Here is a 57,671-nt window from a genome sequence, read left to right on the forward strand (position 1 = left end):
GACATCTCAGGTCGAAAGAAGCAACAAACAATTTATCAGTACAGCCCCTACAAGCAGTAATACTACAAATTACATTATCCCTGTTAGCAACAAACGCCAAAGCCCGAATAAATTGGTCAAAGGTGATGAAGGTGCAGATGTCAGAGTTTTACAAGAACGCTTGAAAATTGCGGGTTTTTATCATGGTAATCCCACAGGGGTCTTTGGTCCGATTACGGAAGAATCTGTAAAACGATTCCAAAAGGCTTATAAACTCACCGTTGATGGCATTGTGGGTAAATCCACATTAGCTACATTACCAAAGGTGATTGATGACAATGGCACAACTACTTCCCCAAAATTAGATCATCAAGGTAGACTTAGCTTAGGCGATCGCGGTGAAGCTGTCAGAATTCTCCAAGAACAATTAATCAAAGCCGGATTTCTCCAAAGTCAGCCCAATGGTTACTATGGTTCTAACACAGTTGATGCTGTGACTCGCTTTCAAAAACAGCACAAACTAGAAGCTAATGGTATGGCTGGACAAACCACCCGTTCTAAGTTATATAGTTTAGTTAAAAATTCTGCCAAAAATGATTTTACTACTTTAGAAATCCAAAGCCGATTACATGAAAAAGGTTTCTATAAAGGTCAAATCAACGGCATGATGGCATCTGATACCAAAAAAGCAATTAGTCGCGCTCAAGAATTTTATGGTATCAGCCTTAAAGATGTTCAAAGCGGAAGTTTTTAATTCCCGCTTTCTCGATGTACTTGGATTCCCGCACTACGATTCATCCTCAAAATCATTGATAATTGATAATTATCAATTGTCTTAGTTTCTAAAGTGGCATCAATGCCCTTTGGCACTTAGGACACACAGCATGAATTGTCATTTGACAATCTAATAAATGGAAACCTTCTTTTTGGGCTGTTTTTCCGCCAATCTTTAAAATTGAGTCGTTTTTAAACTCAATAGTCGAGTTACAGCGGACACAAATTAAGTGATGATGGTGATGGGGATAAGGCTGATTAATTTCATAATGTTTATGCCCTTCACCTAATTCCAACTCCCGCAAAATCCCCATTCTTGCCATCAACTTTAAAGTGCGATAGATAGTTGATAAACTAATCCCTTCACTGTCATTTTCTAAGCGGTGATATAGATCCTCTGCGCTTAAATGTTCACCTTGGGGGAGTTCTTGAAAAATATGGAGAATTGTTTCGCGTTGTGGAGTTAAACGCCAGCCACGGTCGTTTAATTCCGCCTTAAGTGAACCAGTTGTGTAGACAGTCATACTAAATTTTCTCAACAAAGCTCATTAATTGAGAATATAACAAATATTTGGCTTGATTTGCAACAATCATTGCCTATTGAGAATATTTGCTGATTGTCAGTTGTCAGTGGTCAGTGGTCAGTTGTCAGTTGTCAGTGGTTCTCCGCTCTATTGCCTATTGCCTATTGTCTATTGCCTTCTACGTCAACGACTCCAGATAATCACGGATAAGGTTACGGCGTTTAGGTTGGCGGAGTTTTTGCAAAGCCTTTGATTCAATTTGTCTGACTCTTTCCCGTGATAGGTCAAGGGCGCGGCCAATTTCTGCTAAGGAGTAAGCATGACCATCGGATAAGCCAAAGCGCATCAAAATAACATCACGTTCCCGACTGGTTAAATCATCTAGAAGATTATGCAAATCCTTATGTAAAGATTCCCGCATTAACATCTCCTCTGGCGTAATCGTATCCGTCTCTAGTAATTCTCCTAATTCAGTATCCTTATCCTTCCCTACTTTGGTTTCTAAAGACACAGAACGAGGAACTCTCAATAACACTTCCCGGACTTGGATAGCTGTCATATCCAACTCAATGGCCAGGTCTTCTAAAGTCGGTGTGCGTCCTTTTTCTTGGGCAATTTTCCGTTGCGCCTTTTTAATTTTGTTGAGTTTTTCAGTAATATGGACAGGAAGGCGAATAGTCCGGCTAGAAGTAGCGATCGCCCTGGTAATACCTTGACGAATCCACCAGTAAGCATAGGTACTAAAACGATAACCCTTGGTAGGGTCAAATTTCTCCACTGCTCGTTCTAAACCTAAAGTCCCTTCTTGGACTAAATCCAACAATTCCAAACCACGATTTTGGTACTTCTTAGCGACAGATACCACCAAACGCAAATTCGCTTTAATCATGTGCGATTTGGCTTGCAGTCCTTGAGTTTGAACTTGCTCTAGTTCTTCTACTGTTAAATTAGCAATTTCTGCCCAGCGTCTTTTGCCATTGGCCAAAGTTGGCTTAAGATCAGGTAAATTTATCCCCGCAGTAGTCGCCCACCGTTCCAAAGAAGGGCGGTGTCCTAGTTCCGCTGTTAACCGCTCCTGTACCTCCATTAACCGCGAATAGGGCATAATTACAGCATCTCCCTCAGCGGCAGCCGCACTAAGCAATACTCGCATCCGTAAATATCGCTGGACTTTTTGGGCTTCAGCAACTTCTTCATCTCGTCCTAACAACCGGACTCGGCCAATTTCTTGTAAATAGAGCCGGACTAAGTCTGTACTGCGGCGAGTAGTTTGCGCGGCTAAAGCTAAATCAGATTCCACAGTAGCCATGTCTAAATCCGGCAAATCATCATCATTATTGATTTCAATATCCAACGGTGAACTAGGATTTTGCCCGTCGTGGGCGGCATTTTTATAAAAAGATGTTGCTGGCATGATGTCTCAAATTGCTCCAGGTAACAATAGATTATGGTTAGCTAAAATTACGGTTATCTAATCAACTGTTGCTATTGTTCCCGTAATTCGTCATGAAATAACACGGTTTTGGCTTGAGTGTACAATTCTTTGCAAAACTTTGTACTAGTCCAAGGAGGTCTCAGAGGAGAAAACTTAATTTATCAGCTTTTGGACTTTTTTAACTGGATAGTTATGTTCTCCACATTTCACTAGCTTAAAAGAATACATTTTTCATGAATTGTTCGTCGCTAGTAGCTGTGTGATTGAACAAACAGCTATGCAAATCTTTAGCCAGATTTTCAATTACAATTTAACTGGTTAATATTACCATGTTTAGGGATATTAACGGTTATTTTTTTAACTGGTTATAAACTCACTTCTAGTTATGATGATGTTTATAAACTACATGGTTATATTTACATCACTCAAAAAGTAATTTCCTGACAATTTGACAAATTTTTTCTAGGGATTTCGCGGTAATCATTTAATTGTAATTGGACACCTTGCCCTGTCAGCGGTTCTCCCCCTACTTACCATATTTGTTCTGTAGGAAAATTATCAAATTCAGGCTTGATATCTCGTAACATCAGTTTATCTAATGCAAGTCTTGGTGTAATTTCTCCTTCCAGTAGTTGATAAACTTGCTCAGTAATGGGAATAGCAATACCTTGTTGTTGGGCAATTTCCATTAATACCCGACAAGTGTTCACACCTTCGGCTGTGCCTGGAAGACTTGCCAGAACTCCTTTTAGCGTTTTTCCATTAGCTAATTGATAACCAACTTGATAATTGCGGCTTAAAGGGCTGTTGCAGGTTGCTAGTAAATCCCCTAGACCGGATAAACCATAAAATGTTTCCGTTTTCGCACCTAAAGTATTCCCTATTCGTACCATTTCGGTTAAGCCACGAGTAACTAGAGCCGCTTTGGCATTTGTGCCTAAGTGTAACCCATCACATACACCAGCGGCGATCGCCATCACATTTTTCAGTGTTCCCCCTAATTCTACGCCCACAGGGTCAGGGTTAGTATAGACACGAAAGCGACTAGAAGAAAATACCAGTTGGACAGTTTGGGCAGCATTGGTGTTTTTACTCGCTACTACCGTTGCTGCTGGTAATTCCTGGGCAATTTCCTGGGATAAATTGGGGCCAGATAAAACCACAACCGAATGATCAGGGAAAGCTGCTTGCCAAATTTGCGAAGGTGTGTATGTAGTGTGTGGTTCTAGTCCCTTAGTTGCAGTCACAAAGATTGTTTGTGAAGATAGGGGGCAAGATTGCACCATAGAGGCTACATCTCTTACCCCTTTCATAGAAATAGCTGACAAAACTATTTGAGCATTTTCTAATACTTTTTCTAGTGGTTGCGAGTCCGAACGTGACCATAGATGCACCTGATGTCCATTAATGGTTGCTAATTTAGCCAAAGCTGTACCCCAAGCACCCGCACCAAGAATGACAACAGATTTTAAATTTGGTAATTGGTGATTGGTCATTGGTAATTGGTGATTGGTAATTGGTGATTGGGGTAGAATAACTAAGGACAACGAACCACTGACAACTGACAACTGACTATCTTGGATAACGTTTCATTAATTCTCTGACTTGTTCTGCATGATAGGAGCTTCTTGTCAAGGGTGAAGAAACAACTTGTAAAAATCCTAGTTCTTCCCCAAAAGTTTGCCAGGCTGCAAATTGCTCAGGTGTTACAAAGTCAGATACTTGTAAGTGTTTTTGACTGGGTTGGAGATATTGCCCAATTGTCAAAATATCACAATCTACTTTTCGTAGGTCTTCCATGACTTGGCGAATTTCTGCATCTGTTTCACCTAAACCAACCATGATACCGGATTTGGTGTAAGTGCTGGGAGAAATTTGGCGCGAGCGTTGTAATAATTCCATTGTCCGCTCATAATTCCCCTGGGGACGCACACGGCGATATAAGCGGGAAATGGTTTCTGTGTTGTGGTTAATTACTTCTGGTTTCGCTTGGAGAATTATTTCTAAAGCTTGCCAATTACCGCATAAGTCAGGAATTAATACTTCTATTGTTGTATGAGGCGAAACTTCATGAATAGCATTTATACAATGGACAAATTGAGATGCACCACCATCTGATAAATCATCTCTGTTAACGGAAGTAATCACGACGTGATTAAGCTGCATTCGCCGCACTGCTTCCGCTAGTCTTGTGGGTTCGGTGGGATCTAAGGCTTGAGGTTTCTTTTCAAAATCAATATCACAGTAAGGACAAGCCCTGGTGCAAGCTGGCCCCATAATCAAAAATGTGGCAGTACCCGCGTTGAAGCATTCCCCAATATTGGGACAGGAAGCTTCTTCGCAAACGGTATTCAGGGCTAAATCCCGCAAAATTTCTTTAACGTTACCAACACGCTCCCATTGAGGCGCTTTTACCCGCAACCAGTCTGGTTTTACAGTCACAGTCTACTTTTACCATTTTAGTTATACAAATCTTATGGTAGCAAGCAAAGACCTCGGTGGCAGATGAAATATTTGTTATTTTGTAATGATTGTGGTAATATCTTTTTATAATGCCATTTTTTTGGCGGGATGTGGCGCAGCTTGGTAGCGCACTTCGTTCGGGACGAAGGGGCCGCTGGTTCGAATCCAGTCATCCCGATTGTTGTACGTTCGCAGATTATATGTCGTGGTGGCTGTTTTTTATAAAGTTGAGTTACCTGACAAAAAATACTAATAACTTTTAGATTGAAGAAATCCAGTTATTAGACTTCACCTTTTTCTTTAGCAGTCTCACTGCACCTAGAGCAAATAAACCAAGTGCTGATGTAGCAGCGGGTTCAGGAACTTTCTTGGGTGGTGGTGGTGGTGGTGTATATAATGCCCCGGTAAAGCTAGGTTCACTGAGTGCTGTTCCATACTGGAAGCGAATACTGCTAATTTTGTTGATATCAAAGGTACTGGGTAGACCTGATAAAACAAAAGTTGCAGAATCTTTCACAAAAGTCCCCACCTGTGAGGCGCTTGGTTTGAAATTGGGATTATTTGCACTAGGGTTAAAACCAGAGATGAGGCCATAATTAAATTGCTGACCACCACCACCTTGGAAAATGTTAAAGCCAGCAGTACCCAATCCGTAATTTTGCGTTATGCCAGGAAGGTTTGTTGTGCCATTACCAGTATTTGGTAATTTCCATTCGTTTAATGTTTTAAGATTAACATTAGTGCCAGGTGTACCACCGATTACAGTTGGTGCTGTTGCTGAATCTAAGACTAAGCCGCTGAAGGAAGTGCCATTATATTCCCAGAAAACAGCTGTTAGAACATCAGAAGGGGCTAAAGCAGATGATCCTGTATTTTTCAGATTTACAGTCAACTTACCAGGGTTTAATTGGTCATTAAAGATAACTGATGCGCCTAGAGTGTTATTGGTTGCTGAGTTTGTTCCTGAACCGTTAAAAGTCAAACTAGCAGCTTGTGCTTGGGTCATTTGGGTGGACATCACCACCGCTAAGGATGATACACCGATGGCAATAGAATTTAGTATTTTTTGGGAAGATGTTGTAGACATGGATGCTAACCTCCTGTAGAAAAAATTAATACTAAGTACAAACAATAAATATCTTGTATCAAATTTGTTAAGACAAAAGTAGTTAATCTAACTTGATACAATTTAGTGTGGCATAAATAGATATACATAGTCTAGGTTTTATTATCAACTTCATCAAAACTTTAATTAATGCTATTCTTTATGAAGATTGATATCTGAAAACGTCTGATTTCATAGACAATCAGACTGCCATCTATTTAATAATGTCTCATAAAAAACAAATGCCGCCATCAGTGTATGTACGGCATTTAGATTTATAACTAAATATTTTTAAACCACATCCATCTTGAGAACTGGAGATGTCTAATAGCCAGTTGAGATATATAGCTTTTGGTATAGGAGCTTTTCTTGTAAAAACTACAGGTTTCAACCTAATTGACACTGTCAGGGCTAAAACCGCACGAGTCGTTTCCCACTTGCGGCGAGGTGCTATGAGGTTTAGTATTTACTCTTAGTGTAAAGGGCAGATAAACCACCGCTGTAGTTATGTTTTATTCAGTATTCTAAACTGTTGACATCCTTGGCAGTCAAACGATAAATCAAGGATTTAAAAGCAAATTCTGGTAAAGCTAACATTCGTCGCCACCGCCAAGGTTCTTGATATAATCTATACAACCATTCTAAATTATTATTTGCTAACCAACCGGGAGCGCGAGTTTTTGTTCCTGACCAAATATCAAAACTACCACCAACACCTACCCAAATTGAATGGGGACACAAATGGCGGTTTTGAGCAATCCATAATTCTTGACGTGGTACTCCCAAACCAACAAATATCACTTGTGGCTGTAGTTGAGTGAGAGTTTGCAATAACTGTTGTTCTTCTTCTGGGGAATGATAACCAGAATGTGTACCTGATATGGTGAGAGCGGGGAGTTGTTTTTGCCATAAATCTGCTGCTTTTTCAGCTACTCCCGGTGCGCCTCCATAGAAAAATATTGAAGCAGGTATTTGTTGTTGAGCAACTGTTTCTAAAAGTTTTTCTGCTAATTCAATTCCTGGACAACGTTGTATTTTTTGTCCTAATAAATACTGCAAATATAGAACAACTCCTGCACCGTCAGGAATGACTAATTCAGCAGTTTGAATTACCTTCGCTAAGACTAAATTCCGCTCTGCTTGGATAGTCATTTCTGCATTCAGGGTAATTACATGAGTTCCTTGACCTGCTTTTAAACAATCTAGTAACCAGTCCGGATAATTTTTCATGACGTGAACTGGTAAACCCAATACCGAAAAAGCTTTAGGTAATTTAAACATAGTCTATTTAAAATTAAAATTTGAGGATGTGTTATGACATTTAGTTTATCAAAATTTTTCTTCTATGAATAATTAGAACTCTCTATTGATTATTATTGTTTCTTTTGATGTACATAGGGTTTTATAGGTATCGAATCTTCACGCCTTCTTGCTCATACAGAATGTAGGCAGAAATGCTATCCCGTCCCTGTTGTTTAGCATAGTCAAGCTATCTATCTGCACGGACAACAAATTCTTCCGGTGGTACTTTCTGGGTAGGAGGATACTTAGACTAGTACACTGCGGCGTAAATCAACCAACCATTAAAAATCCCTGAAAAGCTTATACAATCTGCTTTTTTAATTTTTAATTGTTAATTTTTAATTCCGCCCTGCGGTACTATTGTGTTTTCACAGGTTTGATGTTTTTGGCTTTATAAAATGTTTCTAAACTATCAGTATCGCCGACAAAACGCCAATGCCAAGGCTCATAACTGACACCTTGAAGATTATCTTGAGGAAAGGAAATTTCAAAACTAAACTTAGCCGCATTAGCTTGTAACCACTGATAGGCTTTGGTATTATCAAAATTAGCTTGGAGATTAGTTGCTGGTACTGTGCCATCGCCAACATCCACAGCATAGCCTGTATGATGTTCACTATGATTTGGTGGAGCGCTCAGGGCTGCCCTTTCCGCTGGGGTTTGATTACGTTGTGCGCCTACACCAAAAAATAACTGCTTTTGCTCTTGTACAGAACGAAAACCAGAAAGTGGCACTAAATTTACACCCGCACTTCTAGCCGCTTGTACCATGGCTTGAAACTTGACAGCAGCAGATTTTCGCATTCTGATCCTACTGTCACCTGTAATTGGGGATAATTCTGATTCTGGTGCTTCTGAATATGGGAAATGTCCCAAAACCATATCATTATTAACTGGAGTATTGGTAACTATAGGTGCAGAACTAATTGGTTCAACCACAGAATTAGCAGTTTGCTTAGGTGTCGTCAGCGAAAACAAAAAACCACTAGAGACAGCCAGCAGCAAAAATCCAGCCAGTCCACCGATGATTAAAACCTGTGGTTTTAATTTGATCTTACTTCCCGCATCATTGCTATCGCGTAGAGCCGCCGGAATATCATCACCAGAGTGAGGATAGGAATTGTGCGGTTTTTTCGGAAACCCAGCTTTATTCAAGTGTCTGCTCCTGTTTGTGTTTAATAGTTAAAGAAGAAAAGAGATAAAAGGCAAGAGTTTTTTTAATTTTTAATTTCTAATTGTTCTAGGTGTAATTTTGATAAATCTTTTAGAACTATATATCAAGTTAGTGGGATTAATCCTAGTGGGATTTATACTGGGACGTAAATTACCTAGCAATACTTCCACTTACGTAGGTCAGTTTCTCTATTGGCTGGGAGTACCTTTGAGTATTATTGGTTTTTTACTACAAACAGACTTATCAGGACAGATTTGGATTGCACCGATAATAGCCCACTTAGCCATCTTTCTAGGGGCATTGTTAGCCTGGTTAAGAATTAAAGCCCAAGCCCATTTCACTAATTCAATCCCCGAACCAGCCACTCAAGGTAGTCTGATTCTAGCAGCGATGGTAGGTAATACAGGTTATCTGGGTTTTCCCATCACCTTAGCAATGGTAGGTAAGGAATATTTTGCCTGGGCGTTATTTTCCCAAAAACTTGGGTTTAAAGCCCCGTCCTTCTAGGACGGCTTTTCTTCTTGTAGTCTATCAATCCAATCTTCAATTAATTGAGTCATTGTTTTGCGCTTTTGTCCGGCAATCCTTCTTAATTTTTCCAGTCTTTGAGAATTAACTCGAATACTTAATCTTTCTTTCATATAACTACCCAATGGCTACCCTTTGTGAGATAATACTAGCATGAAAACACTAAAGTTTAAGTTGTACGAACACAAAAGGAATAGACACCTCAAACGGATGATCAACACCGCAGGGGTGATCTATAACCATTGTATTGCTCTACATAAACGGTATTACCGGATGTGGGGTAAACACTTAAGCTGTGCAAAACTGCAATCCCATATTGCCAAATTAAGAAAACGTAATCGCCTTTGGCAGTCCCTTGGTTCTCAAGCAGTACAAGATATCTGTCAACGCATAGAGAAAGCCTATCAACTATTTTTTAAACATAACAAGAAAGGAGTCAGACCACCAGGTTTTAAAAAGGTTAGAAAATACAAATCATTCACTCTTAAACAAGCAGGTTATAAATTCTTGGGTGGTAATAGAGTCAAGTTAGGAAATCGAGTTTATCAATTTTGGAAGTCTAGAGAAATAGAAGGAAAAATCAAAACATTAACCATTAAGCGCACCGCATTGGGTGAGTTATTCATGGTTGTTGTAGTTGATAATGAGTTAAAACCAGAAATTAAATCAACGACTGGTAAAGTAGCGGGGTTTGATTTTGGTTTAAAAACATTTCTTACCTGTTCTGATGGAAGTACAATTGATTCTCCAGAGTTTCTAAAACAATCTCTAAATGCCATCAAAAAAGCTAGTAGAAGCCACTCCAAAAAACTAAAAAGGTCAAATAATCGTGAAAGGGCGAGAAAGAATTTAGTTCGTAAACATGAAGATGTTTGTAACCGCAGAAGTGATTGGTTATGGAAATTAGCTCATGAACTAACAGACAAGTTTGATATTTTATGTTTTGAAACCTTAAACCTCAAGGGTATGCAACGTCTTTGGGGTAGAAAAATATCAGACTTAGCTTTTGGAGAATTTCTACAAATATTAGAATGGGTAGCTAAAAAGAACAATAAACAAGTTATTTTTGTAGATAAGTGGTATCCATCCAGTAAAACTTGTTCCCATTGTGGACATATTTTAGAAAAGCTAGATTTATCTGTTAGACAGTGGCGTTGTCCATCTTGCAATTCTGTTAATGGACGCGATGAAAATGCCGCACGTAATATTCAAATGGTTGGGGCATTAACCATTGGGTTAGGTGATGTTAGACTGGCTACGCCAGCAATTGCTGTTTAACCCCAGAATCCCCACGCCTTTAGGCTGGGGAGTATGTCAAGATATGTTGGGTTCGCTATTGGGGGCTTATGGTTTGGGTGTGCTTTTAGCTGCCAAGTTTGGTAGTAATATCCACAATCAGATCCAGATAGCAAAGGTAATTTTTATTAATCCTGCTTTGTGGAGTTTTGGGTTTGGCTTGTTGCTACATCAAGTGGCACTTCCCTCGACTGTGGTATTTTGTTTAGAGAAATTAGCTTGGGGTGCAGTGGCTTTATCCTTGATGTTAATTGGCATGAGACTTTCACAACTAAAATCTTGGCGGAAACTACCACAAGCCGCAAGTAGCATCTTGATCAAAATGCTCATAGTTCCCCTGGTTTTAGGCAGTATCCTCTCCCTTTTCGGTGTTACTGGTAATGCAGCACAGGTGATAGTTTTGCAAATGGGTATGCCTCCAGCCTTAGCTACACTGGTAATAGCGGAAACCTTTAATTTAGATCGGGATTTGGCTGTTACTGCTTTAGCTATGGGGATTATCGTCTTATTATTTACTTTACCTGTTTGGTTATGGCTGTTTTAACTTTTGTGTCAATTCAAAAGGAGTAATTTGTTCGTAATTTTCAAAAGGTTGATGAATCCAAGGATTATCAGCAAGATAATCAGCGTGGTAATCAGGGGCTATCACTGAACAAGCTTTATACCAAATTACAGCGGTGCGAATTTCCTCAATGGGGGATTGACTATGAGAGTGTAACCACGGAACTGTTTGTTGAATAGTCATCCCAGAGTCTACTAAATCATCTACTAGCAAAATCCGTGAACCTAAATTTTCGCTAGTCATGGTTAATTGACGGGAAATAATTAAACTGCTTCTATCTTGTTTACCCGTACCGCTGTAAGATGAAGTAGCTAAAATTGCTAATGGTTGATTGTATATGCGGGCAAGAATATCTCCTACTCGCAGCCCCCCTCTAGCTAAACAGACAATTTGGTTAAATTGCCAACCCGATTGATAAATCTTTACGGCCAATTGTTCAATTTTGTGGTGATAATCTGACCAAGAAATGTAAAGGTCTGACATAAGACTAAAATAAGTGTGTTAACAATTGTTAATTATCTGTTGTCAATTGTCAATTAATATGAGTGTGATTTATGGTTCAAGGTAATGCTGATAATAACGATTTTCACAAATCTTTGATAAGTGAAAAACTAGATTTTAAAACTAAATTGGCCTATGGGGCTGGAGATTTAGGCCCTGCGATTACTGCGAATATTGCTGTATTTTATCTGCTGGTTTTCTTTACCAATGTAGCGGGAATTCCAGCAGGTTTGGCAGGTAGTATTTTAATGATTGGCAAAATTTGGGATGGTGTTAATGATCCTGTGGTGGGAATGTTAACTGATAAAACCAAATCCCGTCGTTGGGGTCGTCGTCTACCTTGGCTTTTATATGGGGCAATTCCTTTTGGATTTTTCTTTTTTTTACAGTGGATTGTTCCCCAATTTACTGCGGATAAAAGTATTAATATTTGGTATTTATTTTGGTATTATGTAGTTATTGGGATTGTATCTCAGGCATTTTATACTGTTGTGAATTTGCCTTATACAGCGATGACTCCTGAGTTAACTCAGGATTATGATGAACGCACTAGTCTGAATAGTTTTCGCTTTACATTTTCAATTGGTGGCAGTATTTTATCGTTGATTTTATCAAAAATTATCTTCTCACAAATTGCAGATCGTCAACAACAGTATTTAGTTTTAGCGGCAGTTTGTACTGTGATTTCCGTTTTGTCTTTGTATTGGTGCGTTTATGGGGTGCGCGATCGCATTTTGGCTTTTGAAGCTAAACGAATGCAATTACCACAAGAAGCAGAAATTCCCTTTTTTGAACAGCTAAAAATCGTCTTTAGTAATAAACCTTTTCTGTTTGTAATTGCTATATATCTTTTTTCTTGGTTAGGTGTCCAAATCACAGCCAGCATTATTCCCTATTTCGTTGTTAACTGTATGCGTCTTCCAGAGGGAGATGTGCCAATGGTCATGATTGCAGTACAGGGAACGGCTTTATGTATGCTATTTGTTTGGAGTAATTTAACAAAAAAAATTGGTAAGAAATTGGTTTATTTCCTAGGAATGAGTTGCTGGATTATTGCTGCTGCTGGATTATTTTTCTTGCAGCCTCATCAAGTTGGTTTAATGTATGTTATGGCTGTAATGGCAGGTGTGGGAGTTTCCACAGCTTATCTAATTCCCTGGTCTATGATACCTGATGTGATTGAATTAGATGAATTACAAACCGGACAACGACGAGAAGGTATTTTCTATGGTTTCATGGTTTTATTGCAAAAATTTGGTTTAGCTTTCGGGCTGTTTTTGGTCGGTAATACATTACAAGCTTATGGTTTTAAAGAAGCTGTTGTTGGACAAAGTGCTTTACCTGTACAACCTGAATCGGCACTTTTAGCTATTCGTATCGCTGTTGGACCAATCCCCACGGTTTGTTTGATTGCAGGTTTGGTTTTAACTTACTTCTATCCCATTACTCGTGAGATTCACGCAGAAATGACGCTAAAACTTCAAGAACAACGGCAGAAAACATAACGACAAATATTATACAGCATTACAGAGTTCTAAGTGTTGAGATAATTGTTCTAATATCCAAACTAAATCTTCTAAGGTATAAGTATCTTCAGGTTCTGAGGACGCATAGAATTCACCAGTATAAATTTCTACTAATTCCTGAAGATTAACATCAATGAGTTGCATTTTTTTGATTCCCTGATATTTGATACTGTCCATAGTCACTGATTTTGAAACATGGCGTAGTGATAAACAGCATTTAAAGTTGTGATGTTTTAATCATAAAGATTTGATGAAGATCACTTACCTGAGTGATGTGAGTATGGTGATTTGTGTGATTCAGATCACAGGAGGAAGAAAGAAGAGAATAAAATGTTTCTTGTCTGATAGCGTAGCGTGGCGCAAGCCATATCAGGATAACCAGGATTAAAGGAGTTTAAAAATCTCTTCAATATCAACAGGTAAATATGGAAAAACAGAGTCTTCAGAACCATCATGTACATGATGAGGATAGGTGGCAATTTCGGGATGATGGGGTGCGTTATCCCAACGTTTTATTAGTTCTCTATTTTCAGTTTGCCAATGAAAACTATATTTAATTATTTCTACTTGTCCAGATTCTATTTTAAAAAACTCAAACATTTCTAAAAAACTACCATCTTTTAATATCACACGATAACGCCATAAACCTTTATCAGTTTGTGCTTCTTCTCTAAGAATTGTAAAATTTACCACTTTTGAACAAAGTGTAATTATAGATTTGATCCAAGCTAAATAATCATCAGCGTTTTTAACATTTTTCATAAAGCTTGTTCTAGTTTATTTATTTTTGTTAAAATATCTTTGCGAAGTTCGCATAAACCAAACCATTCAAAAAAATCCATTTCATCCCCTAAACTTCCTGAGTTAAATTGTTCTACAAATTGTTCAGAAGTGAGTTGATATTTTTTTTCAAATTTATCTATATCTAAGTTATATGTAGCTAATTTTTGACGATGACGAGTTAAAATTACATTTAGTAGTTGCCCAATAATTCGTTCTAATTCTGTGTTGTCGCTACAGTTTTCACTCAGCAATTCTAATTTTTCTAATGTATTCATAATTATATATACCTTTGATGAGGTTTATCTTTATTATACACTATCAAGCTGAATTTTTTGTCTGATAGCGTAGCGTGGCGCAAGCCATATCAGGATAACCAGGATTACGGGATTTTTAGGATGTTGTTGTTTATTTGAAGTGGTGATTTTGAGGATTTTTTTGTCTGAATCAGGATGTCCAGGATTAAAGGATTTTCAGGATGTAATTGTTTAATTGTCTATGAGAAGTACAGATTTTAGGATGTTAGATAATAAATTATCCGTTAAATTATTTGTTGTTATTTGTTGACTGTTGGTATAACTGTATTTTATAATATTCAAATATTCACAGACCATTCATGAATAACAATCCTGTACATCCTAAAATCCTGGAAATCCTGATTCAGACAATTACAATTTCAACATCCCACCAACAACTTACAAATTACCAACGAATTATACAAACTGTAGGTTGAGTAGAACGCAGTGAAAACCAACTATTTGATCATCATCTATATTGTTATGATAGTATTGGGTTTTCTCAGCTTTGTTGCGGGTCTTCATCTGGTGGATGCCAACTACCTTTTATCCAAAAACGACGCGCTTTGATAATAGAACCTTCATTATGCCTTTCATCATTGAGGTCTAAGCGATTACAAGTAGCCCTTCCTGTAGCAGTAATACCAATAATTTTTAACCCATCTGCTGACCAAAGAAAATGGTCAGACCATTTGTGTTTTCGAGGATTGAATATGGGAATGATATCTCCAGTTTCTGGATCGATACCAGTTGTAAAATTAGGCTCTCCCAGATTGGTTATGGTTATTTAATAACAAAAAAATCTCAAAGTCCTTACCTGGTAAGGATTTTATTAATCCAAAAATACAGATTTAATAAAAATATTGTTTTATTATATTAAAACCTTTTGTATCTAAGGATTTCAGATGAAATTAAGTATTAATTTTACATAGTCAGTCTAGGAGAGCCTAAAATTATAGCGATATCCGTTACAACGTTGACAAGCTAAAGCTAAATTTTCAGGGTCATCTGATGAACCAGGAAGAGACTGGGGAATAATATGATCAATAGCAAATAAAGCCGCACTTGCTTCTTCTAAAGAATGACAGTATTCACAAAGAAATTTTGGTCTTTCTCTGACTAATTTTTTGGTTGTCTCGTTAACTGTCATGATTCAGCAATTATTTTTGCATTCAATAAAGTAAAAATCCTATCCAGTTCTAATATTCCTGCTAATTCAGCTTCTTCGTTTGTAGTTAACATTCCTGCTTTGTTTTTATCAGCAAGTTCTTCTAACCTAGATTGTAATTCTGGAGTGAATTTAAACAAATTCAAATTTCTGACTTTGCTGATTTCAATTCCAGATTCTATCCAGTATGAGGGTTGAATCATTACTTGAGTCATCATAGAATTATTTTAATAATTTTGATAACTTTTATATTATAACATAGTCAACAATAAAAATATGGATAATTTAAAATATTTTTTGTCTGAATCAGGATATCCAGGATTAAAAGATTTTCAGGATGTTGTTGTTTATTTGATGTGGGGATTTTGAGGATTTTTTTGTCTGAATCAGGATGTCCAGGATTAAAGGATTTACAGGATGTTGTTGTTTGATTGTCTATGAGAAGTACAGATTTTAGGATGTTAGATAATAAATTATTCGTTAAATTATTTGTTGTCATTTATTGACTGTTGGTGTAACTGTATTTTATAATATCTCAATATTCACAGACAATTCATCAATAATAATCTGTCTGAATCAGGATAACCAGGATTTGAGGATTTTCAGGATGTAATTTTTTTATTGTTTAGGAAAAATGGCGATTTTTGGATGATAGATAATATACTGTGATTGTAATTATCATTTTTCAATATTCACAGACAATTCATCAATAACAATCCTGTACATCCTAAAATCCTGGACATCCTGATTCAGACAAAAAATATGAATCAGATATTTTAATTATGTTGGGTTGCTTTCCTTAATCTAAGCTAGAAGATGAGCGATTCCTATGGGGTGCTTACGCTATCGCTCTTCATTTTCTCTTTTACAGAAAGTTCGTCTAGTGTTGGATTTTGTGAGATTACAGTAGCAAATTTATATTTTTTCTGTTCTAAAGAAACTCTGATGCGATAAAAACCTATTTTGGGTTTATCCTATATTCGGTTTTAAGATTGAAAACAGTTAGGCAATATGCTCTAACTTTTATCAAGATCAACATTGGTTCAAGTGTCTAAATCCGTTTTCAGTGAAGAATACAATCAGTTTCGCAAAATGCTGATAGAGGCTCGCAAAGAGGCTAATCTTACTCAAGCAGAGTTATCAGCAAAATTAGAGCGCCCACAATCCTACGTATCAAAATATGAACGTGGGGAGCGTCGTCTTGACCTGATTGAATTTTTACAATTGGCTCAAGTTCTGGAAATAGATCCATTGACTTTTATTGAAAATTTGCTCACATACAACAAAGAGAGGTAGTTATTCTAATTCAAATTACTGATTTTAATGCCGCCAATACTGTTATTAATAACCATTATAATACAGAGTGGAATGAGATTGAAACTGTACTCACTAGAATGCCTTTACACATTAAGGCTTCAAGTCAAGCTAACAAACAAGGAAAACCTATTTTCGACCCAGTAGGAACAAATTTATATATTGAGAATTATCTGAACAAATTGGGGTGGAATCTACTTCCAATTCCTACTCAATACGAATTTTTTGGTAAAGGCATTGACCTTGCTAAAGCAGGATTGATTCTTGAAAATCAGTTTTCTAACTATCCATTTTTGCTCAATAATACAGCGAGAGTAGAGTTTTTCTTTCAAAAAGGTACTCAATTAGGAGGACAGTCTATCAAGCTTATGATTATAATCACCAAATCGCAAATATTTCCTTCTTCTAATAGTTCCCTATACTATGAGCAAGCTGTTCGACAGTTATCAGCCCTAAATGAAATCAAATTGTTTAAAATACCAATTAGAGTTGTCGGTTTATTTGAACAAATAAATACAACTGCATCAGCTATTTGGACAGAATATGAGAAGAAAACTGCCCGAAAGATTGTCACCCAAAATCAATGTCAATACCAAATAAAATCAGGAAAGAAAAATAATCGGTACACATTTGATTTGATATGACTATTAATGGTGAGTATATTACAGATAAATAGGTTAAACAAAAAAGGTTAAATCAAATATTTAATCTTTTTAATTCCTAAGTTAGGACTCTTTAATCGGACTGCATTAAATCCATAATTGCAGTTCAACCTGTTCAATCTGTTCTACTTGCTTAACTGTTTTATTTTGCAACTGTGTTTTCTTTCCAGTTCCATTAAGCTTTGGATCTATGGGAACTTCTTCATTTCGTAAACCAGCAGCAAAAGCAGTTTCTTCATAGAGTAATCTATCTTCCATTTCTTGTAAGTGATATTCTTCTGGATAAATTTTTGCTTTACTGCGTTCTGAAGCTCTATTTCCTATTTGCAAATCAAATCTAAATTTTTCGATAGGTTCACCAGTTTTATCAACATAATCACGTAATGTTTTTAAATTGGGAAAATATCCATTTTCATCTGGTTTACCACTAAGACGACGTAGTGCAACCTCATGATATTTTGGTTCAATTTCTGTTCCTATAAAATGGCGTTCATAATCTCTAGCTACAACTGCTACAGTACCAGTCCCCATATAAGGATCTAGCAGAATATCATTTTTGTTAGTTGTAGCTAAGATAATTCTAGCTACCAAGTCTTCTGGAAACTGACAGGGGTGTATAGTTTGTTCTTCATGATTATGTTTAACATTGCGAAACATCCAAATATCACCAGGATTTTTACCATCTGGATTACATGAAAGTTCACCTTTACGATTTCCTCGAAAATGCTTCTTGTTTTGATATTTTTGGGGAACTCTAATTGCATCTAAATTAAATTTATAATTATCAGATTTGCTAAACCAGAGAATTGTTTCATGTCTACAAGAAAATTTCTTTTGAGCGTGTAGTCCATGTTGTCTAGCCCAAATAATACGATTACGGGGAATTAAATTGCAAGATTCAAGAATGGGAAAGAAACGAATATCTAAAGGAATCAACATTCCTTTATCAGCAAAAGCTCCAACTTGCCAAAATAACGAACCTGTTTTTTTAAGAATTCTAGCACATTCTCTTAATACTAATGTTTGTTCTTTTAAATAAATATCAAGAGCTTGTTTAGATTCATACTCTTTACCTAAATTATAGGGAGGTGAGGATACAACTAAATCTACACTTTCATTTGGTAGATTACGAAGCAGTTTTAAGCAATCTTCCAAAATTATTTCATCTACAGGTATATTCTCTGGGTTAATCTTCACTTTTGTATTGACCTCATAACCATTTCTAAACACTATAATAACCCATATTGGGTTATCTGGCAATTTTTGTAAAAAAGCGATAGCGAAGCGCTCCGCTATCGCACTCCCAAATCATAACCAAATAGTCTATAGGGTGCGTTACATTTCAATAACGCACCCTACTATTAACTAACTATAAGCCTCCATCGGTAAACAAGAACAAACAAAATTCCTATCCCCAAAAGCAGCGTCAATTCTCCCCACACTTGGCCAGAACTTATATTCCTTATTCCAAAGTGCAGGATAAGCAGCTTGTTCACGGGAATAGGGATGATTCCATTCACCAATAATCAAACTTTCCGCAGTGTGAGGGGCATTTTTCAAAAGATTATCGTGAATATCCATTTTACCAGATTCAATTGCCGCAACTTCCTCACGAATCGCAATCAAAGCATCACAAAAACGATCTAATTCCTGTTTAGATTCACTTTCCGTTGGTTCTACCATAATTGTCCCCGCAACAGGCCAAGAAACAGTAGGTGCATGAAAACCATAATCCATTAACCGCTTCGCAACATCATCAATTTCAATCTGCGCTGATTTCTTCAAACTTCGCAAATCTAAAATACATTCATGTGCCACCAAACCATTTTTTCCCTGATACAAAACCGGATAATATGACTCTAATTTCTTAGCGATGTAATTAGCATTCAAAATGGCAATTTTGGTTGCTTCCGTCAACCCATCTGCACCCATCATGATAATATACATCCAAGAAATCACTAGGATACTTGCACTACCCCAAGGTGCAGCAGAAACCGCACCCAAATCACCACCCATTCTCACCACAGAATGTCCTGGTAAAAAGGGGACAAGGTGGGAAGCGACACCAATGGGACCCATACCCGGACCACCACCACCATGAGGAATACAGAAAGTTTTGTGTAAGTTCAAATGACAGACATCTGCACCAATATCACCAGGACGACAAATACCTACTTGGGCATTCATATTAGCCCCGTCCATGTAAACTTGTCCACCGTGACTATGAATTACCGCACAAATTTCTTGAATTGCTTCTTCAAATACCCCATGAGTTGATGGATATGTCACCATTAAAGCTGATAATTCATGACTATGTTTTTCAGCTTTGGCTTTTAAATCTTCAACATCAATATTACCATCATCATCACAAGCAACTCCCACAACTTTCATTCCACACATTACCGCACTTGCAGGATTTGTTCCATGGGCAGATTGGGGAATTAAACAAATATTTCTGTGTCCTTCTCCACGACTTTGATGATATTCATGAATAACTAAAAGTCCCGCATATTCACCTTGAGAACCTGCATTTGGTTGTAAAGAAATTCCTGCAAAACCTGTAATTTCTCCTAACCATGCTTCCAGTTGTTGGAACAGAATTTGATAACCTCTAGTTTGGGAAATTGGCGCAAAAGGATGGATTTTCCCAAATTCTGCCCAAGTTACCGGAATCATTTCCGAAGTTGCGTTTAACTTCATGGTGCAAGAACCCAAGGGAATCATTGAAGTTGTTAATGATAAATCCTTGCTTTCTAGTTGATGTAAATAACGTAATAATTCAGTTTCTGAATGGTAACGATTAAAAACTGGATGGGTGAGATATTTACTTTGACGTGATAATTGAGAATGAGAAATTGGTAATTCTTCTACAGTAAAAGGTAATTGATCTTTTAGGGCGAAAATTTGCCAAAGGTCAATTAAATCTGCTTCGGTGGTAGTTTCATCTAAGGAAATTCCTACAGTGGAATTATCAAAAATTCTCAAATTGATATTTCTCTCATGTGCAGCGTCGAGAATTGCTTCTAATCTGGTATTTCCTAATTCTACCCGCAGAGTATCAAAGAAGTTTTCCGAACTGATTTGATAACCTAACTTTTTCAATCCTGCGGCTAAAGTTGCGGTAAGTTCATGGATATTTTGAGCGATCGCTCTCAATCCGTCTGGTCCATGATACACTGCATACATACTCGCCATCACTGCCAATAAAACCTGGGCTGTGCAGATATTACTGGTGGCTTTATCTCTGCGGATGTGTTGTTCACGAGTTTGCAAAGCTAGACGATATGCAGGTTTACCATGAATATCTTTTGATACCCCCACAATGCGCCCTGGAACTAGCCGTTTATACTCTTCCTTCGTGGCAAAATAAGCAGCGTGTGGTCCCCCAAATCCCAAAGGAATACCGAAGCGTTGGGTGCTACCTACAGCAATATCAGCCCCTAATTCACCAGGGGGTGTGAGCAATAATAAGCTCAAAGGATCTGCGGCTACAGTCACCAATGCACCCTGAGCATGAGACTTTGTGATAAAATCGCAGTAGTCGTAAATTGTGCCGTCAGTAGCAGGATATTGCAGAATTGCCCCAAAAATTGATTCGGTAAAATCAAAGGTTTGATGATCACCGATAATGATATTAATGCCTAAAGGTTTGGCGCGGGTTTGTAATACATCAATGGTTTGAGGATGACATTCACTAGACACAAAATATTTATGTGATTTGTTTTTGCACACACCATAACTCATGCTCATTGCTTCTGCGGCTGCTGTCCCTTCATCAAGTAAAGAAGCGTTAGCAATTTCTAAACCCGTCAAGTCAATGATCATAGTTTGGAAATTCAGCAACGCTTCCAAACGTCCTTGGGCAATTTCTGGCTGATAAGGGGTGTATGCTGTGTACCAACCGGGATTTTCTAAAATGTTGCGTTGAATGACGGTAGGGGTAATACAGTCATAATATCCCATACCGATAAATGAGCGATAAACTTGATTTTTATCGGCTATTTGCTTTAATTTTGCCAATGCTGCATATTCGCTTTGTGCTGCTGGTAGATTTAGGGTTTGATGAAAACGAATTGCCTGTGGTACTGTTTTATCAATGAGATCATCAAGGTTGGAAAGACCTAATAAATCTAGCATTTGCTTGACATCATCGGGGTTTGGTCCAATGTGTCTTTGTGCAAAGTTGTCTAATTTTTGACTAGTGCGCGGGGGATTAGCTACCACAAATCGTTCTCCAAAGGTTTCTGTATTAATATATTGTAATGATCACTTTTGGATATTAGGGTTTTTTGTATATCTTGATTTTTTTCTCGCAGAGGCGCAGAGGCACAGAGGGAGGAATGTTGAGATTAATCTGAAATTTGAGTATTGGTGGAATTGAGTGATTGGTAATGTTTCCATTTTTGTTCTAGTCGTTTTCTTTTTTCGGGTGTTAAGGTATGGAAGCAGTGAGGACAGGAAATACTTTTTTCATATTCTGGGGAGGTTTTATCTGTTTCGGAAATGGGATATCCACAACAAAAGCATAATTCCTGATTTCCTGTTTCTAAGTCATGACTAACTGTGACTCTTTGATCAAAAATAAAACATTCTCCTTCCCATAAACTTTCTTCTTGGGGAATTTCTTCTAGATATTTGAGAATGCCTCCTTTGAGGTGATAAACTTCTTCAAAGCCTTGAGAAAGTAAATAAGATGAGGCTTTTTCGCAACGAATTCCTCCAGTACAAAACATGGCTACTTTTTTATGTTTTTTGGGGTCAAGATGTTTTTGGACATATTCGGGAAAATCTCGAAATATTTGAGTTTGCGGATTTTCTGCTCCTTTAAAAGTCCCAATGCTGACTTCATAATCATTGCGGGTATCAATGACTGTTACTTCTGGGTTAGAAATTAAATCATTCCAATCTTCAGGTTTTACATAAGTTCCTACTTTTTCACTAGGGTTAATTTCTGGTAATCCTAAAGTCACAATTTCTGGCTTTAACCGAATTTTCAAACGTTCAAATGGGGGAATTTCTGTGTAAGATTCTTTATGTTCTAAATCTGCAAACCGCGAATCACTGCGAAGAAAGGCTAAAACTGTGTCAATTTGCTGACGAGAACCAGCAATTGTGCCGTTAATCCCTTCCTGTGCTAGTAAGATAGTTCCTTTAATTCCTTGTAACTCACAAAAGGATAATAAGGCTGCTTGCAGTTCTCTGCAATCAGGTAGATTCACAAATTTATATAGTGCAGCAACAACTGTCTGATTTTCTTGGTTCATTGTCTTGTCAAATTAATAATAATAGTTTATGATAGTGTGGTTATGTAAAATTAACCCTTTTTACATAAAAAACAAACTTGGGGGTTTAGCTCAGTTGGTAGAGCGCCTGCTTTGCAAGCAGGATGTCAGCGGTTCGAGTCCGCTAACCTCCATTAATTATGTTTAAATACTAGGGAAAAGTTATTTGCTGGCATGGGATGAGTTTGGTACAATGTCAGATTTTGCTCTTTAGCAACTGAAACTACATCCTCTAAATTACGCACTCCCCAATTTGGATTTTGTGCTTGTAAAGACTCATCGAAATCAGCGTTACTGGGTGCAGTATGTTTTCCATTTTGTTTGTAGGGACCATACAAGTAAAGTATACCACCCGCTGGCAGAATCCGCCCAGCCCCTGCCATTAGTCCTAAACAGGCAGACCAAGGGGAAATGTGAATCATGTTAATATTGACAATAGCAGAAATAGATGGTTGTGGTATTATCTTCGTTTCTACAGGCCAAATCGGGGAACTGGCATCTAAATCTAAGGGTGGTTGAATAGCATCACAGGGGAAAAATTCAGCCCATGCGCTAATACTAGCACGCAGTTCTGGGTTGGGGTCAGAAGGTAGCCATTGCCGAGGTGCTAGGTGGTAGGCAAAAAATGTAGCGTGTTCACCTGTACCACTGGCTATTTCTAGAATAGTCCCATGTTGAGGTAATACTTCTAAAAGCATCTCTAGAATCGGTTCGCGGTTGCGCTGGGTTGCGGGGGCAAATTTTCGCTGATCTGGTGATGTGTTCATATTAGGTGAGCATTCACTATGATAATTAAATTAGCAGCGATTTCTCGGTTTTTGCTTTTTTTGCCACACCACAGGAGAACAACTTGCCTAAGTCTATTCATTCCACCCAACCACCACTCAAATTTATTCCTCAACGTCATAACCCCCTGATTGTTAAAATTGTCTCTTGGTGTTTGCCTTTTATTTTGCGGGTGAGAACTAGACCTTGGCTACCTGCGGGTATTGTCAAGATTGAAGCCAAAAACGCTGAAGCCTTAGCCAAATTATACCACGAATTTCAAGCAGGTAAAGTCCGATTTTTAATTGCTTTCCGTCACCCGGAGGTGGAAGATCCTCTGTCTATGTTATATCTGCTCTCACGATTTGTCCCCAAAGTGGCACGGGACAAAGGTATTAGTCTCAAATATCCAGTTCACAGTCATTTTATGTATGAACGAGGCATGACGCTATGGGCAGGAAATTGGTTAGGATGGTTATTTTCTAGACTTGGTGGCGTACCCATTCGTAGGGGAAGACGCGTAGATAGAAATGCTATCCAAATGGCTAGAGAATTATTTGCCAATGCAGAAATACCTATAGCGATCGCTCCTGAAGGTGGTACAAATGGACACAGTAGTATAGTTAGCCCCTTAGAACCGGGTGTGGCCCAGTTGGGTTTTTGGTGTGTGGAAGATTTGCAAAAAGCTCACCGTGAAGAACAGGTTTTTATTATTCCTATTGGCATTAAATATAGTTACGTTAATCCACCTTGGCAAAAAATAGATTCGCTATTATCTAAATTAGAAGCTGATAGCGGTTTATCTGTGACGGAAATTAGTGCGAATGGTAAGGAACAGGAAGGAATTTTATATCAGCGGGTGCTACGTTTAGCTGCATATCTAATTTCGGAAATGGAGGAATTTTATCGCCGTTTTTATCATCAGGAATTTACGGAAATTATAGATTTAGAACTTCCCGAAAATGAAGTCTTAATTATTAGGTTACATCGGTTGATGGATACAGCTTTAAAAATTACGGAAAAATATTTTAATATCCAGTCCCAAGGTAATTATATTGATAGATGTCGGCGGTTAGAAGATGCTGGATGGAATTACATTTATCGAGATGATATCGCCGATATTCAAAGTTTACCACCTTTTAAACGGGGTCTAGCTGATTGGGTGGCAGAAGAAGCAGATTTGAAAATGCAGCACATGAGAATTGCGGAAAGTTTTGTGGCGGTTACTGCTAATTATATTCTAGAAAAACCAACACCAGAAAGATTTGCAGAAACAATTTTATTAATGTTTGATATGTTGTCTCGCATTAAAGATTCTACTTTACCCGGAAGGCCACGTTTGGGTTTAAAACAAGCCATGATTTCTGTCGGTAAACCGATTTTAGTTAATGAAAGATGGGAAAATTGTCAGGGAAATAAACAGGCTTTACGAAAGGGTGTTAGTGAGTTGACAAAAGATTTACAAGTGATGTTAGAGGAGTTGATTAAGGATTAGCTTCCAGCCGCAACCCAAAGAAGATTAAAAGGCAAAAATAAACTCAGAACCAAATTATCTTCGTTGCGTATCTAAGAAAGATTCAGTTACCCGTGAATGTGGGTTTAAGAGGGCAGTTTTTAAACTATTTCCTGAAGGGGTGGAATGAAAACTGCTCTTTTTTGTTTTTTCTTAAAATATCTGATATTATTTTCAGTAAATCACCACTACTATAGAGAAGTTGTCTGTAATATCTCTAGATTTGTTAAAAAAATATCAATATGTCTATATTAACCAGCACAGTAAATACAGAAACAGTTCACAGCGAAGAGAAAATAACTCAACGTCAAGCTGGAACAATGATAGAGTTGCATTCTGTTTCCAAAACTTATACTAATAGTCATCATGCGTTACTTAATGTCAGTCTCCAAGTAAACAAGGGAGAATTTCTATTTATTACAGGTGCTAGTGGTTCTGGTAAATCTACACTTTTAAAAATGCTCTATGGTGCAGAATTACCCACCCAAGGAGAAGTGATAGTTGATGATATTAATATCGCTACTTTAGAAAGCTATAGTTTATCATTATTGCGTCGTCGCATTGGGATTGTTTTTCAAGACTATAAACTTATTCCCCAGCGCACAGTTGCCGAAAATGTCACCTTTGTATTGCAAGCACAAGGTTACACTCGCAAAGAAATTCAACGTCGCTTAGAACCTACTTTAAAATTAGTGGGTTTATTATCTAAAGCTGACCGATTTCCAGATCAACTTTCCGGGGGAGAACAGCAGCGGGTAAGTATTGCACGAGCAATTGTGGGGACACCACCTTTAATATTAGCAGACGAACCCACGGGAAATCTTGATCCTGATAATTCCTGGCAAGTAATTCAAATTTTTCAAAAGTTAAATTCCTTTGGAGCAACGGTAATTATCACTACCCATGATGAGCAATTGGTAAGACGTTGTCATCATCCTGTGGTGCAAGTTAAAGATGGAAAACTATACCGCAATTAATCAAAGATATAAGGAGTCAGGAAGAAGGAAGTTTTTTAGAGGAAATTTTGAATATTTTTGGCAAAGGCTAAAGTATTTTCTAGGTGAATATTATGCCCAACTTGAGGAATTATTTGTAATTTAGTAAAATTACATTTTTCAGTCATTGCCATATTAATATCAATGAATTTTTCATCTTTTTCACCAACTAATAATAAGAGAGGAACAGTATTTTCAATTAGCAATTCCCATAAACAAGGTTGAGAACCAGTTCCCATAAACTGCAATGATTTAACTAAGTTGAGGGGATGATTTGTTAATCTATTTACGATCATAGATTGGTATTGAGTATGATTTTTAATATCACCAAAAATTGGCTGTTGATACCAATTATTGAGAAAGTCATAAAAATCATCTTTATTGATCATTCTAGATAATTTTCTGGCTATTTGAGTATCATTTTTAATTCTAGCTAATCTGGCAGTTTCTGTTGCTAAACCAGGAGAAGCAGATTCTAAAATAACTTTAATGAATCTTTGAGGAAAATGGAGAGTGAGATATAAAGCTAATCTTCCTCCCATTGAATAACCAATTAAATAACATTGGTCTATTTTTAATTGATCTAATAATTGTATAATGGCTGCGGCTGTAGATGCCATTGTATAGCATTCATCATCTAAAACCTGAGTTTTCCCATGTCCAGGTAAATCAATAGTCAGACAGGAAAAATCATCAAATAGTAATTTTATGGCTTGATCAAATTCATGAATATTACCCATAAAACCATGTAAAAATAGAATTAGTGATTTATGAAAATTACCTGTTAAAGAATAATTGAACATATATGTCATTTAAGAAATAACCTGGATAGGAATCTCAATTTGAAATTCTGTACCTTTTTCAGGACTAGAAAAACAGCGAATTTTACCTTTATGTTCTTCAACAATAATTTGGTAAGTAATAGATAATCCTAAACCTGTTCCCTTACCTACAGGTTTTGTCGTAAAAAAGGGATCAAATATTTGTTGCTGATTTTCTTTAGGAATACCAATTCCATTGTCAGCAATGGCAATGAAAATAAAATTAGATTCTACTAATTTAGTAGTAATAGAAATTTGGGGACTTTCTGCTAATTGTTTAGCTTCTAAAGCATCAATAGCATTGGTTAAAATATTCAAAAATGCCTGGTTAAGTTGTGACGCATAACACTCTATTAGCGGTAAATCATCATATTTTTTAATAATTTCCATCGCTGGAGAATCTAATTGTTTATTGAATCGAGAATGAAGAATCATCAGAATACTATCTATATTTTTATGAATATCAACTTTTTTAATTTCAGTTTCACCCAAGTGAGAAAAAGTTCGCAGAGAAAGCACAATATCGCGGCTACGAATTGTACCGATTTCCATTGATTTTATAACTTGTGGTAAATCTGATTTAATAAAATCTAAATCAATTAATTTCGTAAAAATCTTTATTTCTATTTCTTTATCAACTTTGAAATGAGATTTTTCATAAAGTTCTATTAATTTTAATAAGTCTGTCATGTATTGGTGAACATGAGGTAGGTTAGGATGGATAAAATTGATAGAATTATTAAGTTCGTGAGATATTCCCGCAACCAGTTGTCCCAAACTACACATTTTTTCTTTTTGGATAAGTTGAATTTGGGTTTTTTCTATTTTATTTAATGCTTTTTGAAATTTATTATCACTAATTGTTAAGTTTTTTAATGTGTGAAAAAGCAAGATGAAAAAATTTATTAATGCTAGACATAAACCTGCTGCTTGAATAATTTGTAATGTATATGTTCTCTGATTAGATATATTTTGCTGTTCTGTAGTGATTTGATTCATTAAGTTTAGTAATTGCAGATTATTTTCGTTTGAATAAACTATGGCATCTTGTAATGATTGCTGAGGAATTTTATTTCTAGAGGAAATAATAGGTTCAATTTTGACTTTATATGGATTCCAAATTGCTTCAGATTGAGTGAGTAGATTTTTAATCTTAGGATTTTCTATAGCGGAAATAAATACTGGTTTGCCATCACTACCAGTTACAGTTTTACCTAATTTTAATCCTCTTAAAGTTTGATCAAATTGTTTGTAAGCTTCTGCTAATTCATCCTGTGGAGAGGTAATTTTTTTCTGGGTCTGTGTGGCTATTTGTAATTGTAAGATAGTTTTGGCAATTCTTTGTGATAGCATTCGCTGACGACCAGACAAGTTAATAATTATAGCATCTTCTTTTAATTGAGAAGAAATCAAAAAATTAGGGAGAAGAACACCTAAATCAAAACACAGAAATAGAGCAGCAGAAAGAAAAATAATCCGGTATTTTCCTTGAAAAAATAAATATGTAGGCAAGATTTGCTTGAATTTTGCTATCATGATTTAATATTTAAAACTAGATATTCTGACATATAAAAACCGAAAAATATTTTCAGGGGGTTTGATATATCTAATTGAGAATAGCAGAGAATGTTTTTGAATCTGGTAAAGTCAAGGTAAAAATCTATCTAAAGCGGCTTTTAATTGTTCAATTTCCAGTTCTATATCCCCTTTTTGGGCGGCTCTACCAATACACTCAGTTAAATGTTCATCTAACACAATTCGTGCTACCTTATCTAAAGCACCACGCACAGCGGCAATTTGTAATAATACATCAGGACAAGGGGTATTTTGCTGCACCATTGTCTTAATTCCCCGAACGTGTCCTTCTATGCGGGAAAGTCGGTTAATAATCCGCCGTAAAGATTCTTCACTGTGGACATGAGGATGGACAGAATCAGCCTGATTGTGTGTATGATCTGGATGGTTGTGATCTGATGTAGGTAAAGATTCGTTAGTTAGTGGGTTTTGTCCATTCATGGGTATTGTATGAATATTATTTTGCCATTTTGGCTTTAATTAATATTTTAGCCCAGAGAGCGTGGGGAAAGATGAAAAAATATCCTGCACTTTCAGCCAAGATTCCATGAAATCAAAGAAACTTTAATATGAGGGAAAATGTCAATAAACCAGAATTCTGATCTGATCTGTAAAAATAGGTGTAGATAGATTTATCAAGAAACAGCAAAAATTAAGCTTGTAGATTAGGTTGTGATTATGCGATTTTCCCAAATATCCCGGTCTATCCGAAAACTCAGTACCCATATTTTAGCGATTTTTCTGGGAGTGATGTTGACTTTTACCTCCCTGCGGGTGTTACCTTCAGCAGCAGAACCGGGTCCAAATCCTGTCACGGAGTCATCAATAAAAGTTGCTCAAAAGCCATCTCCCGCTACGGCTGTCATTGGTAGTCATAGTTTTGTGACAGCAGCGGTAAATCGTGTAGGTTCGGCAGTAGTAAGAATTGATACAGAAAGAACGATTACTCGCCGCAATGATCCGATGATGGACGACCCATTTTTTCGGCGGTTTTTTGGTGATAGCTTTCCCCAACAATCACCAACCGAACAGTTACGGGGTTTAGGTTCTGGTTTTATTCTTGACAAAAGTGGCGTAATTCTTACCAATGCTCACGTAGTTGATAAGGCTGATAAAGTTACAGTTCGTCTCAAAGATGGTCGCACTTTTAAAGGTAAAGTTCAAGGCATTGATGAAGTTACAGATTTGGCTGTAGTCAAAATTAATGCTGGTAAGGATTTACCTGTTGCACCTTTAGGTTCTTCTAATAATGTTCAGGTCGGAGATTGGGCGATCGCTGTGGGGAATCCGTTAGGATTTGATAATACTGTTACTTTGGGGATTGTCAGCACCCTGAAACGTTCTAGCGCCCAAGTAGGTATCAGCGATAAACGGTTAGACTTCATTCAAACTGACGCAGCTATTAACCCCGGTAACTCCGGTGGACCATTATTAAATGGTTTAGGGGAAGTGATTGGAATTAATACCGCAATTCGCGCCGATGCGATGGGGATTGGGTTTGCAATTCCTATTGATAAAGCTAAAGCGATCGCTGCTCAATTGCAACGAGATGGTAAAGTTGCTCACCCTTACTTAGGTGTACAAATGGTGACATTAACACCGGAATTAGCAAAACAAAATAACAGTGATCCTAACTCCATGTTTGCAATTCCTGAAGTCGCCGGTGTTTTGGTGATGCGGGTTGTCCCTAATTCTCCCGCTGCAACTGCGGGTATCCGTCGCGGAGATGTGATCTTGCAAATTGATAATAAAGCCATTACCACTGCGGAACAATTGCAAGGTGTGGTAGAAGACAGTACCCTTGGTCAAACTTTACAGGTAAAAGTCCAAAGAGGTAATCAGACACAGATGCTTTCAGTTCGCACCGCTGAATTGAAAGATATTTCTTAGTTAGTTTTGAGGATGGGGTATACTTACGTAAGTGTACCCCTAAAATTTTTATTGAATTCCTATTTTAATAATTATCTTTTAGTGATTATATTTTCAAGTTAAAATAATCAAGCATTACAGCACCTTTGACACAGATAAAATTTACATAATGAACGCTACACAAGAACAACTAAAACTAAAATTAACACAGGCTTTAGTGGCTGCTTTTGGTACAGATTATACCAATACAGATCCAATTTTGGTGGCTGCAAGTAATCCTAAATTTGGTGATTATCAAGCTAATGTGGCTTTATCTTTAAGTAAAAAGTTAGGAAAGCAACCCAGAATCATCGCAACGGAAATTGTCAGTAAACTAGATGTATCTGATATTTGTGAACCTCCAGAAATCGCTGGGCCTGGTTTTATTAACCTGAAATTACAAACTTCTTATTTAGAAGCACAACTTAATGCGATTCAGGTAGATGCTAGATTGGGAATACCCACAGCAACAACTCCACAAAAGCAAATTGTTGATTTTTCTAGTCCGAATATTGCTAAAGAAATGCACGTCGGACATTTACGTTCGACTATTATTGGTGATTCTATAGCCCGAATTTTAGAATTTTGTGGTCATGATGTATTACGGTTAAATCATGTTGGTGATTGGGGGACGCAATTTGGGATGTTAATTACCTATTTGCGGGAAGTTTATCCAGAAGCACTTACTACCGCAAACGCTTTAGATATTGGGGATTTAGTTAATTTTTACCGCAAAGCCAAACAGCGATTTGATGAAGATCCAGTTTTTCAAGAAACTTCCCGTCAAGAAGTTGTGAGATTACAAGCTGGTGCGGAAGATACACTTCATGCTTGGAAATTGTTATGTGAACAATCTCGCCAAGAATTTCAAATCATTTATGATTTATTAAATGTTGAATTAATAGAAAGAGGTGAATCTTTTTATAATCCCTTATTACCAAAAGTTGTGGAAAATTTAGCAACAACGGGATTATTAGAATCAAGTCAAGGGGCAAAATGTGTTTTCTTGGATGGTTTTACTAATAGAGAAGGTAATCCTTTACCCTTAATTGTCCAAAAAACTGACGGTGGTTATAACTATGCAACTACAGATTTAGCAGCCTTACGTTATCGGATTCAAGAAGATAAAGCCAAGCGAATTGTTTATGTGACGGACGAAGGACAATCTAACCACTTTGCCCAATTTTTCCAAGTAGCAAGAAAAGCAAATTGGATACCTGAAGATGTGGAATTAGTTCATGTTCCTTTTGGGTTAGTATTAGGTGAAGATGGCAAAAAGTTCAAAACTCGTTCTGGGGATACTGTGCGGTTACGGGATTTGTTAGATGAAGCCATTAACCGCGCTCGTGCAGACATAGAAAATAGATTACAAGAAGATGAACGCACAGAAACAGAAGAATTTATTCAAAATGTTGCGGAAGTTGTGGGGATTAGTGCGGTTAAATATGCCGATTTAAGCCAAAATCGCACCAGCAGTTATGTCTTTAGTTATGACAAAATGTTATCTCTCAAAGGCAATACAGCCCCTTATCTTCTCTATGCTTATGTGAGAATTCAAGGAATTAGTCGTCAAGGGAATATTGATTTTACCAACTTAGGAATAAATCGCCAAATTTTGCTAAAGGAAGATGCAGAATTAACTTTAGCTAAACATCTGTTACAACTTGATGAAGTGATTAAAGAAGTAGAACAAGATTTATTACCAAATCGGTTGTGTGATTATTTGTATCAAGTCAGCGATAAGTTTAATAAATTCTATGAAAATTGTCCTGTTCTCAAATCAGAAGAACCTGCCAGAACTTCGCGGTTAATGTTATGTGATTTAACTGCAAAAACTCTCAAGTTGGGATTATCTTTGTTGGGAATTAAGGTGTTAGAAAGGATGTAGATATAGCGGTTATTGGTTGGGTGAAATACAAGAACCCCACCCCCAACCCCCTCCCCGCAAGCGAGGAGGGGGCTATGATTTACCTTATTTAAGTGCATATCTCTATAATCAGGGGTGTGGCTAATGTTTCTTGAAAGAGGGTGATCTGATATCTTGAGGATGTCAGTTATCTTGTGTTTGATTAACCTTTAGCAATTTCCAAGAGCCAAGTTTTCAAATCACCTTTATCGACATCATTCGCATCTTTGAAATTAAACATTATTTCTATCAGTTCCAACTTGCGATCAAAGTTCTTCTCAATCTGCGGAAAATTTCTCATCTTAGTATTACAAGGTAGATAAACTTTTCCTAGTGATAAAATTTCATTAACAATTCTACCATGTAATAAATGTCCATTAATATGCCACAAAAGACATTGACTCAAACAAACTAAAGCATCAAGCGCAATTTGCGGTTCAGTGATGCGATTTTTTAGCTGATCTAAAACAAGAGATGCTACATTTTCCACATCTATAAGTTTAGCTCGCCATTCCGTAGGTTGACCAAGACTGATAATTCTCGCTAAAGCCCAAAAAGCTTTTTGACGTAAAGCTAAATGTGGATTAGCTTGAATAATAGATTGCAATCTAGTGATGTTTCTAGTAGAAGGTTCTGCACAAATTCCCAAGGAGTTAAGTAAATAAACAGCACGAGGTTGGTTTGATATTTCTGTGAATTCTTGGTAAATTAACTCGCCAAAATCTGACCACAAAAGTTTACCGGGAGTATGGGCAATAGCTGAATAGAGTTTATCATTAGATTGAAATCGAGATAACCCAGACTCAAATTGTCGCAGAATCCAACTATGATATCTTTGTTCCAATTCTCTAGTTTGAAAGTCAGCAGCATCAGAAGGTAGAGATTGGATAATATTAGATAAAGCCCTTACTGCTACTATTTGTCTTGTTCTTTGCAAGTCAGCGTTAGTATTACTTCCTTGTTCCAACCATTGCAACAAACTTTGAACAATTGATAGCCGATTTGCAGCTTTACGAGTTTGCCTTTCCAGGTCATTTATTTGATCATAAATATTCCCATGTGGATTTTTAGACAGGCTGAATGTAACTGTACCCCACTTAGTAAATTGTACCAGAACACTAGGATCTGGTTCGCTGCCTATACGTGCGCGGGGAATATTGGGAATTAATTCTTTAGGATCTCTAGCAGATGTAGGACTTTCTTCTGTGATAACTGGGGTAGTATATTCTTTTGTGTCTATCGTTTCTATTTCCTCAGAAACTAATAACGGGAAACGACAATCTGGACGATCTCGATGTACAAGTGTCAACCATAATCGCTCATCAAATGTATATTCAACTTCCAAGTTTAAATAGTCCCCTGGTTGAATATTAGCAGCCCTAATTTTATTTACATTAACATAACGAGTACGTTGTAAAGTTGTATTTTGGTTTGGTTTTGAACCCTGACCCACCCAAGCATTAAATCCAATCCGACCTTTTTCCATCATTGGGAAACGAAATCCATTCAAAGTTGTTCGATAAGGATATTTTTGTCCCTGAGAAATTAATAATTCTAGTTGGGATTCGTCAGTATTAGAATCTTTAACTTCTAGCCAAATACTTGTGGGGTTAATCCCAATTATATTATCTCCTGTATCTAATGTACCAGAAGCGTAAAGTGCAGCACCACGAGCAACTGCTAAATCTGGATTTCCTTGTGAGAGAATTAATGTTCCTGGTAAAAGTCTTTCTAAACGCTCCGTAACCAATGGAAAATATGTCATTCCACCGTTGAGAAGAATTGCATCTATTTTCGGTAGTTTGCCTAATGTATCTTTGGCTTTTAATAGCACATCTAAAACAGGAACAACAAAGGTATCACGACGATCTGTAAATGGAGATTCATTAAAAGCCGTTTTTGGGTCTAATTTATCAATTAAGTCAGGTTGAATGTCTAGACACAACAGGTCTTTTAGTGATTCTTGCATCTGACGATAGTTGATACTATAGAATATAGAAAAATTACCATCTAAAGCAACATATTCAAATGGCAATTTGAACTCTTCTTTATCTTGACTAAAAATATATTCTGCTCCCCACACTTGCTTAAATTTTTCGGCATAAATTCTCAATTCATGGCGGAGTTTTTTCTGATCAGGTGCAGATAATTTTTGGATTCTGCTATATTTATCAAATAGGTAATCAACGATTTTTTCATCAACTTGATCACCACCTACTCTGGTGCGAGAACCAATGGAAATATCATCAATAATAAATTGGGAAATATCGCTATTCCATTCAACTTTATGTAGTGAAGTATCTAATGTTCCACCACCTAAGTCATAAACAAGAATATTTAAAGAGCGACTGGTATCTAAATTAGGAAAAATTTCCCCATTAGTAAATCTGTGCAGAAAATCATATAAAGCTGCTTTTGGTTCTGCTAATAAGACAATATCATCTTCTTTCCAACCAGCTAATTTAGCTGCTTCTCTTGTTGCTTTTATGGCATCAGGTTCATAAGATGCAGGATGAGTAATCACTATACCTCCTCCCACATCAACTTGTTGGTTAATTAACTGCTGACGACAGAATTTTAAAACTTCACCGGCTGCTTTTTCCGGTTTAAGCTTACCAATAGTCAATTCATATTCAAAAGTTTCACCATCTTTGAGAGTACCAATATCATGTTTCCAAGCTAGAATCGTTTGATCTCTAAAAGCATAGTATTGACTACGCACGTGCTTCCCAATTTCTGACTTATCTAATTGAGAGAAGCGCACAGAAGAAGGAATTAATTCTGTATTTTGTAACCCTCCCATCTCATTTTTTACAGGAATACTAATAGCGTTAGCAGCCAATTTTTGTTGTGGTGTTTGTCTTGCTTGTGCTATCACTGTATTGGTAGTTCCTAAATCAATACCTAAATAGGTAGGACGCAGAACATTTGTGAGAAATTCAATATGATCTGCTGTTTCTCTTAGTCTATTTCCTATGTGGTTATTACCAATAGCTACAGTTTTAATTCCTTTCTTTTTAAGCTGTGCAAATAAATTTGCATAATCATTATCATTACTAACTACAGCAATGATTTTAATACCTAGCTGAGAATTATCAATTAATTCTTTTGCAGTGCGAAAAATTAAATTATCAACTTCCTGACGAACAATATCAACTCCAGGAGTTAATTCAAATCGGTATTCTAAAGCACGTAATTTACTACCATAGATTGTACGAATGGCTGGAGTGTTGGAAAATGCCCGACGTTCCTTGACATTACCATACTGTCTACAAATATCTTCTATTTCTTGAAGTTCGGGTCTGATATTATCAAGATCAAGTAAAATTGCTACATTGTCAGTCATCTTTCATTCTCCCCTGATTTTGTGTGTAATTTGGTGATTTAAAATCTGTACGGGTTTACCAATGCTAATTGGTGACACATTCAGCGACAAATGGCTTATCTGTTAGTTGCCATACCCGCCATGAAATTAATTTCATGGCTAATAGCCAAAGTTTACGTTTTGTAAACTAGAGATTTTTGATTATTAGTCATCTTCAGATGACTTTTGCTATGAGACTGGGAATTAATTCCCAGTTGATTTTTTTTACCCCTCCTGATTTATGAACTCTTACATTTAATTTATTTATCGCTATTTAACTCTCTTACTTTTGCAGGTGTAATCACTATTTCCCCTACCTTCCATCCTTGTTGAATACACTCTACTTGTTTAATTTCCTGTTCATTTACAAACGCTTTTCCTTCCATATAGGCATATTCTGAAAGTTGAGATTGAGATAGTTCTAATTTACCTTTTAATGATTTGGGGTAAGCTTCTATCCCCAACTCATGAAATGTTTTCATCAGGTTACGCAGGATAATAAATAGGCTCAAAGCTTGTTCAGAAGAAAGTTCTGGTTCTCCAGTTTCTTCTGCTTGAGATTCTAATAAACTAATCATCTGCTGTATTTGATTTAAAGCTGGTTGTCTGCCATTTTGCAGAGAATGAGCAATTGCAATTACAGATTCTTGACGTGCTTGGTTACGAGTTTTTTCTAACTGCTGTTCTAGTTCTAATTTTTCTCGTTCTAAAATATTAATTTGAGTTCTCAAGTCTCTCTCAATTTGATCCTTCTCTTGATCCTTAGATTGAGCATAGTCAGCAATGATGTCAGCACGGGTTAATCGAAAACGCCTCATCAAAGCCATGCTAAACTCTCCAAGTTTAAAGTTTAAACCTGCGGCAATTATTTCCTGAAAAGCTTTTGATGCTGCAAACATTGGTTTAGCATCTTCAGGAACTAATTCTGGTAGTTGGGCAATAATGAAATAAGTTTTATATTGATTGTTATGAAAGTAATCTATGGTTTCATTCAGTTGAGTTTTTCTATTAATTCTCTCAGCATCTATCTTGCCATCTACAAATCCATATTTATCGTGATTAATTATGACTTTAATAGCTGTCTGGGATGCTTGATAAACTTCCTCTGCTGTGAGTCTTTTATATCTAGAAATCTCCTGATAAAATTCATCTGCTTCCGCTTTTTCTGATTGGGGAATTATGCTTAATATTTCCACCCAAGATTCTTGATGATGTTCGTTAAGGATGCGAATCGCATTTTGGATGATTTTTGCTCGTTTTTCCAGTTCTTCCTGGGGACGAGGGGTAAAATATTTATAGGAGTCTTCTATAAATAATAAAAATTGTCCCCAAGGATTTTTTTCTATAATTTCTAAATCAAATGCTTCCTTTAAAGAGAGAAAATTGGGTTGATTTTCTTTTTTCTGTAGACGAGGACGAGCTAATACAGAATCTTTCTGAGTCTTGATGATTGGTTTGGGAGTGTGGTTATCCATCAAATTTAGCATCCATTTAACTGCTTGATGTAATAAATAATATGTCATCTAACATAATAATTGCATCCAAGCGTAGTTGTAAAGGTGTTACCTGTTTATTTTTCTTGAATTTTGTTGCTACGGGACTTTTTAGTACAGGAAAGCGATACTTTTCGCCATCATAGACATAATTAGGTAGTAGCTGTATAAAAAAACAAAGGAATGCCTGTAATAACAAACACTCCCGGTAACGGATGATAAAAAAATGACATTTTATCTTGATATACCGGGGCTGGCGGCTCTCCTCCTATCCCTCGACGCATCCGATGTCAACTCATTTTTAGTGTTTTTAGTATTCTTTGAATTGTTTTTTTACTTGATATAATTCCCCATTCTTCTTTCACTTTTTGCCCTACCTGGTTTAATTGACTTGGTTCTTGTTTTACAAATTCTTTAATTGTTTCTTCTTGTTCAGGATTAAATTTTGATTTACATCCTCTACCTGGTTGATTATACAATCCAATCATACTATTTAGAGACTTCCAATTAAAAAAATATCCCAAAACTTATTGTGGTGCGGGCATCTTGCCCGCTAATAATACAAGGACGGGCAAGATGCCCATCCCACAAAATTGGATAATCTTTTTTGTGGAGTTCTCTTAATTCCCATCTATGAAGCAATAGATTATGTTAACCAAAAGAGAACAGAGAAAGTTAAGATATGTATCCTGCTTTGGTGTTTTTTTACAAAAAATCACGCAAGAACTCAAAGGGATTATCTTCCCAACAAGGTTCGGGGACTAACCAAACCAATTTGCTTTTAATTTCGTCTTCAATTTCATCACTGTCGTCTCTATCAAATAGTGAAATTAAAGCTTCCCAATCGCGTTCCCTCAAAGAGTTCAACGAGGAAACATTTACCTGTAGATTATTAGAGTAATTCACAAGCAGTTTTTTAGTTTACTTTTACAAAAAGTGAGCATGATGGCTGAAAAACTAACTTTAGTCTTTTTAGTGCAACATCGAAGTGATGCTGATCATCATTATCATTATGATATTTATGCCATATGTTCTAATTTTACTAATATTTCATCAATTTTTCATCCTCAGAATCCACTAAATCCACACCAAATACTTCTGCAAAGCACTGATTTATAGAATAGCAGACTTGGTTACAAGTAATGCCGGGAATCCATGCAGCTAAACTACTGACTGGTTTATCAGCAATTCCACAGGGGACAATTTGCTTAAATCCTGTCATGTCTGGACAAACATTTAAGGAAAAACCGTGCATGGTAATCCATTTACTCACTTTTATGCCTATGGCTGCAACTTTGTATCCTTCTAGCCAAACTCCGGTAAAACCCGGAAGCCGTTCTCCTTTCAAATCGTAATTTGCTAAAACGCGAATTAATACTTCCTCAAGTTGACGTAAGTACCAATGTAAATCTTGACGGTAACGACGCAAATTTAAAATGGGATAACCTACCAATTGTCCGGGACAATGATAGGTAACTTCGCCACCTCTTTCAATGCGATGCACATCATAATTACTTTTGTCAATATTAAATTTTATAAATTCTGGGTTTGCTCCTGTCCCCAAGGTGTAAACAGGGGGATGTTCTAGTAAAATTAAGGCATCATCTAGTTCTGGGTTGTTAATGCGCTCTGCAACTAGCGATCGCTGCCACTGATGAGCAGTTTCATAAGGCATTAAGCCAACATTATATAGTAAACAGCGGTACGGTTTAAATTGAGTGCTAGGAATCATCAGTGAATAGGTGATAAGCAAGAAAGACGCAAGAGGTAAGACACCCAATACCAAAAATATAGCGAATAAATGTCAAGCTATGCAAAGGATCTTAAAGGAACGTCAAGGAAATATATTTTATAAACCACAAGGTGCTAGTTTGAATATATAACCTGAATGGGTGTTGGGAGGAAAGCATTAAGCTAAGACAATACCAGCTAATTTACTGACTGATAGCAACTTTAAAATTTATTTGTATCAATCAGGATCAAATTTCCCAAAATGGTTGTATTCTCTATACAATAGTGAACAAGACTGGGGGACAAAAAAAGGGCAAGCACTCCTATTTTGGTAAAGTTCCATAGAAGTAGGCGTTTAAAGGAAATATATCTCAAAAGGCCTAATTCAATAGTTTTGCTTCAACAGCCAATTTCTTGGTAAACAGTTGGAAACAAGACGATAAATAGCGCAAACATGAAGATGTAAGAAGTGTTAAAAATGCTAAAAGGCAATGTCTTAAGAATAGGTAGCGATTTGTGCTGGTGGCAGTGATAGGCCTTACCGCAATTTCTATTCCTACCTAAAAACATCACATATAATATTGAGCGGGAGAGTTTACATGAAGCTTGTCATCCACGGTAAAAATATTGAAATCACTGATGCAATCCGCGAATATGTGCATCAAAAGATTGAAAAAGCAGTTAGTCACTTCCAGAACATCACCAATCAAGTGGATGTCCATTTAAGCGTAGCTCGCAATCCCCGAATAAGTACGAAGCAAGCGGCTGAAGTAACTATTTATGCTAATGGTAGTGTTATCCGTGCGGAAGAAAGCAGCGAAAGCTTATATGCAAGTATTGACTTAGTTGCAGATAAAATTACTCGGCAATTACGGAAATATAAGGAAAAAAGGCAGGATCATCAAACTCAACCTATATCAACTAATGAAATAGTAGCACCAGAAACTGTTGCAGCGGATTTAATAGGCGATCGCATCGCTGAATTACCTGAAGAAGTTGTTCGTACCAAATACTTCTCCATGCCGCCAATGACATTAGCAGAAGCGCAAGAACAATTGCAATTGGTGGGACATGACTTTTATATGTTTCATAATGCAGAAACCGGAGAGATTAACGTCATTTATGAACGTAATCACGGTGGTTTTGGAGTAATTCAACCCCGCAATAACGGTAATGGCAAAAATGGCAAATCAGCTAATGTTGGTGTAGCAGAAAAATCTAAAGTTTAATTGTCGAGAGTCAGATCCCCAACTTCTTAGAGAAGTCGGGGATCTTATTTATAGTCAAAAATTTATTTTGCTGCTAGTTGTTGCAGGGTTTTTAATGCTTCTTCAACGTGGCCTTTAAAATTCAACATGGAATCAAGCACATACTGAACCACACCATTTTGGTCAATCACATAGGTGACTCGGCCGGGAATAAAACCAAAAGCAGTAGTTGCACCATATTGTTTTCGCACTTTATCACCTTGATCACTTAAAAGTGTAAAAGGTAAATTGTGTTTATTTGCAAACTTTTGATGAGAGTCGCTAGAGTCACCACTGACACCAATAACTTCAGCACCAGCGGCTTGAAATACTTCATATTGATCTCGAAAAGCGCAGGATTCTATAGTGCATCCTGGTGTATCGTCCTTGGGATAAAAATAAAGAACAACGGATTTTTTCCCCCGAAAGTCTCCCAGGCTAACATTGTCGCCATTTTGGGTAGGTAGACTAAAATTAGGCGCGGTATCTCCAACTTTAATAGCCATATTCAAAAATTCAAAATTCAAACATTACTTAATAAAAGTTTACCTTGTAACTTAGCTTCTAGAATTTTCCTTGATTAAAGTGCATCGGAAGGAGTAAGGTGAGATTCTCAAATAAGATATTCCGTCTATGCGTCTGAGTTCCCTTGATGTGTTTCGTGGTATTACCATCGCTGCGATGATTCTGGCTAATATGGCAGGAGTTGCAGATGATGTTTATCGTTCCCTGAGTCATGCCGAATGGCACGGTTGTACACCCACTGACTTAATATTTCCCTTCTTTTTATTCATTGTTGGTGTAGCAATGACGTTTTCTCTGTCAAAGTACACCGCAGAGAACAAACCTACCCAAGCAGTTTACTTACGCATTCTGCGCCGCACTGCGATTCTGTTTATATTGGGTTTAGTATTAAATGGTTTTTGGAATAAAGGTGTTTGGACTTTTGATTTAAGTAGTATCCGCTTGATGGGGGTATTGCAAAGGATTGCTTTAACTTATCTGTTTGCATCTTTAATAGTTTTAAAATTACCTCGCAAAAGTCAATGGCTAGTAGCAGGAGGATTACTAATTGCTTATTGGTTGACAATGATGTATATTCCTGTTCCTGATTATGGTGCAGGAGTGTTAACGCGAGAAGGTAATTTTGGCGCATTTATTGATAGATTAATTATTCCCAAAGCACATCTATATAAAGGTGATGGGTTTAATTTTATGGGAGATCCTGAAGGACTTTTTAGCACTATTCCGGCAATAGTTAGCGTTTTAGCCGGTTATTTTACTGGGGAATGGATTAAAGATAAAAAACAGGCTACTTCACAAACTAGTATGGATTTAGTATTATTTGGTTTGTGTTGTTTGGTAATTGCAATTATTTGGGATGTGGCATTTCCCATGAATAAGAAAATTTGGACGAGTTCCTATGTTTTATTTACCACTGGTTGGGCGTTAATGTTATTAGCAGCTTGTTATGAGTTGATAGAAGTAAGGGTAATAAAACGCTGGAGTAAGCCATTTGAGATAATGGGCTTAAATGCGATCGCTCTTTTTGTTGCTTCTGTATTCCTGATTAAAATCACAGCTAAAACCCAAATCGGTACAGGTGAAAGCGCTGTTAGTATCTATAATTGGATTTACCAAAATATCTTTGCATTTTGGGCAGGAAATTTCAACGGCTCATTTTTGTTTGCACTTGTTACCCTGTTATTGTGGTATGGTGTTGCTGTTTTAATGTATCAGAAACGTTGGTTTATTAAAGTGTAAATAAAACTCTTGTGGGACAGGCATCTTGCCTGTCCAATATTTTGTTATAAGTTGAAAAAATCTACCGTTTTCGACGTTTTACACCACCAGGGCGTTTTACCCCAAATCCATACATATAAATTTCAGGCATATTAACACGCTTATCAGAACGGTTTTCGATAATTCCCAGTTGCAACAAATAGCGCATAATTTCCTCCGATTTTGAAGTGGGTGGTTGTTTTCCAACTTCTTCACTCCATGTTGTATTTTTAAGTTTATCTAGGAAAATTCCTTCTTCAACAGGAACTTTCAGACCATTCAAGCTGTTTTTCAGAGGTTCTAACCAAGGATATTCATCGACTAATTCTCCAATTCTATATTCAGAAATATCAACAAGTGCGGCTTGTAAATCAGAAGGAGTTAGTAGGGTATCTCCAGTTAAATTTTGCATATCAGATTCATCTATTCTCCGCTGCGCTGGTAATGAAAACAGCTTTAAAAATGCGCGGGGATAAATTCTTCCTCCAGAATCTTTAAGATGATTAGGAATCCAAAGATGTGTATATCCCTTTCTAGGATTGTCACCCATGAATCTACTAATTATTCTGCCGATCATAAATTCATGAGAAAGTTCGTTGGAAGTGATAATTATTCCCAAAGGTGTGTTAGTTTCTTTGAGAAAATTTGGTGATATACTACGCAAATATTCAGCCATTTCTTGACCAGAATTTGCTAATCTTTTGAAAAGTAGTTGATATAACCATGAATCTTTCCATTCCAAATTAATTTGATAGGCTTTTAACTTAGAAGCATCAGGGAAACTTAAAAAATCTTCTCGAAAAAGATCGGTACGTAAAAAAATCTTGGGTCTAATTCTTTCCCAACGCCGCCAATTATCTAACCAAAAAGCTAAAAGTTGACGAATAGGAGCAGCTAATTGATGATATGAAGATCCTAATCTATCTAATTCATCATAAGTAATAAATAACCATTCATCTGATTCAATTAATTTTTTATCTAACAAATCTAAAGCATAATTGATTCTTTCTATATTTTGACACACAAGAGGAAACCAAGCAGATAATAGAGGTAACTTATTGATTAATAATTCACGAGTTTCTAAAGGTATTTCATCAGACCAATCACTTTTTAATATTACTTGATCTTGGCTCAAAATTCTTCCTAACATTAAACCAATCCAAAATGCACACCAATCAATATTACTAGCATTTTGCATCTGTGCTTCTATATTCATCTGTGCAGGAAATGTTTTTTCCTGTTGTCTAGTCCGTCCAAAAGAGGCAATCCATGTTGTTTTGTCTAAATCATCTAAAGCTCTAATTTTTAAATTTTCTACGAGTATACGTCGTCCTGAAGGAATGGCTAATAAACGAAATAATTCAGTTTTACCTGCTCCCTTTCCTCCTAATATTAAAAGTGTATCTCTTTCTAAAACTTGGCGATAGTTGGGAATAGGCAGAAAGTTTTTGAGAAAAACATCATCATTATTACTTTCGGTTTCTGCTGTTGCATTTCCTGGCGCTATATTAGACATTAATTCTAACAGTTTTTGTCTATCAAAATTACTCATATTATTTCCTCTTCTGTCTGGTTAAATCTTTTGTTGAATCTTATACAAAGCCTTTCAGCAATTTTTTGATAATCTTCATTAGTCATCAAAGCTACAAGTTGTTCCAACCGATCCGATTCTTCTTGACTTTCATCACGAATAAATAAACTAATATCTCCTTGTAATTCATCTTTCAAAGGCAGTATTATAGGTGAAAAAGGTTCATTAATATCATCGGGGTTGGGTACAACTTCACCTTCATAATAGTAGTTTTCTTGAAATGCTATATATGCCTGTTCTTTAAATGCTCTTAATTCTTCATTTCTTCGTCTTTCTAAACTAGCCAGAGCCATAGCATGAACTAATACTACAGGTAGTTGTTCTCTCTCTTCTGATAATGGTCGAGATAAACGACGAATAACATGAGTTAAACCAGCCCAACTTTGCCGAGATTGTCTACCAAATATAACTGCGGCGTGAGATAAATCAGTTAATGCTAATCCTCCAATATCATGAAATCCTGCTCTGGAATCTAAGAGAATGAAATCAAGAGGTTTAACAGCACTTTCTAGTTCTTTCAGCATTCCCTTAAAAGTTTCAGGAAGTTGATGATCTACTAAATTTTGAAAATCTAGCCTTGCTAATTTTTCTAAGTAATTAGAATCTACATTTCCCGCAGTAAATAAATGTATTTGTCCTCCTGAATTTCCGAGTAATAGTGGATTATTAATTGGTAAAATATGATCTCTTAAAGACCAATTTCTACTTTGAATTTTTTTCTCTAACAAATAATCAATAACCCCAAAAGGCTTTGGATTATTTGGAGAAAATATTGAGGATAAGCCAGGAGCTTCTAAATCCAAATCTACTATAGCTACCCGGTGTCCATTACGAGCTAAAGTAAGTGCAGTAGCGACTAATGCTGTAGTTCTACCCACACCACCTTTAAATGAGAAAAAAGTAACAATTGCTGGTTTATGTTCCTGATAAACAAGTTGTATTTTCCAAGGAAGATTACCTGAATTCTCATTAGTCCATGTATGTTTAGCAATATGGCGCTCTAGTATATACAAACGAGGAGAGAGACCTTCATCATCCTGTTCAATAGCAATAGTATCATCATTCCATTCGGCTTCAATTCTCTGGTTTTTGATGACATCAATTAATGCTTTGTAACCATCTTTATTACCTTGTGGCAACCAAATATCTTTACCATAGTAAGAACCAAGTTTTTGCTCTAGATATTGATCTAACTTATCTATGTCTATTTGTTCAGGTATAAAATTTGTTTTTGGTTCAAGGAAAAGCCGAATCTTACCATAAACATCACGAATGATAGTTACAGATTTCAGATTAGGTATTAAATTTAATACTAAATCTGGTTCTTTAAAGCATTCTTCTACTTTTGTAAAAGTATCACCGAAACTAATCGCCATTCTCTAAAGTTCCTTACTACTAAGTATGCCATCTAGAATAAGTTTAGGTATAATCTCCTGATAAATTTCTTCTGCTCGGTTAACTGCTTGCTCTGCTTGAGTTTGATTCCAAAGTCCTGATTGATCATAGCGTCTTTCTGGATGATCTTTATCTAGCACAGTTCCCGTTGTTCGAGAAGCTGGCAGTTGCATATCAAGCACTGGATACATTAAGCGTAGTCTATCCATTGCTTTACCTTGAAGTTCTGTTAAATCATGACCATACTTTTTAACTGCTGTTTTACCTTCAGGAATATATACTTCTACTAATACTTTAAACCCACATTCAACGACATAACCCGCAAGATATACCGCATTATCCCATCGTTGCTTATCTAACAATATTTTCGCATCATGTAAATGCCTTCCTGCTGCTTGTGGAAAAGAATCTTCTGACAAAATTACTCCTTAATAATTGCTTTCAAAAAAATATATGAATCCCAAATATGAGTCCGCACAGGCGGACTTTTAATCAATAAAATCAACCCATCAATTAAACCACAACCTCTTCCGCTTCCAACACATTAATTTCATCTAAAATCCGCCAAATTTCCTGCATCATTGCATCTAAACCAGTGCGAGTTACCGCCGAAATTATGAAAACTGGTGCTAAAGCTAGATGATTTAATTGTGTAGCTAAAGTCTCCAAATCTACAGTTTCCTTATCAACAGCATCTATTTTATTCAAAGCTAAAATTTGCGGACGTTTAGCTAAACCCCGTCCATAAGCTTTAAGTTCTTCCTGAATAGTATGGAAGTCAGCAATTACATCTTCACTTGTCGCATCAATTAAATGTAATAAAACCCTTGTCCGTTCAATGTGACGCAAGAAATCATGACCTAAACCCGCACCATGAGAAGCACCTTCAATTAAACCGGGAATATCGGCAAAAACAGTACCATCACCCGTGGGTTTTTTCACCACACCCAAGTTAGGAATTAAGGTAGTAAAAGGATAATCAGCAATTTTTGGACGTGCGGCTGATAAAGAAGAAATTAAAGTAGACTTACCAGCATTTGGTAAACCAATAATTCCCACTTCTGCTAATAATTTTAATTCCAAACGTAATACCTTTTTTTCTCCTTCCAACCCCGGAAGGGCATATTCGGGGACGCGGTTACTATTACTTAAAAAATGTTGGTTTCCTAGTCCACCTTTACCACCTTTAGCAACCTGAAAACTTTGTCCAGGTTCAACTATATCGCATAGTAAAACACTCGTTGCCGCATCATAAACAGAAGTACCACAGGGAACTTCAACAATTAAATCTTTTCCACCTGCGCCGGTGCAATTATTCGGTCCGCCACGTTCCCCATTTTGGGCTTTAAACAGATGCTTGTATCGAAAATCCAGCAAGGTTTGCAGGTTGCTATCACCCACAAAAATTATTGAACCACCTCTTCCGCCATTTCCACCAGATGGACCACCTGCTGGTACATATTTCTCTCTACGGAAAGCGACAATACCATCGCCTCCGTCACCTGCTTCTACTTCAATTACTGATTGGTCTATAAATTGCATAATTTTTTAGTTGTCAGTTGTCAGTGGTCAGTTGTCAGTTGTCAATTACGCTAACAATTGACTACTAACAACTAATTTAAATATAAGGTGTAACATCCTCGCCACAGTCATCTGCTAGATAGGAAAGGGCGCGGAAGCGTAAACCTACCATTTGTTCATAAAGGGGGTTAATTTTACACAGTGGGGGAATATGAACGATTTTCCGGCCAAATAGAGTTACGTCTCTTTCAAAGGGACACTGGGAAGGAATCATCTTACACAAAAACCGGGCAACTCTGGGATCTTGAATATCCAAACCGTCTAACCAGTGACGCAAGGGACTTAAAGCGTCTGGGTGTGGGGCTTGAAGTCCAGCCGATGGGAAATCGTTTGTTTGTGCGGTATCTTCTAGGGTATGACGTAAGGCTGTGAGTAAACTTTCTTGCAGTTCTAATTTTTGACACAATTGCTGAAGCAAGTCATCTTCACTCGGAGAATATATACCATCAGCGATCGCTACCATTACCGCTGTCCGCAAGAAATTTTCCGCTACAGGCGTACCTTTACCCAATATAGCCGCTAATTCATCTGGTTCAATGATCTCCAGGGAATCCCAGTTAATCGAAGGGGCTAGTTCATCTTTGGTAAGATTAGTAATTAATTCCTGTTCTTGAGTATCAAAATTACCATCAGCCCAAGCAATAGTCAGTAATCCACGTAACCAAGCAATAATTTGTTCGTTACTGTAAGGGGTTTGAGCAGTAGTTGTCATAAAAACTCAGTCCTTGTAATTTTTATTAGTCAATATTAAGTTAGCCTGAAAAGGACTAAAGTTCTGTACATTTAACTGGCAAAAATAAAGGAATTTAGCTTGAGTTGAGCGACTCTTAACCCAACATAATCAGGAATTTTTTTGGGTTTCCTTACGTCAACCTAACCTACGAGATAACGACTTTTTAGCCTTAACTAAGCAGTATTGATTCACAACGGCATAAAATATGGATATAATTGATTATATTTATCATTAATTAGGTATAAAGTATGTTCTGCTTTGGGATTGAACATGAAGTTGCTTTTCTCAATGATCAAGGGAAGTTTGCAGATTTCCATAATACAAAATTTGCAGATTTTCAGCAAATTGTTGATAAATTACCTATCTATCCCACTGACTACCCACAATTAAGAGTTGGTGATGCTGGGATTAAAAAAAAGCGTTGGTATATTGAAGGATTTGAGAGATTTAGCGATTCTGAAGAAGTAATTGACTGCGTAGCCAAAGGCATCGAAATTAGAACAACTATTCACTCTACTATTCAAGGAGCAATTGATGAATTAACCGCAAGTTTTGTTTTATTGAGTGATGTTGCGGCTAATTTTGGGCTTTCGCCAGTTTTAGCTAGTTTTAACCCCTATACTTGCGTATTTAAACCACAACCTCCATTAAATGATTTTGAAATTAGGCAATTACAAGCTTATCCAGATGAACAAACTGCCCATATTTATATGGTTTCCTATGGACCAGATTTAAATATTTCCATGGCAAATTTATCTACTGAAAGGTTAATTGATATTGGTAAAAAGTTAACTTATTACAGCCCTTACATTATTCCTTTTAGTTATAGTTCCCCATTCTATAATGGTGGTTTATGGGCAGGTTTATCAGTGAGAACGTTTATCAGAACTGGAAAAAGATCAGCAACATTAGTTTTTGTAGAAACAGCAGAAGAATTAATTAAAAGTGTGCCTTCATTAACAAAAATTGCCCGCATTCCCTCAGAAGTAGGACGGATAGAATTTAAAGCTTGTGATAGTTGTGATAATTTTGCTATTTATGCGGGTTTATTAGCTTTATTAAAAGGTTTAGTATTAGATGAAACTTTACCAGGTAGAGCTATTATACCTGATGCTAATTTACACCAAATTTCGGCAAAATACGGGTTTGAAAATGAAGACATTTTCCTTAATTCTACAAAAATTTTACAAGTTGCTGAAATTGCTCTTAAAGATGATCCTGATCTTGAATTTTTAACCCCACTGAAAGTAATTTTATCCGAGAAAAAAACAAAATCTCATGAATTAATTAAATTATTCCAAAATTTAGGTTCAATTGAAGCCACTCTCAAGAAAACTTATATAGCAGGAGTCAGGACTCAGGAGTCAGGAATCAGGAGTTAAGAATCTCTTTTTGTATGGCTTTTATCGTAGATTCTTTATATCCTTTAAGTGCATACCACCATAGTAGGGAATAGGGAAAAGAACAAGTATTTGGCAATTTAGCAATGACGAATTACCTTTTCTTTTCCTCCTTTTCCTGACTAGGTGGAATTTGTTCAAGAGGAATTAGTGCTTCCATAACAGTCTTAACAATTGGTGCAGCTACAGTAGAACCATAGGCATTTTCTCCCTTTGGTTCATCCACAACTGCAAAAACTACATAACGGGGAGATTCTACTGGCAAAATAGCGACAAAGCTGGTAATTCTTGCACCTTTAATATATCCACCATTAGGACTAGCTTTTTGGGCTGTTCCCGTTTTCCCACCAATCCGATATCCGGAAATTTTCGAGGCTTTACCAGTACCCACACTCACTACTGTTTCCATCATTTCCACAACCTTTTGAGTAGTTGTGGCTGAGAAAATTTGCCGTGGTGCTGGGAGAGTCAGTGAATAGTGCGTTACTCCTTGACTATCAATTAGTCCCCGGACTACATGAGGTGTAACTAATTTGCCCCCATTAGCTAATGCACCGTGTAGTTGTACCAGTTGTAATGGAGTTAGAGAAAAGCCTTGTCCAAAAGATGTCGTAGCTGGTTCAATGGCTGAAGAGATAAATTGTTCTTGACTTTTTAGTTGACCCCTAACTTCAAAGGGTAAATCTGTCTCAACTTTTTGTCCTAGTCCTAAACGTTCTAGCCAGTTGTAGTATATGGATGGTTTTATTCTTTGAATAATTCTGACCATGCCAATGTTACTAGAAGTTTGTAAAATTTCAGGAATAGTTAATCGTCTATATCCAGTTTTTTCCGCATTTTTGATTGTATGTGTTCCGATTTTAATAGAACCAGGATCTTCAAATGTATCATCCGGTTTGATTGCGCCATTTTCGAGAGCGATCGCTATATTTACAGGTTTAAATGTTGATCCAGGCTCATAAAGATCCGCTACAGTCCAGTTTCTAAACAAAGAAATATCAAAGTTAGAATATTGATTGGGATTATAGGTAGGCTGAGAAATCAAAGCCAGTATAGAACCATCAATAGCATCCATGACAATCACTGCGCCCCGTTTAGCACTAAATTTAGTGATCTGTTTTTTCAAAGCTTCACGCGCCACCCGTTGCAACCGACTATCAATAGTTAATTGCATTTTTAAATCATCAGAATTCAGAAATCCTTCTGGAGCATGATCAGGCATCAATGACCCATTACCGGATTTACTCATCCGCACTGTTTGCCCAGAACGTTCTAATAACTTATCCTGACTATATTCCACACCAGCTTGGCCACGACGGTCAAGATTAACATAGCCCACCACATCTGCCACCAAATCATCTTGGGGATAAAATCGAGAGTATTTTTGAATAAACTCAAACCCATTCAAGCGTAGCGATATCAACTTATCAGTAATATCTTCTGAGACACCAGAAGCTAATAAAATTCCACTTTTTTTACTTTGAAAAATTTTAATTAAATCAGCCTTTTCTCTGCCAATAATAGGAGCAATTTTTTCGGCAATTTCCTCCTGGGACTGATCAAAAAACTTAGGATGGGTATATACATTATAAATAGGACGGTCAATAGCCAATACATTATTACCCCGATCCACTACCGGACGACGGGGTATATACGGGCGTAAATTAACCATTTGCTGGTTTCTTGCCCTCTGAGTCAGCTTTTTTCCTTGAACAATTTGTAACCAGTACAAGTTAAATATTAACCCTACCATAGCAATCATTAACACACCCCATACAGTAAACAGTCGTAATTTAATGTTGGGTGGATTTTCTGGTATTTTTGGATCAATATTTCTTGGTTGAGGTGGTTTAGAGAACTTTCGTTGTCGTCTGAATTCTAAATTACGTAAGTTCCGGAATTTTGTGTTAATTGATGACTTCGGCATGAGAGCAACATATAGTTGACGTAGTTAGGGAATAGGTAAGAATTTTACCAATGACCAATGATCCATTAAAATTACGAATTATTTTAATATCCTAGTGGTGATGGAGGTTCTGGTTGTGGTTGAGAGGTTGAGAATGACGAATTGGGATTATTGTCAGAAGATGTCGGTGCTAAGAAAATTGTCCCCTCCGCAGTCGGTGATACCATTGCTGTATCAGGCTTTTCTGCTTCCTGTGCCATTTTGCTAGTTAGTGCAGCATTGGCAGTATTTAACTGTCGCTCATGACGTTGCAAGCTTTGTAGTTTGCGGTAAGACTGACTCCAAAGCTCTTGGGAATATACTGTCCAACCATAAGCTATTAATGTCGCTACTACTAATAAAAATACTAACACTGATGAATAGCGATTGACTGTATATAGACGTAGCAGCCATACAGGTATATTCCCAGTATTGCCCATCACTGGTACACTTGCACTTGATTGCCCATTGGCATAAGTAGTTGGTTTTTTAGCTGTTTCTGCGGTTGCAGTCCGTATTGCTGTGTTATTTCTGCGAGAAACTGTAAAATTTAGCCAAGCATTGCGGAGACTGGGCGATTTGACCGCTACCTGTTCACTACCCAGCCGGGAGGAACTCTGTGTTTTTTTATCCAGACTCCGAGAACGTCGCTTATTCAATGACAAAGGAGAATTGCGCCGGAACCAAGTATTTTTGGCGGAAACCGCTGATTTACGTTCAACAACCATAATTTTTCTGATGGTAAATACTGTATCTTCGGTGATGATTGGATTTTTCCTAAAGTTACATTTTCAGATCAAGAATTGAAGTTATTCTAACGTTTACGAAAGCTTAAATTATCACAGATTTATATTACATATAATCTACACAAGTGTTACAAATCGAAATGGGTTGAAATATATAATCAGAAAGCAGTTAAAAAAAATCAATAAATAAGGTATCTTATTCAACAGGTGAATGATTTTATTGCCACAATTGGTGAAAGAGGAGTTATGAAGACAAAAATTTTTGGTTTGGCTCTAATGTTAAGTTTGGCTACTATGCTCGGAGCTTGTGACGGTGGTGGTGAACCCGCTGGTACTACCAGTTCTCCAGCAGCTACAACAGGTGGCGAACCAGCAGATACTGGTTCTACCCCCCCAGCTACAACATCTCCCGCAGCTACAACATCTCCCGCAGCTACTCCAAATTAGTACAGGGTAATACATCAACTCTTTTTGGGTAGTTGGCATCTTTAAAAATTATTTTCTACAAAACTCTACTGAGCAAGTTAGGATAATTTGTGGATAAAGACTAAAGATTCAACTGCCTAATGGTATCAAGTTGAGTAAAAAAGAAGAACATTAATCAGGTTTTACTTCTGGGCTAGATTTAATTCTCGCCCAGTTTGATTTTTTTATACTCGTTTTGTCAGTAACCAAGTTAATATCAATGTATGTTGTTACTGCAATTTAGTACATCTCATTATTGTCGCAAAGCCAGATTGGCATTGGGTTATAAAGGAATTAGTTATCAGACTGAGGATCTCACTCCAGGGCTGCATATTTTGAAGGTAAAGCCCTTAACAGGGTTAACGACACTACCTGTCCTATTACCCCAAATTGTCGGACAACCCCAAGCAATCGCTGACTCTACGGAAATTTTCAAATTTTTAGAAAGCTATCAACCTGAACCTGCTCTATTTCTACCCAATTCAGCACAGCAAGCTCAAGCTGCTATGCTAGAAGATTGGTTAGATGAAAGCATAGGAACAGCAACTAGGTTTGTATATTATCAATTTCGGGCTGGGGAAGGTAAAGCAATTGACCCATCACTATTTAGCCAAATGGTGATTAAGGTAGTCAGACAACAATATGGGATTAATGATAATACTGTAGTATTAGCGCAAAAAAGACTTGCCAATGCTTTGTCAGTATTATCAACATATTGGCAAAAAAGTGACTATTTAGTGGGTAGCAGCTTGAGTATAGCTGATATTGCAGCGGCAGCTTTGTTGAGTCCTTTAGCATTGATTCCTGATTATCGTCAGCAATATCCACAGGTTTTTGAACGGATTATCAATATCCACCAATTGTGTGCTGAACCATTACCACCAGGACTTTAGGAATTAAAAATTAGAAATTAAAAATTAAAAAAATAGCACTCAGAACTTAAAGATAAATTTATGAAACGCATACTGCTGGTTATTTTGAGCGTTACTACTAGCATTTTAGTGGTGTTAGTGGGTCATAGTGGTAAAGCAGTGGTGGCATTAACACCACAGGAAGATATACCAGAGGAAATATTGCGAACAGAGATTATTCTAGCAGCGCGATCGCCCATTGATGGTAGAATCCTTACGCCCGGAGAATATGCCGAATTGCAAGCACAAATCCAAATAAGTCCACCACCACGTTTAGATGCTAGTATACGCGACAAAATATTTTTGCTGCAACTACGCAAAGCATTATTACAAATTTTCCCATTTTTAAGTATTTAAGGAGTCAGGAGTCAGAAGAAAGAAGTCAGAAGAAAGAAGTCAGGAGTCAGAAGTCAGGAGTCAGGAGTCAGGAGTCAGGAGTCGGGAGTCAGAAGTCAGGAAAATATCCCAACCCGTTGGACTGATTTCACCACTGAGAAGAATCTGTACAGATTCTGATGTAGGATAACGGTGGCGACAAAAATGCAAATAAATGCAAAGAATATATATAGATTTTAAAAAAGTAGATTTAGTCAATTACCATATTTCACATAGGTAGCTTCATGTCCATCACCACAGTCGCCCCTGAACAGGTTAATCGCATTGTTGGCAATCAACATCACGATCCCTTTGAAATTCTGGGTTCTCATCTCGTCGAGCAAAATGGTAAAACTGTCTGGGCTGTGCGAGCCTACCTACCAAATGCCAGTGCTGCATGGGTAGTAATTCCAGAGGAACGGAAAGAATACCCCATGGATACAGTGCATGATCCTCACTTTTTTGAATGCACCATTGAAACCGCAGAACTGAAAAATTATCAGTTACGCATTCAAGAAGGGGAACATGAGCGGGTAGTTAATGATCCTTATGCCTTCCGGTCTGCCCACTTAACAGAATTTGATCTACATTTATTTAGTGAAGGCAATCATCACCGCATTTACGAGAAATTGGGAGCGCACCCCACAGAAGTAGATGGTGTTAAAGGGGTTTATTTTGCTGTTTGGGCCCCCAATGCTAGAAACGTTTCCTTATTGGGAGATTTTAACCTGTGGGATGGACGCAAACACCAGATGCGGAAAGGACACACAGGGATTTGGGAATTATTTATTCCCGAAATCGGTGTAGGGGAACATTATAAATATGAAATCAAAAATTTTGAAGGGCATATTTACGAAAAATCTGATCCCTATGGTTTCCAGCAAGAACCACGGCCAAAAACCGCATCTATTGTTACCGACTTAAATTCCTACAAATGGAATGACGAAGAATGGATAGAAAAGCGGCGGCACAGTGACCCCTTAAGCCAACCCATTTCCGTTTATGAAGTCCATTTAGGTTCTTGGCTACACGCTGCTAGTGCTGAACCTGCCAAATTAGCCAATGGGGAAAACGAAGCTGTAGTTGTCGTTTCCGAACTAAAAACCGGCGCACGGTTTCTAACTTATCGGGAATTAGCAGATAAACTCATTCCCTACGTCAAAAAATTAGGATATACCCATTTAGAACTGTTACCAATTGCCGAACATCCCTATGATGGTTCTTGGGGATATCAAGTAACCGGTTACTATGCTCCTACCTCCCGCTTTGGTACTCCCGAAGACTTCATGTATTTCGTGGATGAATGCCATAAAAATGGTATTGGTGTAATTGTAGACTGGGTTCCCGGTCACTTCCCTAAAGATGGACATGGTTTAGCCTTCTTTGATGGTAGTCACCTGTATGAACACTCTGATTCCCGCAAAGGTGAACATAAGGAATGGGGGACTTTAGTATTTAACTACAATCGCCATGAAGTCCGTAATTTCTTGGTAGCTAATGCCCTGTTCTGGTTTGATAAATACCACATTGACGGAATTCGTGTTGATGCTGTTGCTTCCATGATCTACCTTGACTATTGCCGAGAACCAGGAGAATGGTTGCCTAATGAATACGGTGGTAGAGAAAATTTAGAAGCTGCGGATTTTTTACGTCAAGTTAATAGTTTACTGTTTAGTTATTATCCTGGTGTGCTTTCTATTGCGGAAGAATCTACATCTTGGCCAATGGTATCTTGGCCTACCTATACAGGCGGATTGGGCTTTAATTTAAAATGGAATATGGGTTGGATGCACGATATGCTGGATTACTTCAGCATGGACCCGTGGTTTCGTCAGTTCCATCAAAATAACATCACCTTTAGTATGTGGTATAACCACAGCGAGAATTTCATGTTAGCTCTGTCCCATGATGAAATCGTCCATGGTAAGAGTAATATGATCGGTAAAATGCCGGGTGATGAATGGCAGAAGTTAGCTAATATCCGTTGTTTATTTGCTTATATGTTCGCTCACCCCGGTAAGAAAACCATGTTTATGAGCATGGAATTTGGACAGTGGAGTGAGTGGAATGCTTGGGCTGATTTGGATTGGCATCTATTACAGTATGAACCACACCAACGGTTAAAAGATTTTTTCCAAGCTCTTAACCATTTTTACCGTTCTGAACCGGCTTTATATACTCAAGATTTTGACCAAGCAGGGTTTGAGTGGATTGATTGTACTGATAATCGTCATAGTGTGGTTTCTTTTGTCCGTCGTGACAAGAATTCTGGGGATTTTATGATCGTGGTTTGTAACTTTACGCCTCAACCCCATTCTCACTATCGCATTGGTGTTCCCGAAAAGGGTTTTTATACTGAGTTGTTCAATAGTGATGCTCGTCAGTATGGCGGTAGTAATATGGGCAATTTAGGTGGTAAGTGGACTGATGATTGGTCTTTGCATAATCGTCCTTATTCCTTAGATTTGTGTTTACCTCCTTTGGGCGTATTAATGCTGAAGCTGGATAAACAGAAATCTGCACAGGTAATGGAATAATCCTGTAGGGTGGGCATTGCTCACCCTATACAGCACTTCCCGGTGTTATGAGGTGTAAGAACCCCACCCCCAACTGGTGGTGTCATGATATCCGATAATGCTTGAGGAATGGTTTCTTTAGATTCTGGGGGGTATTCTGTATAGTTAAAGTTTGCCCATTGTTGATCTAGAGTGTGGGTTTTTAGTTGTTTGATGGTGCGATTTAGGAAGAATTCGTTTTCGCCAAAGTATAAGTGTGTTCGCATGGTAGTACGGCAATAAGATTGCCGTACATGAGCGTTAGCTCTAAACCTACTATAATTTTGTCTGCATGGGACAGCAGTCATTCAACGAAATGGTACTTTCGTTTACTGTCGCAGTACGGGGTTGAGTTGCATCCATGCAAAAACGAGTGTTATCAGCAGTAATAAATGGGCTATGTATTGTAGCATACTTTTAAACATGAATTAATGATGCACCTGAAATTGTGCTTACTTGCGCCAAAACCCCCGGTTAGTTACAATTACAATGGGACGTTCCTGTGGTGGCTCGTCGCTGATAGAAATTAAGTTGATAGCACTTTGCTATCAAACTGTTGTTTTGTTATCTGTCAACTGCAATATTTTCTATTGAACTTAATAAAAAGCCAACTAATTTTTGCACTGATTAAGCAGCTATTAGCATTATTAAACATTCTAATTTAAGGAGTAAAATCATGACTTTTAATAATTTAAACTTAGATGTTATCTATAGTGATGATGATGAAACAGGTTGGAAAAGGTTAAAAGAGCGTGATTCTAAAAATATAACTGTTTACTTTGATGGAATTGAAGATGCACTTATTAAATACATATCAAAGGCTCATACCTGTTTAGGCTGTATTGCTTGGTTAACAAATTACAATCTATTAGACGCATTATCAGAATGTGAAATTGTTTCAATAATTGTTAATAAAGATGACTTTTCAAAAATAGACGTTCAAGAAGTAATAAATAAAAATAAAAAAGAAATTACAAGGGCAAATCTCAATTCTAAGTATAGTCAATTACCAAGGGGAGTTTGTCAGTCTGATTTTTCAGGCTTTGGAGAGGAAATATCTGTTGGTGAATGTTTTGGTCTAACATACGAACCTGATGAGATTTTTTCAAAAATGAGAGAACAAACTGGCATTTCTCCAGACAAAATTAGTTGTAATTATCCTTGGACAACTGAAGCAATTAGATGTCTAGGGGAAAATTATGATGTTAAGAATACTTCATCTCCGCTACTACATCATAAATTCTTAATTTTCTGTCATAGCCCTTTAGAGCCTTACGCTGTTTGGACAGGCTCTTTTAATTTTAGTTTTAATGCAACACGGTCATTAGAAAATGGGCTTTACATTACTGATGAATGTATAGTGAAAGCATATTGGCTTGAATATCTTTTTAACTTTGTAAGGTCAGAGCCGCTTGACTGGACAGATAAATATCAATATGGATTAGAAATAAATAGCTAATCTTAATTATAGCGATCGCCCCCTCAAATCCCATAGACGATCGCTGATCATTAGTATAATCCCCCACTCAAAACAAACTCAACTGCTTTCCTACATCACCTTGAGGTTCAACAACCGAAAGTAACTCATCTCGTTTTTTAGCTATCAACTCCAAATAATACCCACTGGAGTGCTTATGACTGTATCTCATTCGAGTGCATACCGCTATAATGATTGCAATAAATTATAATAATAATGGTTCAGAGGATTATAAATATGAGTGTAGTTATTCCCAATGAAATACTAACCACAACTCGCATGAATGAAGAGGAAATGAAACGAGAAATTGCGATTATGCTGTTTCAAAAAGAAAAGTTAACTCTTGCTCAAGCTAGTCGCTTTGCTGGTATGAATCGTATAGCATTTCAACATTTACTTGCAAGTTATCAAATCCCTATTCATTACGGAGTAGAGGATTTTGAACAGGATATCAAGAATTTGCGGGAGATGGGTAGACTGTGATTGTTGTCAGCGATACTTCACCCATTAATAATCTTGCAGCTATTAACCAGCTTCACTTGTTACAACAGCTTTACGGAACAGTTCTAATTCCTGAAGCCGTTTATCAAGAATTAACTGATCCTGATTTTCCCGTAGCGGGTGCAAAGGAAGTACAAACTTTTACTTGGATTCAAATCCGTGCAGTTGAAGATCGGACGATGCTTAAAGCACTTAGCAGTGAACTTGATCCTGGAGAAGCAGAGG

Annotated in this window: 54 protein-coding genes, 2 tRNA genes and 2 pseudogenes (1 of these 58 only partly in view); 23 read left to right on the plus strand and 35 right to left on the minus strand. The window is 37.1% G+C overall.

Annotated features, from left to right (window positions below):
* Positions 1-733 (plus strand): peptidoglycan-binding protein (locus FJR11_RS14960; protein ID WP_168505011.1); only part of this gene is annotated, 733 nt, incomplete at its 5' end.
* A gap of 88 nt (positions 734-821) precedes the next feature.
* Here the strand turns inward: FJR11_RS14960 and FJR11_RS14965 are convergent.
* The 4 genes from FJR11_RS14965 to lipA all read right to left on the minus strand — a co-directional run bounded on the left by FJR11_RS14965 (position 822) and on the right by lipA (position 5,154).
* Positions 822-1,277 (minus strand): transcriptional repressor, encoded by a 456-nt coding sequence (locus FJR11_RS14965; protein ID WP_168505013.1) that lies wholly within the window; start codon positions 1,275-1,277, stop codon positions 822-824.
* Between the two features lie 178 nt (positions 1,278-1,455).
* Positions 1,456-2,691, minus strand: a complete 1,236-nt coding sequence (gene sigC, locus FJR11_RS14970; protein ID WP_168505015.1) for an RNA polymerase sigma factor SigC — start codon at positions 2,689-2,691, stop codon at positions 1,456-1,458.
* 551 nt (positions 2,692-3,242) lie between these two features.
* Entirely contained in the window at positions 3,243-4,208 is a 966-nt protein-coding gene (locus tag FJR11_RS14975; RefSeq protein ID WP_168505017.1) for an NAD(P)H-dependent glycerol-3-phosphate dehydrogenase, read from the minus strand.
* A gap of 76 nt (positions 4,209-4,284) precedes the next feature.
* Positions 4,285-5,154, minus strand: a complete 870-nt coding sequence (gene lipA / locus FJR11_RS14980; protein WP_168505019.1) for a lipoyl synthase — start codon at positions 5,152-5,154, stop codon at positions 4,285-4,287.
* A 125-nt stretch (positions 5,155-5,279) separates the two neighbouring features.
* On the opposite strand from lipA, the gene FJR11_RS14985 reads away from it, so the two are divergent.
* A tRNA-Pro gene (locus FJR11_RS14985) sits at positions 5,280-5,353 on the plus strand.
* A gap of 81 nt (positions 5,354-5,434) precedes the next feature.
* On the opposite strand, the gene FJR11_RS14990 is transcribed toward FJR11_RS14985, so the two are convergent.
* The 3 genes from FJR11_RS14990 to FJR11_RS15000 form a co-directional block, all read right to left on the minus strand.
* Complete coding sequence (locus tag FJR11_RS14990) at positions 5,435-6,262, minus strand: XDD4 family exosortase-dependent surface protein (RefSeq protein WP_168505021.1); 828 nt, start codon at positions 6,260-6,262, stop codon at positions 5,435-5,437.
* A 534-nt stretch (positions 6,263-6,796) separates the two neighbouring features.
* Entirely contained in the window at positions 6,797-7,561 is a 765-nt protein-coding gene (locus tag FJR11_RS14995) for a WecB/TagA/CpsF family glycosyltransferase (protein ID WP_168505023.1), read from the minus strand.
* A 378-nt stretch (positions 7,562-7,939) separates the two neighbouring features.
* Entirely contained in the window at positions 7,940-8,737 is a 798-nt protein-coding gene (locus FJR11_RS15000; RefSeq protein ID WP_168505025.1) for a D-alanyl-D-alanine carboxypeptidase family protein, read from the minus strand.
* Positions 8,738-8,834: 97 nt separating this feature from the next.
* Between FJR11_RS15000 and FJR11_RS15005 the strand changes: the two are divergent.
* Positions 8,835-9,242 (plus strand): annotated as a pseudogene (locus FJR11_RS15005) (AEC family transporter); the annotation flags it as partial.
* 17 nt (positions 9,243-9,259) lie between these two features.
* On the opposite strand, the gene FJR11_RS15010 reads toward FJR11_RS15005, so the two are convergent.
* Positions 9,260-9,397, minus strand: a complete 138-nt coding sequence (locus FJR11_RS15010) for a hypothetical protein (RefSeq protein WP_168505027.1) — start codon at positions 9,395-9,397, stop codon at positions 9,260-9,262.
* A gap of 40 nt (positions 9,398-9,437) precedes the next feature.
* Between FJR11_RS15010 and FJR11_RS15015 the strand changes: the two genes are divergently transcribed.
* A complete protein-coding gene (locus FJR11_RS15015) occupies positions 9,438-10,562 on the plus strand; it encodes an RNA-guided endonuclease TnpB family protein (protein ID WP_168505029.1) in 1,125 nt (374 codons plus the stop codon).
* 40 nt (positions 10,563-10,602) lie between these two features.
* Positions 10,603-11,124, plus strand: a pseudogene (locus tag FJR11_RS15020) (AEC family transporter); the annotation flags it as partial.
* Here FJR11_RS15020 and FJR11_RS15025 read toward each other — a convergent pair.
* Positions 11,110-11,625, minus strand: coding sequence for a phosphoribosyltransferase (locus FJR11_RS15025; RefSeq protein WP_168505031.1), 516 nt, complete (start codon positions 11,623-11,625; stop codon positions 11,110-11,112). The pseudogene FJR11_RS15020 and the gene FJR11_RS15025 overlap by 15 nt on opposite strands.
* Before the next feature lie 71 nt (positions 11,626-11,696).
* On the opposite strand from FJR11_RS15025, the gene FJR11_RS15030 reads away from it, so the two are divergent.
* Positions 11,697-13,148 (plus strand): MFS transporter, encoded by a 1,452-nt coding sequence (locus FJR11_RS15030; protein WP_168505033.1) that lies wholly within the window; start codon positions 11,697-11,699, stop codon positions 13,146-13,148.
* A 9-nt stretch (positions 13,149-13,157) separates the two neighbouring features.
* Here FJR11_RS15030 and FJR11_RS15035 read toward each other — a convergent pair whose 3' ends face one another.
* The 5 genes from FJR11_RS15035 to FJR11_RS15055 all read right to left on the minus strand — a co-directional run bounded on the left by FJR11_RS15035 (position 13,158) and on the right by FJR11_RS15055 (position 15,631).
* Complete coding sequence (locus FJR11_RS15035; RefSeq protein ID WP_168505035.1) at positions 13,158-13,313, minus strand: hypothetical protein; 156 nt, start codon at positions 13,311-13,313, stop codon at positions 13,158-13,160.
* A 240-nt stretch (positions 13,314-13,553) separates the two neighbouring features.
* On the minus strand, positions 13,554-13,931 hold the full coding sequence (locus FJR11_RS15040) for a DUF6516 family protein (RefSeq protein WP_168505037.1): 378 nt from the start codon (positions 13,929-13,931) through the stop codon (positions 13,554-13,556).
* A complete protein-coding gene (locus tag FJR11_RS15045) occupies positions 13,928-14,227 on the minus strand; it encodes a hypothetical protein (protein WP_168505039.1) in 300 nt (99 codons plus the stop codon). Before FJR11_RS15045 ends, FJR11_RS15040 begins: the two co-directional genes overlap by 4 nt.
* A 955-nt stretch (positions 14,228-15,182) precedes the next feature.
* Positions 15,183-15,395, minus strand: coding sequence for an HNH endonuclease (locus tag FJR11_RS15050; RefSeq protein ID WP_168505041.1), 213 nt, complete (start codon positions 15,393-15,395; stop codon positions 15,183-15,185).
* Positions 15,392-15,631, minus strand: a complete 240-nt coding sequence (locus tag FJR11_RS15055; RefSeq protein WP_168505043.1) for a hypothetical protein — start codon at positions 15,629-15,631, stop codon at positions 15,392-15,394. Before FJR11_RS15055 ends, FJR11_RS15050 begins: the two co-directional genes overlap by 4 nt.
* An 829-nt stretch (positions 15,632-16,460) precedes the next feature.
* Between FJR11_RS15055 and FJR11_RS15060 the strand changes: the two genes are divergently transcribed.
* Both FJR11_RS15060 and FJR11_RS15065 read left to right on the plus strand, forming a co-directional pair.
* Positions 16,461-16,709, plus strand: coding sequence for a helix-turn-helix transcriptional regulator (locus tag FJR11_RS15060; RefSeq protein WP_168505044.1), 249 nt, complete (start codon positions 16,461-16,463; stop codon positions 16,707-16,709).
* Between the two features lie 98 nt (positions 16,710-16,807).
* Positions 16,808-17,371 carry a restriction endonuclease gene (locus FJR11_RS15065; RefSeq protein ID WP_217358234.1) on the plus strand — a complete coding sequence of 188 codons (564 nt, stop codon included), beginning with the start codon at positions 16,808-16,810 and terminating at the stop codon, positions 17,369-17,371.
* 105 nt (positions 17,372-17,476) lie between these two features.
* Here FJR11_RS15065 and FJR11_RS15070 read toward each other — a convergent pair whose 3' ends face one another.
* The 3 genes from FJR11_RS15070 to FJR11_RS15080 all read right to left on the minus strand — a co-directional run bounded on the left by FJR11_RS15070 (position 17,477) and on the right by FJR11_RS15080 (position 22,653).
* The gene (locus tag FJR11_RS15070; RefSeq protein ID WP_168505046.1) at positions 17,477-18,586 is read right to left on the minus strand and encodes a site-specific DNA-methyltransferase; all 1,110 of its coding nucleotides are present in this window, start codon (positions 18,584-18,586) and stop codon (positions 17,477-17,479) included.
* 168 nt (positions 18,587-18,754) lie between these two features.
* Positions 18,755-21,613 (minus strand): aminomethyl-transferring glycine dehydrogenase, encoded by a 2,859-nt coding sequence (gene gcvP, locus FJR11_RS15075; protein WP_168505048.1) that lies wholly within the window; start codon positions 21,611-21,613, stop codon positions 18,755-18,757.
* A gap of 125 nt (positions 21,614-21,738) precedes the next feature.
* Entirely contained in the window at positions 21,739-22,653 is a 915-nt protein-coding gene (locus FJR11_RS15080) for a rhodanese-related sulfurtransferase (protein WP_168505050.1), read from the minus strand.
* Positions 22,654-22,732: 79 nt separating this feature from the next.
* Between FJR11_RS15080 and FJR11_RS15085 the strand changes: the two genes are divergently transcribed.
* Positions 22,733-22,805, plus strand: a tRNA-Ala gene (locus tag FJR11_RS15085).
* Here the strand turns inward: FJR11_RS15085 and FJR11_RS15090 are convergent.
* The gene (locus FJR11_RS15090; protein ID WP_168505052.1) at positions 22,806-23,438 is read right to left on the minus strand and encodes a DUF938 domain-containing protein; all 633 of its coding nucleotides are present in this window, start codon (positions 23,436-23,438) and stop codon (positions 22,806-22,808) included.
* 83 nt (positions 23,439-23,521) lie between these two features.
* Between FJR11_RS15090 and FJR11_RS15095 the strand changes: the two genes are divergently transcribed.
* Both FJR11_RS15095 and ftsE read left to right on the plus strand, forming a co-directional pair.
* Positions 23,522-24,931: a 1-acyl-sn-glycerol-3-phosphate acyltransferase gene (locus tag FJR11_RS15095; protein WP_174763058.1), complete on the plus strand. Its 1,410-nt coding sequence runs from the start codon at positions 23,522-23,524 to the stop codon at positions 24,929-24,931.
* A 260-nt stretch (positions 24,932-25,191) separates the two neighbouring features.
* Complete coding sequence (ftsE, locus tag FJR11_RS15100) at positions 25,192-25,926, plus strand: cell division ATP-binding protein FtsE (protein ID WP_168505054.1); 735 nt, start codon at positions 25,192-25,194, stop codon at positions 25,924-25,926.
* A 35-nt stretch (positions 25,927-25,961) separates the two neighbouring features.
* Here ftsE and menH read toward each other — a convergent pair whose 3' ends face one another.
* The 3 genes from menH to FJR11_RS15115 form a co-directional block, all read right to left on the minus strand.
* Entirely contained in the window at positions 25,962-26,756 is a 795-nt protein-coding gene (gene menH / locus FJR11_RS15105; RefSeq protein WP_168505056.1) for a 2-succinyl-6-hydroxy-2,4-cyclohexadiene-1-carboxylate synthase, read from the minus strand.
* Positions 26,757-28,301: an ATP-binding protein gene (locus FJR11_RS15110; RefSeq protein WP_168505058.1), complete on the minus strand. Its 1,545-nt coding sequence runs from the start codon at positions 28,299-28,301 to the stop codon at positions 26,757-26,759.
* 111 nt (positions 28,302-28,412) lie between these two features.
* On the minus strand, positions 28,413-28,781 hold the full coding sequence (locus FJR11_RS15115; protein ID WP_168505060.1) for a metal-sensitive transcriptional regulator: 369 nt from the start codon (positions 28,779-28,781) through the stop codon (positions 28,413-28,415).
* A gap of 237 nt (positions 28,782-29,018) precedes the next feature.
* Between FJR11_RS15115 and FJR11_RS15120 the strand changes: the two genes are divergently transcribed.
* A complete protein-coding gene (locus FJR11_RS15120) occupies positions 29,019-30,230 on the plus strand; it encodes an HhoA/HhoB/HtrA family serine endopeptidase (protein WP_168505062.1) in 1,212 nt (403 codons plus the stop codon).
* A gap of 148 nt (positions 30,231-30,378) precedes the next feature.
* Positions 30,379-32,136, plus strand: a complete 1,758-nt coding sequence (gene argS / locus FJR11_RS15125) for an arginine--tRNA ligase (RefSeq protein WP_168505064.1) — start codon at positions 30,379-30,381, stop codon at positions 32,134-32,136.
* A gap of 181 nt (positions 32,137-32,317) precedes the next feature.
* Here argS and FJR11_RS15135 read toward each other — a convergent pair whose 3' ends face one another.
* From FJR11_RS15135 to lipB, 5 genes are all read right to left on the minus strand, one after another.
* Positions 32,318-35,500 (minus strand): Hsp70 family protein, encoded by a 3,183-nt coding sequence (locus FJR11_RS15135; protein ID WP_168505066.1) that lies wholly within the window; start codon positions 35,498-35,500, stop codon positions 32,318-32,320.
* Positions 35,501-35,778: 278 nt separating this feature from the next.
* Complete coding sequence (locus FJR11_RS15140) at positions 35,779-37,041, minus strand: hypothetical protein (protein ID WP_168505068.1); 1,263 nt, start codon at positions 37,039-37,041, stop codon at positions 35,779-35,781.
* A 260-nt stretch (positions 37,042-37,301) separates the two neighbouring features.
* Positions 37,302-37,490 carry a helix-turn-helix domain-containing protein gene (locus FJR11_RS15145; protein ID WP_174763059.1) on the minus strand — a complete coding sequence of 63 codons (189 nt, stop codon included), beginning with the start codon at positions 37,488-37,490 and terminating at the stop codon, positions 37,302-37,304.
* Between the two features lie 226 nt (positions 37,491-37,716).
* Entirely contained in the window at positions 37,717-37,917 is a 201-nt protein-coding gene (locus tag FJR11_RS15150; protein ID WP_168505069.1) for a hypothetical protein, read from the minus strand.
* A gap of 136 nt (positions 37,918-38,053) precedes the next feature.
* Entirely contained in the window at positions 38,054-38,743 is a 690-nt protein-coding gene (lipB, locus tag FJR11_RS15155) for a lipoyl(octanoyl) transferase LipB (protein WP_168505071.1), read from the minus strand.
* A gap of 598 nt (positions 38,744-39,341) precedes the next feature.
* On the opposite strand from lipB, the gene hpf reads away from it, so the two are divergent.
* A complete protein-coding gene (hpf, locus tag FJR11_RS15160; RefSeq protein ID WP_168505073.1) occupies positions 39,342-39,971 on the plus strand; it encodes a ribosome hibernation-promoting factor, HPF/YfiA family in 630 nt (209 codons plus the stop codon).
* Positions 39,972-40,033: 62 nt separating this feature from the next.
* Here hpf and FJR11_RS15165 read toward each other — a convergent pair whose 3' ends face one another.
* Complete coding sequence (locus tag FJR11_RS15165; protein WP_168505075.1) at positions 40,034-40,495, minus strand: peroxiredoxin; 462 nt, start codon at positions 40,493-40,495, stop codon at positions 40,034-40,036.
* A 127-nt stretch (positions 40,496-40,622) separates the two neighbouring features.
* Here FJR11_RS15165 and FJR11_RS15170 point away from each other — a divergent pair, with 127 nt between their 5' ends.
* Positions 40,623-41,753 carry an acyltransferase family protein gene (locus FJR11_RS15170; protein ID WP_168505077.1) on the plus strand — a complete coding sequence of 377 codons (1,131 nt, stop codon included), beginning with the start codon at positions 40,623-40,625 and terminating at the stop codon, positions 41,751-41,753.
* A 61-nt stretch (positions 41,754-41,814) separates the two neighbouring features.
* Here the strand turns inward: FJR11_RS15170 and FJR11_RS15175 are convergent, their stop codons facing one another.
* The 5 genes from FJR11_RS15175 to FJR11_RS15195 all read right to left on the minus strand — a co-directional run bounded on the left by FJR11_RS15175 (position 41,815) and on the right by FJR11_RS15195 (position 47,050).
* Positions 41,815-43,323: a P-loop ATPase, Sll1717 family gene (locus tag FJR11_RS15175; RefSeq protein ID WP_168505079.1), complete on the minus strand. Its 1,509-nt coding sequence runs from the start codon at positions 43,321-43,323 to the stop codon at positions 41,815-41,817.
* Entirely contained in the window at positions 43,320-44,738 is a 1,419-nt protein-coding gene (locus FJR11_RS15180; protein ID WP_168505081.1) for a KGGVGR-motif variant AAA ATPase, read from the minus strand. Before FJR11_RS15180 ends, FJR11_RS15175 begins: the two co-directional genes overlap by 4 nt.
* Before the next feature lie 3 nt (positions 44,739-44,741).
* On the minus strand, positions 44,742-45,176 hold the full coding sequence (locus FJR11_RS15185; protein WP_168505083.1) for a HEPN domain-containing protein: 435 nt from the start codon (positions 45,174-45,176) through the stop codon (positions 44,742-44,744).
* Between the two features lie 94 nt (positions 45,177-45,270).
* Positions 45,271-46,299, minus strand: a complete 1,029-nt coding sequence (gene obgE, locus FJR11_RS15190; RefSeq protein WP_168505085.1) for a GTPase ObgE — start codon at positions 46,297-46,299, stop codon at positions 45,271-45,273.
* Between the two features lie 76 nt (positions 46,300-46,375).
* Positions 46,376-47,050: a Mo-dependent nitrogenase C-terminal domain-containing protein gene (locus FJR11_RS15195; protein ID WP_168505087.1), complete on the minus strand. Its 675-nt coding sequence runs from the start codon at positions 47,048-47,050 to the stop codon at positions 46,376-46,378.
* 269 nt (positions 47,051-47,319) lie between these two features.
* On the opposite strand from FJR11_RS15195, the gene FJR11_RS15200 reads away from it, so the two are divergent.
* Positions 47,320-48,453 carry a glutamate--cysteine ligase gene (locus FJR11_RS15200; protein ID WP_168505089.1) on the plus strand — a complete coding sequence of 378 codons (1,134 nt, stop codon included), beginning with the start codon at positions 47,320-47,322 and terminating at the stop codon, positions 48,451-48,453.
* 112 nt (positions 48,454-48,565) lie between these two features.
* Here FJR11_RS15200 and FJR11_RS15205 read toward each other — a convergent pair whose 3' ends face one another.
* Complete coding sequence (locus FJR11_RS15205) at positions 48,566-50,398, minus strand: penicillin-binding protein 2 (protein WP_168505091.1); 1,833 nt, start codon at positions 50,396-50,398, stop codon at positions 48,566-48,568.
* 83 nt (positions 50,399-50,481) lie between these two features.
* Positions 50,482-51,144 (minus strand): hypothetical protein, encoded by a 663-nt coding sequence (locus FJR11_RS15210; RefSeq protein WP_168505093.1) that lies wholly within the window; start codon positions 51,142-51,144, stop codon positions 50,482-50,484.
* A gap of 264 nt (positions 51,145-51,408) precedes the next feature.
* Between FJR11_RS15210 and FJR11_RS15215 the strand changes: the two genes are divergently transcribed.
* From FJR11_RS15215 to glgB, 4 genes are all read left to right on the plus strand, one after another.
* Positions 51,409-51,609, plus strand: coding sequence for a hypothetical protein (locus tag FJR11_RS15215; protein WP_168505095.1), 201 nt, complete (start codon positions 51,409-51,411; stop codon positions 51,607-51,609).
* A 242-nt stretch (positions 51,610-51,851) separates the two neighbouring features.
* Positions 51,852-52,520 carry a glutathione S-transferase gene (locus FJR11_RS15220; RefSeq protein WP_168505097.1) on the plus strand — a complete coding sequence of 223 codons (669 nt, stop codon included), beginning with the start codon at positions 51,852-51,854 and terminating at the stop codon, positions 52,518-52,520.
* Positions 52,521-52,580: 60 nt separating this feature from the next.
* Positions 52,581-52,895, plus strand: coding sequence for a hypothetical protein (locus FJR11_RS15225; protein ID WP_168505099.1), 315 nt, complete (start codon positions 52,581-52,583; stop codon positions 52,893-52,895).
* Between the two features lie 263 nt (positions 52,896-53,158).
* Positions 53,159-55,450 carry a 1,4-alpha-glucan branching enzyme gene (glgB, locus tag FJR11_RS15230; protein ID WP_168505101.1) on the plus strand — a complete coding sequence of 764 codons (2,292 nt, stop codon included), beginning with the start codon at positions 53,159-53,161 and terminating at the stop codon, positions 55,448-55,450.
* A 20-nt stretch (positions 55,451-55,470) separates the two neighbouring features.
* Here glgB and FJR11_RS15235 read toward each other — a convergent pair whose 3' ends face one another.
* Positions 55,471-55,695 carry a hypothetical protein gene (locus FJR11_RS15235; RefSeq protein ID WP_254444759.1) on the minus strand — a complete coding sequence of 75 codons (225 nt, stop codon included), beginning with the start codon at positions 55,693-55,695 and terminating at the stop codon, positions 55,471-55,473.
* A gap of 449 nt (positions 55,696-56,144) precedes the next feature.
* Between FJR11_RS15235 and FJR11_RS15240 the strand changes: the two genes are divergently transcribed.
* From FJR11_RS15240 to FJR11_RS15250, 3 genes are all read left to right on the plus strand, one after another.
* Positions 56,145-56,927: a hypothetical protein gene (locus FJR11_RS15240; protein WP_168505103.1), complete on the plus strand. Its 783-nt coding sequence runs from the start codon at positions 56,145-56,147 to the stop codon at positions 56,925-56,927.
* 255 nt (positions 56,928-57,182) lie between these two features.
* Positions 57,183-57,428 carry a UPF0175 family protein gene (locus tag FJR11_RS15245; RefSeq protein WP_053540774.1) on the plus strand — a complete coding sequence of 82 codons (246 nt, stop codon included), beginning with the start codon at positions 57,183-57,185 and terminating at the stop codon, positions 57,426-57,428.
* Positions 57,425-57,671, plus strand: partial view of a DUF3368 domain-containing protein gene (locus FJR11_RS15250; protein ID WP_168505105.1) — the 5' portion only. 245 nt of this gene lie beyond the right edge of the window; 247 of the gene's 492 nt are visible here — the first part of the coding sequence; its start codon is at positions 57,425-57,427; its stop codon lies beyond the right edge, outside the window. Before FJR11_RS15245 ends, FJR11_RS15250 begins: the two co-directional genes overlap by 4 nt.

It is taken from the genome of Anabaena sp. UHCC 0187, assembly GCF_009712035.1.
Taxonomy (GTDB): Bacteria; Cyanobacteriota; Cyanobacteriia; order Cyanobacteriales; family Nostocaceae; genus Dolichospermum.

What these genes read in the sequence shown, in the direction of transcription:
- FJR11_RS15025 (WP_168505031.1), bottom strand. Translation starts at nt 11,625, where the DNA reads ATGTCAGACCTTTACATTTCTTGGTCAGATTATCACCACAAAATTGAA.
- menH (WP_168505056.1), bottom strand. Translation starts at nt 26,756, where the DNA reads ATGACATATATGTTCAATTATTCTTTAACAGGTAATTTTCATAAATCA.
- FJR11_RS14990 (WP_168505021.1), bottom strand. Translation starts at nt 6,262, where the DNA reads ATGTCTACAACATCTTCCCAAAAAATACTAAATTCTATTGCCATCGGT.
- FJR11_RS15115 (WP_168505060.1), bottom strand. Translation starts at nt 28,781, where the DNA reads ATGAATGGACAAAACCCACTAACTAACGAATCTTTACCTACATCAGAT.
- FJR11_RS15195 (WP_168505087.1), bottom strand. Translation starts at nt 47,050, where the DNA reads ATGACAACTACTGCTCAAACCCCTTACAGTAACGAACAAATTATTGCT.
- FJR11_RS15180 (WP_168505081.1), bottom strand. Translation starts at nt 44,738, where the DNA reads ATGGCGATTAGTTTCGGTGATACTTTTACAAAAGTAGAAGAATGCTTT.
- obgE (WP_168505085.1), bottom strand. Translation starts at nt 46,299, where the DNA reads ATGCAATTTATAGACCAATCAGTAATTGAAGTAGAAGCAGGTGACGGA.
- FJR11_RS15040 (WP_168505037.1), bottom strand. Translation starts at nt 13,931, where the DNA reads ATGAAAAATGTTAAAAACGCTGATGATTATTTAGCTTGGATCAAATCT.
- FJR11_RS15170 (WP_168505077.1), top strand. Translation starts at nt 40,623, where the DNA reads ATGCGTCTGAGTTCCCTTGATGTGTTTCGTGGTATTACCATCGCTGCG.
- FJR11_RS15015 (WP_168505029.1), top strand. Translation starts at nt 9,438, where the DNA reads ATGAAAACACTAAAGTTTAAGTTGTACGAACACAAAAGGAATAGACAC.
- FJR11_RS15030 (WP_168505033.1), top strand. Translation starts at nt 11,697, where the DNA reads ATGGTTCAAGGTAATGCTGATAATAACGATTTTCACAAATCTTTGATA.
- FJR11_RS15210 (WP_168505093.1), bottom strand. Translation starts at nt 51,144, where the DNA reads ATGGTTGTTGAACGTAAATCAGCGGTTTCCGCCAAAAATACTTGGTTC.
- FJR11_RS15225 (WP_168505099.1), top strand. Translation starts at nt 52,581, where the DNA reads ATGAAACGCATACTGCTGGTTATTTTGAGCGTTACTACTAGCATTTTA.
- FJR11_RS15205 (WP_168505091.1), bottom strand. Translation starts at nt 50,398, where the DNA reads ATGCCGAAGTCATCAATTAACACAAAATTCCGGAACTTACGTAATTTA.
- glgB (WP_168505101.1), top strand. Translation starts at nt 53,159, where the DNA reads ATGTCCATCACCACAGTCGCCCCTGAACAGGTTAATCGCATTGTTGGC.
- FJR11_RS15010 (WP_168505027.1), bottom strand. Translation starts at nt 9,397, where the DNA reads ATGAAAGAAAGATTAAGTATTCGAGTTAATTCTCAAAGACTGGAAAAA.
- FJR11_RS15055 (WP_168505043.1), bottom strand. Translation starts at nt 15,631, where the DNA reads ATGATGACTCAAGTAATGATTCAACCCTCATACTGGATAGAATCTGGA.
- lipB (WP_168505071.1), bottom strand. Translation starts at nt 38,743, where the DNA reads ATGATTCCTAGCACTCAATTTAAACCGTACCGCTGTTTACTATATAAT.
- FJR11_RS15175 (WP_168505079.1), bottom strand. Translation starts at nt 43,323, where the DNA reads ATGAGTAATTTTGATAGACAAAAACTGTTAGAATTAATGTCTAATATA.
- FJR11_RS14995 (WP_168505023.1), bottom strand. Translation starts at nt 7,561, where the DNA reads ATGTTTAAATTACCTAAAGCTTTTTCGGTATTGGGTTTACCAGTTCAC.
- FJR11_RS15065 (WP_217358234.1), top strand. Translation starts at nt 16,808, where the DNA reads ATGCCTTTACACATTAAGGCTTCAAGTCAAGCTAACAAACAAGGAAAA.
- FJR11_RS15215 (WP_168505095.1), top strand. Translation starts at nt 51,409, where the DNA reads ATGAAGACAAAAATTTTTGGTTTGGCTCTAATGTTAAGTTTGGCTACT.
- FJR11_RS15135 (WP_168505066.1), bottom strand. Translation starts at nt 35,500, where the DNA reads ATGACTGACAATGTAGCAATTTTACTTGATCTTGATAATATCAGACCC.
- FJR11_RS14965 (WP_168505013.1), bottom strand. Translation starts at nt 1,277, where the DNA reads ATGACTGTCTACACAACTGGTTCACTTAAGGCGGAATTAAACGACCGT.
- FJR11_RS15200 (WP_168505089.1), top strand. Translation starts at nt 47,320, where the DNA reads ATGTTCTGCTTTGGGATTGAACATGAAGTTGCTTTTCTCAATGATCAA.
- FJR11_RS15165 (WP_168505075.1), bottom strand. Translation starts at nt 40,495, where the DNA reads ATGGCTATTAAAGTTGGAGATACCGCGCCTAATTTTAGTCTACCTACC.
- ftsE (WP_168505054.1), top strand. Translation starts at nt 25,192, where the DNA reads ATGTCTATATTAACCAGCACAGTAAATACAGAAACAGTTCACAGCGAA.
- FJR11_RS15245 (WP_053540774.1), top strand. Translation starts at nt 57,183, where the DNA reads ATGAGTGTAGTTATTCCCAATGAAATACTAACCACAACTCGCATGAAT.
- FJR11_RS15120 (WP_168505062.1), top strand. Translation starts at nt 29,019, where the DNA reads ATGCGATTTTCCCAAATATCCCGGTCTATCCGAAAACTCAGTACCCAT.
- hpf (WP_168505073.1), top strand. Translation starts at nt 39,342, where the DNA reads ATGAAGCTTGTCATCCACGGTAAAAATATTGAAATCACTGATGCAATC.
- FJR11_RS15220 (WP_168505097.1), top strand. Translation starts at nt 51,852, where the DNA reads ATGTTGTTACTGCAATTTAGTACATCTCATTATTGTCGCAAAGCCAGA.
- FJR11_RS15140 (WP_168505068.1), bottom strand. Translation starts at nt 37,041, where the DNA reads ATGACATATTATTTATTACATCAAGCAGTTAAATGGATGCTAAATTTG.
- FJR11_RS15110 (WP_168505058.1), bottom strand. Translation starts at nt 28,301, where the DNA reads ATGATAGCAAAATTCAAGCAAATCTTGCCTACATATTTATTTTTTCAA.
- FJR11_RS15240 (WP_168505103.1), top strand. Translation starts at nt 56,145, where the DNA reads ATGACTTTTAATAATTTAAACTTAGATGTTATCTATAGTGATGATGAT.
- FJR11_RS15235 (WP_254444759.1), bottom strand. Translation starts at nt 55,695, where the DNA reads ATGCGAACACACTTATACTTTGGCGAAAACGAATTCTTCCTAAATCGC.
- FJR11_RS14975 (WP_168505017.1), bottom strand. Translation starts at nt 4,208, where the DNA reads ATGACCAATCACCAATTACCAAATTTAAAATCTGTTGTCATTCTTGGT.
- FJR11_RS15050 (WP_168505041.1), bottom strand. Translation starts at nt 15,395, where the DNA reads ATGACAGTTAACGAGACAACCAAAAAATTAGTCAGAGAAAGACCAAAA.
- FJR11_RS15090 (WP_168505052.1), bottom strand. Translation starts at nt 23,438, where the DNA reads ATGAACACATCACCAGATCAGCGAAAATTTGCCCCCGCAACCCAGCGC.
- argS (WP_168505064.1), top strand. Translation starts at nt 30,379, where the DNA reads ATGAACGCTACACAAGAACAACTAAAACTAAAATTAACACAGGCTTTA.
- FJR11_RS15080 (WP_168505050.1), bottom strand. Translation starts at nt 22,653, where the DNA reads ATGAACCAAGAAAATCAGACAGTTGTTGCTGCACTATATAAATTTGTG.
- FJR11_RS15035 (WP_168505035.1), bottom strand. Translation starts at nt 13,313, where the DNA reads ATGCAACTCATTGATGTTAATCTTCAGGAATTAGTAGAAATTTATACT.
- sigC (WP_168505015.1), bottom strand. Translation starts at nt 2,691, where the DNA reads ATGCCAGCAACATCTTTTTATAAAAATGCCGCCCACGACGGGCAAAAT.
- FJR11_RS15045 (WP_168505039.1), bottom strand. Translation starts at nt 14,227, where the DNA reads ATGAATACATTAGAAAAATTAGAATTGCTGAGTGAAAACTGTAGCGAC.